This window comes from Psychromonas sp. B3M02, assembly GCF_003318165.1.
Lineage (GTDB): Bacteria > Pseudomonadota > Gammaproteobacteria > Enterobacterales > Psychromonadaceae > Psychromonas.
In genome coordinates, this window is sequence record NZ_QOCB01000009.1 from 1 (window position 1) to 57,671 (window position 57,671).

Below are 57,671 nucleotides of genomic sequence, written 5' to 3' on the forward strand. Positions count from 1 at the left end.
TAATACAATTGGTATTACTTGTGATCTGCTTCGATAATCTTTTCAACCACAGTCAGCATATCTTGTTCATGAATAGTGGGGGTTAAATATTGTGGATTATATGGTGTACCAGCACGGTCAATATAAGCCGCTAACATGCCAGCAGACATCGCGCCATGTGTATCCCAATCATGCGTTGCTACTAAACGAAGTTCGTTAATTGTTTTATTCAAATGGTTTGCTGCAAACTGATAAACCTTAGAGTCAGGTTTAAAACTACCGGTTGATTCTACTGACAATACTTGATCAAAGTAGTCATTCAGACCAGCATTGTTAATCTGTTTTTCAATCAATGCCTGTGATGAGTTAGAAAAAGCAATCGTTTGATAGCCATGGTCGCGCAACTTTGCTAATGCAGGTTTGATATCATCATGTGCCGACAAACTTGAGAATGTGGACAGGATATCATCTCGTGCTTCTTTGCTCAGAGTCACTTGAGTCCGCGCTGCAATATTATTTAAAACATCACCAGCCAGTGTCGCAAAGCCAGTTCTTAACCCAGTAACGGCACATACAGTGGATGTATGTAATAGGGTAGAAAACCACAAACCCATTACAGATTCATCACCAAAAGCGTGTGCAAATTTGGGCTTTAACAAATTTAAATTAAGCACGGTTTCATTGATATCAAATAAGATAGTATTACGTGTCATGTTGATTCCTTATGTTGCGCCAATCAAACTTACTTTTACTTGGGCGGTTTATGAATTTAACCTCGATTAAAACTAAACGATTGGTTAGATAATAGGTGAATAAATACTGTTATATGTCCATTTATATTTTAAATAAGAAACTAATTAAGTAGCTTTGCATTGACTGCATCGAAGGTGATCTCTATGAAATCATGTACTTGTTCAATAGGGTGTACTTTTGAAGCAGCGGATACGGACTGTTTAGCAATAATTAAATAGTCGGCTATTCTTAATGCTTGTTGCTCACTGACATTCTGTTCCTGAAGCTTTTTGCTAAACAGTTGACGTTGATAATCCACAAAAGACTGAATTTCATTGATGATTAGGGTCTCTTCTTCGCTGTTAATTTGCAAACGTGTATTAGTCATCAAGCAACCTTTACTAGTATCTTGGGCACCATAAATGGTTAAGCAATCGTAAAAAAATTGTTTGATATCTGCTACACCTGCTTGGCTATATTTAAGTTTAATAAAGGCTGAAGAGTGTTGGTCTCTGTAGGCCTTTAAGCTCGCAAGAAAAACCCCTTGTTTACTACCAAAACTGGCGTAAATAGAAAACTTATTAATGCCCATGGTGGATTCAAGTAAGCTCATCGACGTATTGTGATAACTATTTCGCCAAAATAGTTCTGTGGCTTTGGCGATAACTTCACTGTCTTCATAGTTTTTTTTACGTGCCATCTTCCTTACCTAAACGATCGGTTAGTTTTAGTTTATGATAAATATCTTAGATAAATTTACAAGTGGATTTTTAGAAAAGCAGGAATTTTACGTAAGTAAAATGGATTTGAAAAAAGCACTAACGAGTTGAAAGTTAGTGCTTAGCTGTGAAATTAATCTTTATATATGTAATAAATGATTACAATTTAACGACTAATTTTCCTTTATTGCCACCAGTCGCAAATAAGTTGAGTCCATCAATAGCTGACTCTATTCCTTCTAATACATGTGTTCTATGTTTGATTTTTCCTGTCATCACATAAGGAGTGAGTTTTTCTAATAACTCTGGCACTTTATGAAAGTGATCAGGCATAGTGAAACCTTGAATAGTAATACGACGTTTGATGACATTTAACCAGCTTGGACCTGGTGCAGGTGTATCACTGTGATAATCTGAAATTAAGCCACACACCACAACACGACCATGTGCATTCATTTTATCTATAATCATATTCTGAATAGGGCCGCCGGTATTTTCAAAGAAAACATCAATACCGTCTGGTGCTGCTTTTGCTAATTGCTCAGCTAAATCATCGCTTTTGTAATTAATCGCGGCATCAAATCCTAGTTCGTTGACGATCCAATCTGCTTTTTCTTGGCTGCCAACAACACCAATTACACGTAAACCATCAGCTTTTGCTAATTGCCCAACAATAGAGCCAACCGAGCCTGCAGCACCGGTTACGATTAAGGTTTCGCCTTTTTGTGGTTTACCTACGTTAAATAAACCTTGTGTGGCTGTTAAACCTGGTAATGCAAAGACAGACAAAATACTCTCATCTGGTAAGTCAGCGGTGACTTTATTTAAACCTTTGCCATCACCTAAATAATACTCTTGCCATCCCATCATTCCCATGACGCGATCACCGGCGGTAAAATCAGGGTGATTACTGACAGTCACTTCACCAATGCCTGAGCTGCGCATTACATCGCCTAAGGCAACTGGCGGAATATAACTGTTCATATCTGGAGTCATCCATCCAAACATCGCAGGATCAAGTGACATATAACTTTGTTTTACTAAGATTTGGCCAGGTGCCACTTCGGGTATCGTTTTCTCAACTACTTCAAAAATAGATGGATCCACATGACCACCTTGATGGTGTTTAATGAGATTAATTGCTGTATATGTTGTCATGTTGTTTTCCTCGTTATTAATATAAAAGAGTATGTTGTGAACCAACGGAGATCAGTATGACAACTGTTAATAATAGAATATATACCTTAAAATGAGCTTCTTTATTGTTATAAAGACAATAATAAAAGGTTTGATTCTTAATCACTTAAAAGGGCTAAATATGGATCAGTTACGCGCACTCAAGTATTTTGTGCAAGTGGTAGAAACGGGTAGTTTTACTAAAGCCGCTGAGATGTTCTCTGTTCCTCCCTCCTCGCTATCGAGGAGAGTCGCAGATCTTGAAAAAAGCCTAGGGGCCACCTTATTAAAACGCTCTACACGCATAATGTCTTTAACAGAAATAGGGCAACAATATTATCAGCAAGTTAGTGAGGTATTGCGTAGCCTTGAACTCAGTGATGAATCTGTGCGAGCTTATCAAACCATACCGATGGGGGTACTTAACATAAGCTCAACCGTAGGCTTCGGTGAAAAAGTCTTATTACCTTTATTAGATGAGTTTTATGATTTATACCCTCAAGTTACTTTGAATGTTACCTTAAGTGATGAATTGTCTACGTTAGCAAGAGATGAAGTCGATTTGGCGATACGTGGCGGTTATGCACCAGATGAGCGGGTTGTGGCAATTAAACTGATGGATAACGATTTTATTACAGTTGCATCGCCAAGTTATATGGCGCATATAGGCGAAATAACTGATGTGATGCAACTTAAACAACATCAAGGTTTATTCTTTAAAACACCCGCTGGTCCAACACCTTGGTTGTGTGAAATTAATGGACAATGGCATGATGTATCGGCAAAACCCTATTTGATAACCAATAATGGCGACTGGTTATTAAGACAAGCCATTGCGGGTAAAGGGATATTAATGATGCCAAAATGGGCCTTATATAACTGTTTAAAAACCGGTGAGTTGGTTGAATTAGACATTAAACCTGCATTAACGGTCACACAAAACCCTAACTTAGGCATTTTCTTGTTGTATCAAAAGCAGCGTTATCAGGTTCCAAAATTAAAAGCCGCGATCGACTTTATAGTGGCAAGAATCAATGCCCTTAATCACTAAGTATATGATCTAATAAAAGGAACTACATTGGACTTATCAACACAATTAAGCCTTTTACCCAGTGTCGTAGATAATAGCTTTGATCTGCTGATTGAACAGACGTTGAGTGCGTTCAATCATCTTAGTCTGTTTATTTTGTTAGTGACGGTATTATTTTTATTACAGCGCTTAGTATTTAAAACCAGTATGCAACTGTTTGGTGGTAAAGCCATCTATATCAGTGCTTGGATAGGCACTCCCATTCATGAATTAAGCCATGCTTTTGCTTGTATTGTTTTTGGCCATAAAATTAAACGAATCTTATTATTTAGCCCAGATCAAAAGGGCACCTTAGGTTATGTTACACACTCCTATAATAATCGTAATCTATGGCAGGTAATGGGAAACTTCTTTATTGCCATTGCACCACTATTAGGAGGATTATTCGCTTTATACCTAGTTACTTGGCTTTGTTTAGACAATGCTATTGCGTTGTTTAACTTATTGCAGAATGGACTCGTTAATGGTTTAAGTGAATTACAAACTGGCAGTCTACTCAATCTAACCCATGATCTGGCATCGATTATTCAACAAGCTTATATTGATGATCCCCTTAAATTAGGGATATGGGTTTATTGTTGTGCAGCTATCAGCTTACACCTTTCCCCTTCAGCAGAAGATATTAAGGGCATTAGTGGCGGGCTATTCACTTTTGTTGTGGTGTGTATTCTGTTGATGTTGATCAATCAATATTTACAATTAACTTGGTTTTCTGAAGTGGGGGCAATGATTAATACAGTGTCCATGGCTTATTTGATAGGCATAGTGTTGGCGAGTATGTTGTTATTACCTCTGTTATTTACCCGTTGTTTGTTATTAGTGATGAGTATCAAATGACGCCATTAACTTTTCTACTGTTATTAGCGCCAATCAATATTAACTAACGGCAAACTTTTTACCTTGAATGCTGTGTAAACGGTGACCTAATAAAATTGCAGCAGTGGTTAAGCCTACTGTGATCCCTATCCAAAACCCGATAGCCCCCATTGGTTGAGTTAACCAGTTTGTCATACCTAAGATATAACCTAAGGGTAATCCAACTACCCAGTAGGAGATAAAAGTACGGATAAAAATAGCTGACATCTCTTTATAACCACGTAAAGCACCGGCTGCAACCACTTGGATAGCATCAACGCATTGATAAATAGCCGACAGTAAAATTAAAGTGATGGCTAGTTCAATCACTTCAAGATTATGTGAGTAAAGCTCTGCAATCTGTTGTTTAAAAATAATACTGAATAGGGCGGTGACCATTGAAAGACCTAAGCCAATCGCTAAACCAGCATAACTTGCTTGCTTTGCACCATTATTACTTTGTTTGCCTAAGTTAAAACCAACGCGGATACTGACGGCGTTTGCGATACTCATAGGTAACATAAAGATCATACTGGAAAAGTTAATGGCGATTTGATGTGAAGCAACCACATTTGCCCCTAAAGGCGCGACTAATATTGCAATGGCAGCAAAGATGGTAACTTCAAAAAACAGTGCAACAGCGACTGGCAAACCGAGTTTAGTAATGTGATAAATATGCTTGAAATCTGGCTTAGTAAATTGCGTAAACAATGGGTAATGTTTTAATTTTCGCGTGTAATACACGTAGGCAGCAAGGGCGATACACATAAACCAGTAAACAATAGCTGTCGCCACACCACAACCAACACCGCCTAATGCTGGCGCACCCCATTCACCATATACAAACATCCAGTTTAATGGAATGTTAAGTAATAATCCTAAAAAGCCAATGACCATTGCAGGTTTAGTCAGCGATAATCCTTCAATATAGTTACGTAGCGCTTGGAAGATGAGAAAAGCGGGAATGGCAAAAATCATTGCATACAGATAGTGTGTGGTGATCTCTGCTAAACGGTCTTCAATCTCCATGATCACCATTAATGAACTGGCATTGAATAATACTATAGCAACGGGGATACATAGTAATAACGAAAGGTATAAACCTTGTTGTCCGGTTTTAGGGATGTTCGCTAAATCATTTGCACCATGAGCTTGTGCTGTTAATGGAATTAAAGCCATCAATACACCCACACCAAACAGGATACAGGGTAGCCAAATACTTGCTGCTATCGCTACCGCTGCCATGTCTGTTGCACTGACACCACCGGCCATGACTGTATCAACAAAACCCATCGCTGTTTGAGCAAACTGCGCAATAAATAAAGGCAGGCTAAGCTTGATAATTTTTTTAGATTCAACAACAAAAGGCACAACTGACTCCACTCAGACAAAACAGCGAGTTTATGGTGATCAGCTGCGCGGTGCAATGGAATTCTTACTTTAAATGCAAAAACAACTGAGTTATTTTTACAACCATGGAATTATAATTAATAGACTTATTTTAATTAGTGGTTTTGCTTTTAAAAAGAGCTGCTTGAAGTGAATATAAAATTAAGGATATCCTACAAAAATAGATGATAAGCCTCTTACTTTATTTAAAAAACACAGCAACTTCTATTTGAATAGGTAAACTATTCGTTCTTGGTATTTATACTCACTGTATGAGATAGGTTTGTTATGAGTTTGCAGTCATTGAAGCACTTCTTTAACCCTAAGTCTGTTGCTGTTATTGGAGCATCCGTGAATATTAAGCGGGCAGGGTACTTAGTCATGAATAACCTGTTAGCGGCAGGTTTTAATGGCCCTATTATGCCGGTCACTCCCAAACACCGTTCAGTACATGGTGTATTAGCCTATCAAACCATTGCCGATTTACCGATCGTGCCGGACTTAGCGGTGATCTGTACCAATGAAGCACGTATTCCAGATATTCTTGTTGCCTTGGCTGATAAAGGCTGTGTTGCTGCTATTATTGTTGCCACTGAAGGACAAGCAAGTACTTCAAATGAAATCTACCGCTTAGCGACACAACATCATATTCGCTTATTAGGCATGAGTAGTTTAGGTGTGATTAATCCGCATAGTTTATTGAATGCCAGTTTAGCCCATTGTAATGCATTACCAGGAAATATTGCTTTTGTTTCACAGTCAGCTGCTGTGTGCACCACAGTATTGGATTGGGCGAGCAGTAAAGGCATTGGTTTTTCAGCTTTTGTCTCATTAGGTGATGCGCAGGATATTGGTTTTCCTGAAGTGTTAGATTATCTTGCGCGTGACAGTAAGACGCAATCCATCTTGTTGTACATAGATAATATTGATAATGCTCGCGCCTTTGTCTCTGCTGCACGTGCCATTGCTTTACATAAAACCGTGTTAGTCATTAAGTCTGGCAGCTCTTTATTAGGGGCAAAAGCCGCTGCGTTACATAGCCGTGGCTTATTTGGACACGATAGTGTTTATGATGCTGCCATTAAACGGGCGGGTATGTTGCGTGTACATGATTTACACGAGTTGTTTGCTGCGGTTGAAACGCTTGCTTATTCCCGTGCATTACATGGTGAACGTTTAGCCATAGTCAGTAATGGCGGCGGGTTGGGCGTGCTTGCTGTTGATAACCTAGTAGAAGAAGGAGGGCGTTTAGCAGAGCTTGATGCCCCGTTAATGGATAAGCTTAATGCTTGTTTACCGGATAATTGGTCGCACAATAATCCTATTGATATGATCGGAGATGCAGACCCAACACGTTATGCCACAGCCTTAAAACACCTGATGGATAGTGAGCAGGTAGATGCTATTTTAATTATTCATTCTCCCTCTGCTTTATCGAATAGTGAAGAGACGGCGTTAGCGATTGTTGATACGATTAAAGCACACCCTAGACGTAAGCAAATTAATATTTTAACTAACTGGACCGGAGAAGCTGCCGCAAGACCAGCACGACAAATCTTTGCTAACGCTCGCATTCCTACTTTTAGAACGCCTACCGGTGCGAGCACTGCGTTTATGCATTTAGTACAATATCGTCGCAATAAAAAACTGTTAATGGAAACACCAACTAGTGTGCCCGAACATATTGTCTACGATGCAAATGCTGCAACAAATTTCATTAAAGAGATGCTTATTGAACGAAACCAAGGAGATAATGAGCAGCTAGTTAAACTCAGTACTTATTGTACTAAACCGTTATTCGATGCTTATCATCTTAATACCATCGAAACGCATATTGCTATGGATATTACAGATGCCATTGAGAAAGCAAAAATCATAGGTTATCCGTTAGCGGTTAAGATTAACTCGCCGGATATTCAGTTTAAATCGCAAGTTCATGGGGTCATGTTAAATATTAATAATGCGCGTGAACTAGACTCCGCGCTAAGGTCGATCACTGAGCGTGTAAAAAAATCATTACCGGATGCACAGTTGACCGGGTTTACCCTACAAAAAATGGTGGCTTCTGGTTTGGCTCTTGAGTTACGCGTTATGATTAAGCAGGATGCTATCTTTGGGCCTGTGATTGCTATTTCTCAAGACAGTGATACCAGGGACTTACAAACTACATTAGAAAATGCAGTGGTTGCGTTACCGCCTTTAAACATGGCATTAGCGCGGTATTTGGTGATTCAAGGTATTAAAGATAAAAAAATAAAAGTGAAGCAACAAGTGCAGGATTTTGATATGCAGGCAGTATGCTTGATGCTAATTCAGTTGTCTCAGATGTTATTAGATAATCCTGAAATTGAAGATTTAGATTTAAACCCAGTATTAGTGGCTGGCAATAAAGTGACCATAGTCGATAGCCAGATCACTTTGCTTCAGAGTGAAGCCAATTTACCTTGTCGTTTTGCAATAAGCCCTTATCCGAAACACCTCGAAGAAACCATTGATCTAAAAAATGGACAAACTATTTTATTAAGACCAATTACTGCTGAAGATGAGGTCCGTCATCAACTTTTCGATAATAGCCAAACTAAAGAAGATCGTTATAAACGCTATTTTTCACAACGTGGTTCCATGACTCATGAAGAGATGGCCATGCTGACTCAAATAGATTATGAAAGAGAGATGGCATTTATTGCGGTTAATTATGTTGACGGAGAGGAGCAGGATATTGTTGCTGTAATTCGAGCGTCTACCGACCCCGATAATATTGAAGCAGAATTTGGCATGATAGTAAGTCGAGGTTTACAAGGGTTAGGCATGGGGTCTTTATTGTTAAATAAGATGATTGCTTATCAACAATCAAAGGGTACACGTTATTTAGTCGCCATGACCATGTTAAACAATATTGGTATGGCTAAATTAGCTAAAAAACTTGGTTTTAAAATAGAGCGTGATATTGAGGAAGGCATTATTAATATGCACATGGAACTTACAAAATAAGGGGAAGTCTGATACAAATACAGAGCCTAAATTGTTGTTAGCCGATTTACTCTTGTGCAAAGTGAATAAAAGCTGATCAATTTCCCCTATTTGTGATTGAATATTAACAATAAATAAAAAATAAACGTAAATATATTGTCGTGGTTATAACACTGGCATTACATAAATTGTTCAACTTTTAGGCGGTAATACTTAACTCTAATAATAAGTTGCTACAAAGGTGAGTTTCTTTTGTGTTAGTGATGAAAATGAAATAAGTTTTTAACCAGTAAAATAAACAATGTAATGAATGTGATTGTTATTAGTATACAAATAAGGCTTAGTAAATAAGCAGCCTTCTTGTATATTAACCGTATTAATTTCCCTGATTTAAGAGTGTATAAAAATGAGCCAATCTGACTCTCTCGTAGAAGAAGTTATTGAAAGAAATCCGCATGAAAAACACCTTAGTGATTACCGTCCATCAAATTACACTATCTCCACTATTGACCTTGAGTTTGATCTGTTTGATAACCAAACAAAAGTAAAAGCTATTAGCCAAGTGACGCGTGTTAGTACTGATAACACACCGTTATTTTTATTCGGTGAAGCATTAACCTTAGTTTCCCTTCTAGTAGACGGTGTTGAATATTCAGATTACCAACTAGCTGAAGATGGTATTGTTATTAATCAATTGCCTGCTTCATTTACGTTAGAAATTAACACTGAAATTGATCCTGTTGCTAATCAAGCTTTTGAAGGTTTGTATAAATCTGGCGATGCGTTCTGTACACAATGTGAAGCGGAAGGTTTTAGACGTATTACCTATTATTTAGATCGCCCTGATGTATTAGCTAAATTCAGTACTAAAGTGATTGCCGATAAAGCACTGTATCCGTATTTATTATCAAATGGTAACCAGGTAGATCAAGGTGATTTAGAAAATGGACGTCACTTTGTTTCATGGGTTGATCCGTTCCCTAAACCTGCTTACCTATTTGCGCTGGTGGCTGGTGATTTCGATTGCCTAGAAGATAACTTTATTACTAAAAGTGGCCGAGATGTAAAACTCGCCTTATTTGTTGATAAAGGTAACTTAGATAAAACACAACATGCAATGGTCTCCCTGAAAAAATCAATGCAGTGGGATGAGCAACGCTTTAATTTAGAGTATGACTTAGATATCTACATGATTGTGGCCGTTGATTTCTTCAATATGGGCGCCATGGAGAATAAAGGCCTAAACGTCTTTAACTCTAAGTTTGTATTAGCGAACTCACAAAGTGCAACGGATCAAGACTACTTAGGTATCGAAGCGGTTATTGGCCATGAATACTTCCACAACTGGACTGGTAACCGAATTACCTGTCGTGATTGGTTCCAATTGAGTTTGAAAGAAGGGTTAACTGTATTCCGTGACCAAGAGTTTAGTTCTGATCTAGGTAGCCGAAGTGTTAACCGTATTGCCAATGTAATGACTATGCGTGACCATCAATTCGCCGAAGATGCTGGGCCTATGTCGCATCCAATTCGTCCTGAAAGTGTCATGGAGATGAATAACTTCTACACCTTAACGGTATACGAAAAAGGCTCTGAAGTGATCCGTATGATGCATACTCTATTAGGTGAAGATAAGTTCCAACAAGGTATGCAGTTGTACGTACAGCGTTTTGATGGACAAGCCGTTACCTGTGATGACTTTGTTGCTGCAATGCAGGATGCAAGTGGTATCGACTTAACTTTATTTAAACGTTGGTATTCGCAATCGGGTACACCACAAGTGTATGTTACGGATCATTACAACAGTAAAGACCATACTTACCAAATCACCTTTAAACAGAAGACACTACCAACTGCGGATCAAAAGAAAAAACTGCCGCTACATATTCCAGTTGATATTGAGCTGTTGGACAGTAATGGTAATGCTATTGAGTTATTACCGGGAAAAACTAACCGAGTACTAAGCCTCACTCATACAGAGCAAACTTTTGTATTTAAGAATGTATTAACCAAGCCGGTTCCTTGTTTATTCCGTGGTTTCTCTGCACCTGTGAAATATCAATATGCTTACAGTGATGAACAGTTATTGGATATTATGAGTTTTGCTAGTGACGAATTTTCTCGTTGGGATGCAGGACAAACGCTATTTAACAAATACTTGGTTAAAAACGTCAAAGCGTTACAGAATGCAGAAATGCTATCGTTACCAGAAATCTTTATTGATGGTTTTAAATCTGTATTAGTAAGTGAAGATTTAGATCCATCATTAGTGGCTGATATGTTTGCATTTACCAGTGAAAACGGTGCACGTGAGTTATTTGATGTTGTCGACATTGATGCAATACACACAGCGCGTGACTTTATGTTGCAAGAGATCGCTACGCAACTGCATGAATTATTTGTAGACACATACTTACGCCATAACGAGTTAAAAGCGTATCAACCAGATATAGAAGATATTGCAAAACGTAAACTAAAAAATAGTGCGCTGGCATTTATTGCGCGTGTAGATAAAAAGTTAGCAAACGAATACGTTTTAGCACAAATTGAAGCATGTAATAACATGACTGATTATCTTGGTGCTTTAAATGCTGCAAACAGTGGTTTATTAGAGTGTCGTGCATCTGTCATGCAAGCCTTTGATGATAAGTGGTTTGAAACAGGCTTAGTGATGGATAAATGGTTTGCACTACAAGCAAGTATGCCATCTGATAATGTACTGAAAAACATTGAGGCATTGTTTGGTCATCGTAGTTTTGATTTTAGTAATCCGAACCGTTTACGTTCATTAGTGGGTGCCTTTGCACAAAATAATACTTATCGCTTCCATAACCTTGACGGTAGTGGTTATGCATTTTTAACGGATCAGTTGATTAAGTTGAATAGTCAAAATCCGCAAGTAGCGTCTCGTTTAATTACGCCTTTAATTCAATTCAAACGTTTAGATGAAAAACGTGTAGCACTCATTAAAGTACAATTAAACAGATTGTTAGCATTGCCAGATTTAGCTGTTGATCTGTATGAGAAAGTGACTAAAGCATTAGCACAATAGAAAATAAAAAGGCCAACTAGTTGAACTAATTGGCCTTTTATTATGCTGCTTAAATTAATTATTAAATGTTGATTAATTCAACAAATATTAAAACTTGTATTCAATACCCGCTAATAATTCTGCTTCAATTAAGTAACCATCTGCACAATCTTCACCACTACAGAAAGACTCTGTATGGCCTTCACGTAATAGTGTGCCGTATACTCTGAAATCACTACGCAGTGCAAAATGTTGATTTAATTGGTAACGCATACCCACGGCTGCACTTGCTGAAAAAGCGTAAGCTGAACTGTAATCATCGTCATCTGGTAAAATATGTGTACCACCCACGCCTAAGGCGATACTGGTGGAGAAAGGTGAGATATCTTGGAATAAGATACGGCCACCAAAATGTAAGTATTGAAGGTAAATATCTGTATCACCAGAAGAGCGAACGCTGTTAGAGAAGAGTAACTCGCCCTCTGAATTTTCTTTATAACTCCAGTTTAATGCAATTGCTTGTGCAAAACGTGCTCCATCATCTGGATCGTTTATATCTGTACCATCATCATAATCTAGGTCAATACGGGAGCCTAAGAAACCAGTTATACTAATATAATCATTGTTATAGCCAGACTCTGGGTTCACTAAACGTTCCGCAAAAACCGGCGTTGATAAGGCCGTTAACAATAATGTTGAAATCGCTTTTTGATGTATTTTCATGCAATATCCATATTCTAATTTAATCATTATGATGAGAAGAGAGGTTATAAAAATAATAGAGTAAAGTAAATTCTATATAAATTCGAATTATTTATTTTTTATCTTAATGTTTCTTATAAGATTTACGTTTTTTCCACTTTTGAATCGAACTATAGCGCCAAAATAGAGTAAACCCCCAATAACCTAATCCTGCACTGATTAATCCTAGGATCACACAACCTAAAAATAGTGGCGGGGCGATGGTTTCTATGGCATTAACGATCCAATGATATGACAGCTTAAAATGAAAATCTAATAAAGGTGCATGTAGAATAAATGCGCCTAAACGATAAGCACAATAGAACAGTGGTGGCATAGTAAGCGGGTTTGATACCCAAACTAAAGCAACAGAGATAGGCATATTCACTGAGAAAAACATCGCTAAGAATGCCGCTAATAACATTTGAAATGGCATTGGCATCCAAGCACAAAATAAACCTACAGCAACCGCACCAGCAGCACTACGTCGATTTAAATGCCAGAGATTAGGATTTTGTAATTTTGAACCAAAACGTTGCAAATGAGGATGTGACTTTAATGTCTCCGGATTTGGGGAAAAACGTTTAATAAATTTTTTTGGCATATAATTAAACTTTATCTACTTAAATGGAAAGAAATGCGCATAACAATAAGCTTGTCTATTGTTACTTTTATTACCACTCTATATTGGCCACAGTTACTAAATGAGAGTGGTTTACTTAGTTGTGCCTATATTATTGTTATTTTGATGTGTTGGCCAAGATGTCGCTATCTAACCATTGTTCCTATTACAGCCCTGTATTTTAGTTTTTATGTTTATACCACTTTGTTTGGTATTAACCATTCGATAACAACCCATAATAACACTCAAGTAGATAATTTATTAAATAATAATCATCAATCCTTAATGAGTTTTATCTCTGAGAATAGTAAGGCACAAGACAATACCATAACAGTGCAGGTTAAATCATTAATCAATACAAAAAATAGTGGTTATTTTGTTGCTCGTATGACCGCTATCAATGAACAAGCTTGTATTATTTGTCCTTTAATTGAAATGCGTTGGTTTAGACCAACATTAATAGTACAAGCTGGGCAAGTACATCAATTCAATGTGCGTATTAAAGCGTTACAAGGAAAAGCCAATCCAGATGGTTTTGATCGTCAAAAGTGGCGGTATGCACAACACATTGCCTATATTGCGTCGATTAAACAACATGTAATGACCATAGACTCGGCTATTTCATGGCGCGCTAAAATATATAATCACGTACTAAAATTGACCGAAGGATTACCACATCAAGGCGCTATTATTACACTAATATTTGCTGATAAAAGTTTAATCAGTGTGCAAGATAAAAATACAATTGCTAGTTTAGGTATTGCTCACTTATTTGCTATCTCCGGTTTACATATTGGTTTGCTCTTCGTTTTTTCATTTATTTTGTTATACAACCTGTGTAAATGGGTAATGCCAATCCATCATTTAGGGTGGACATCCTGGCGATTAGCTAATGTGTTTGGTTTGATAGTTTGTATTGGCTATGGATATATATCTGGGTTTTCATTACCTACTCAACGTGCCTTATTGATGCTGCTTTTGAGCATCATCATGTTGTCGAGTAAACGAAAAATTGCTTTATTTGACCTGCTGTTTATCTGTTTTTGGGGGATGTTATTGTTTGATCCCTTAGCCATCTTGAGTAATAGTTTATGGCTTTCTTATACCGCTATGTGTGGGATTGTAATTTTCTTGTGGTTAATGAAAGGCAGGCAAGTACCCATTAATCAACAACTCTCTTGGTGGCAGGTGTTGATAGCTAAAAGCTGGTTAGTAGTTAAAAACTTATTGTCATTGCAATTAATGTTAACACTGTTCATGTTACCGATTCAGTTAATTAATTTTTCTGCAGTGAGTAGTTTTGCTTTAATGATTAATTTGATAGCAATCCCTCTTTTCTCCTGGGTGATTATTCCTGTGGTGTTATCAGGTGCGTTGTTTGTTCTAATTTCTGATTCAATAAGTTATTCATTGCTTTCTTTAGCAGATCATCTATTAGTTATCTTTTTTGATTATGCAGAGCCCTTCACAAATGGCTACATGGCTTTATCGGATTTTTCAGTAAGCAGTTTATTAAGTCTTTTGTTATTTGCATTACTTTACCTGTTTAGTTGCTTGTACAGTCGTTTTTTTGTGGTTAGTAATAAAGCTCGCTACGGTTTTATGGGGATCTTTTTACTTTTTTGTTGTGTGACATGGCTGGAGAAAGCATATCAAAAACAAGCATCATGGCAGGTAGAGGTGTTTGATGTTGGACAAGGGCTAGCTATCTTAATCAGTAGTGATGGGCAACATCTACTTTATGATACTGGGCCAAGTTATGGTGAGCACTATGCTGTTGCGAACAGTACATTAATACCTTATTTAAAAGCAAAAGGGGTCGAAACATTGGATGTGTTAATGGTCAGCCACAGCGATAATGACCATGCTGGTGGCGCTAAAGTGATTCAAAATGCGTTCTCCGTCACACAAGCTTTTTCAGGCGAGGCAAGTGTGCTTAATGCAAGCTCCGTAATGGCTGACATTACACAATATCAGCAATGTTTGGCTGGGCAAGTCATCTATCTTGGACAATTAACCATGACGTTACTTGCGCCTATCACATTAGGTAAAAATAATAATGATAACTCTTGTGTATTAAAAGTGAGTGACGGTCAGCATAGTGTCTTATTAACTGGCGATATTAGCAAAAAAATAGAGCAGAAATTGATTACTACGCAGAACGCATTTTATCAGGAACAAAAATCAAGCAAGTTAGCTTCTGATATTTTGATTGCACCTCATCATGGCAGTAAAACTTCCTCTAGTGAAGCGTTCATCAAACAAGTTAAACCAACCTGGGTAGTATTTTCTGCAGGGTATAAAAATCGCTGGCGTTTTCCTATACAATCCGTGGTCGAACGTTACCAGGAGCTGGGGGTTGAACATTTAACAACCGCTAAAACTGGATTTATTCGCTTTAATGTGCAAAATCAGCGTATTGAAGTAAAAACTTATAGAGAAGATCTTGCATCTTATTGGTATCATCAGCATCTTGCATTCTAAATCTCTTATTTGGTGTATTAATGAAAAACGATAAAGAAAACGCTTGGTCAATATTAAAGCGACTTGTTAGTTATATTAAAGATTTTAAACTAGCGTTAGTAGGCGCCATTATTGGCATGATTGGTTATGCTGCTGTTGATATGGCGTTAATTTGGTCTTTACAACCATTAATTGATGATGGTTTCACTGGTAAAGATCCTACTATACTTGAAATGATGCCTTATTTTGTTGTGATTGTAATGGGGTTACGGGGTGTAGCTGCTTTTATGAGCTCTTACTGTATGGCTTGGGTGGGTAATAACGTTGTAATGAAATTACAACGCCAATTGTTTGCCCAGCTAATGTTGTTACCAGTATCATTTTTTGACCGAACGAATACGGGTGAATTGTTATCTAAAATCACTTATGACGCGACTCAAGTTTCTAATGCTGCGAGTAATGCGTTAGTTAAAGTATTCCGTGAAGGTGCAACAGCGATAGGGCTAATTGCATTAATGTTTTATCAAAGCTGGCAGTTATCATTGGTGTTTTTTGTGGTGGGGCCAATTGTTGGTTTAGCAATTAACATTGTGAGTAAACGTTTTAGAAAGATCAGTAAAAATATACAAAATGCAATGGGCACAGTAACAACTTCTTCTGAGCAGATGTTGAAAGGCCATAAAGAAGTATTAATGTTTGGTGGCCAAAAAGTAGAAAACAAAAAATTTGAAAAAGTCAGTAATACCGTTCGTTCTCAAAAGATGAAAATGGCCAGTGCAAATGCGATTAGTGTACCTGTCATACAAAGCCTGTCCTCTTTTGCTTTAGCATTTGTGTTATATCTTGCTACCTTCCCACAGATTATGGATACACTGTCATCGGGTACGTTTGTGGTGATTATTAGTTCAATGATGGCACTGATGAAACCGATTAAGAGTGTGACTCAAATTAATAATGAAATTCAAAAAGGGATTTCAGCGAGTACCAGTTTATTCGATATGCTAGATATGAATGTAGCTAAAGACGAAGGCACATACGAAGTCGACCGTGCAGATGGCGATATTAGTATTAATGATGTTGTATTTACTTATCCAAAAGGGGATAAACCTGCTTTAAATAATGTAAGTTTTAATGTCAAAGCAGGGCAGTCCGTGGCGCTAGTGGGACGTTCTGGTAGTGGTAAATCTACCATCGCGAATCTACTTACACGTTTCTATGATATTGACTCTGGTGAAATTTTATTAGATGGTAAGAACATTGAAGAGTATCGACTCACTTCATTACGTGACCAAGTAGCAATTGTCTCGCAAAACGTGCATCTTTTTAATGATACAATTGCTAACAATATCGCTTACGCTAGTGAAGATCGATATACTGAAGAAGACATCATAAAAGCCGCAACAACAGCGCATGCTATGGAGTTTATTAATAACTTCCCTGAAGGGTTAAACACAGTGATTGGTGAAAATGGCGCTATGTTATCAGGTGGTCAACGCCAACGTTTAGCCATTGCGCGTGCATTGTTACGTGACGCACCTGTACTTATTCTAGATGAAGCAACGTCCGCGTTAGATACAGAGTCTGAGCGTCATATTCAAGCCGCCTTAGATGAACTGCAAAAAAATAGAACTTCCATTGTCATTGCACATCGCCTGTCGACCATCGAGCATGCGGATCAAATTTTAGTGATCGACCAAGGCGAAGTAGTTGAATGTGGAACACATCATGAGCTGTTAGCGCTAGGAAAAATATATCATGGCTTAAGTCAGATGCAGTCTGCTGGGGAGCTTTAATGCTTTTTTGGTATAAGCCGACGCAATGGTGGACATGGATATTATGGCCTTTTGCCATGTTAATGCGGTGTATTAGTGTGTGCCGGCGGTATGCTTTTCAGCAAGGTTGGCTTAAAAGTTATAAAAGTCCCTTACCTGTAGTGGTGGTTGGTAATATCTCCGTGGGCGGAAATGGTAAAACGCCTTTTGTTATTAGCCTTTGTGAGTTACTGATCGAACAAGGTTATAAACCAGGTGTGATTAGTCGTGGTTACGGTGGCAAAGCAGATAATTATCCATTACTCGTTACTAGCGATACCTCGGGTAAAATCGCCGGTGATGAGCCTGTATTGATTTTCCAACGTTTACAGATCCCTGTTGTGGTTGACCCCGTTCGTTCTAATGCCGCTGATTATTTGGCAACACAGTGTGATGTGAATGTGATTATTACCGATGACGGCTTGCAACATTATGCATTGCAACGTGATATAGAAATTGTTGTTGTTGATGGTAAACGTCGCTACGGCAATCAACATATTATGCCGATGGGGCCATTAAGAGAATCGGTTAGTCGTTTACGTGATGTTGATTTTATTATTAACAATGGTGCGGTTCATGAAGGTGAGTCAACCATGTTCTTAATGGCATCTGAGTGTAAAAGAGTGGATGGTATTGAAGGTAAATTAGCAAAACAAAGTGTTAACGCTTGCGCTGCGATTGGTTATCCTCCACGCTTTTTTAATACATTAGTTGAACAAGGTTTTAGCCTAGATAAGCAAATACCTTTTGCTGACCATCATGCTTATAGTGAAAGTGATTTTGCGCAATTTAATACTGACAAACCACTGTTAATGACCGAAAAAGATGCAGTTAAATGTACTTCATTTGCTCAACCTCATTGGTGGTATTTACCAATTGATGGTCAATTACCCGCTGATTTTACAGACCCGTTTTTAGAAAAGTTAACACAGATTAAGGAAATAAAATGCTAGATATTAAGTTATTGGATATTATCGCTTGTCCAGTATGCAAAGGAAAATTAGCTTACGATAAACAGAAAAACGAATTAATCTGTAAATTTGACCACCTGGCTTATCCTGTGCGAGATGGTATTCCTGCATTACTGTATACAGAAGCGCGTAAAATGAGTGCTGACGAGGAGTAATCATGTCATTTATTGTAGTTATTCCTGCTCGTTATCAATCTACTCGCTTACCGGCTAAACCCTTAGCTGATATCTTGGGTAAAACCATGATTGAGCGAGTTGCTAATCAAGCATTACAAAGTGGTGCGAAACAAGTGATTGTGGCAACTGATGATCAACGCATTGTTGATGCATTAGTAGAGGTTAATAATATAGAAGTTTGTTTAACCTCTAAGGATCACGAATCAGGTACTGATAGGTTAGCGGAAGTATGTCAGCAATATCAATTTGCAGATGAAGAGATTATCGTAAATGTGCAAGGTGATGAACCATTAATTCCACCTACTGTCATTAAACAGGTAGCTAATAACTTATATGCGAATCAACAAGCAAGTGTTGCTACATTAAGTGCACCTATTACAGATCAAGATGACGCTTTTAATGTTAATGCAGTGAAAGTAGTAACCGATAAAAACAACCTCGCATTATATTTTAGCCGTGCGACTACACCTTGGGATCGCGATAATTTTACCGAACAAAATAAACAGGGCAAGAATGTCGATTTAAGTCATTTACAACGCCATATTGGTATTTATGCTTACCGTGTTAGCTTTTTAAAGCAGTACGCGCAATTATCAGTATCACCATTGGAAATGATCGAAAAACTTGAGCAGTTAAGAGTACTTTGGCATGGTTATAAAATTCATGTTGATGTAGCTAGTGAAGTACCTCCAGCAGGAGTGGATACTGCACAAGACTTACAACGAGTGATTGACGTATTGTCACAAAGTGACATTAATATTAAGGAATGATAAAGCCTATGCGAGTTTTTCTTATTGCTTGTTTTAGTTTCTTGCTAGTAGCTTGTGGCGATGACCGCCCAGACCGCTTGCAAGCAAATATTAACACAGCTGATTACCTTATTGAGAATCTAGGAACAAACTTAGATACTCAACGAATTCGAAATGCGATTATTTTGCAACAGTATGCGACGCTACTGAAACAGAAGAAGCCTGACTTAAGCCCATTGTTAACTGAGTTATCAAAAGATGCATCAAGAGAAGGGCCGATGTTTCGCTCTTTAGCAGATCGTCTTTCCACTTTAAAAACCAGACCTGAAATATTAGGGGATATCGAAGCCCAATTATACGAAAGCGAAACCTTGATTGAAGCGTCTGATCCCACTTTATTTAATGATGCGTTATCTGATCCTGTAAATGTTATCGCGGATATGTCTGATGGTGAGCTTGCGCGTGTTAATGCAATTAGCCAAGCACGAAGCCTACAAGCTAATGGCGCTGACGATAATGGTGCTGGTAGTCAGTTGGTAGGTAATCCGGGTTACGGTCAATGGCAAACGAATAGTAGTGGCTTTTCATTCTGGCAATGGTATGCGGCTTATACTCTGTTTTCTGCCATCTCTCCACGTCAAATAGGTTACGATCGCTGGTCATCGCGCAGAGACTACAGCTATTACAATGATGTGGGTAGGAATCGTTATACTTCTCCGCAACAAAAGAAATCTCAAGATGATTTAGCACAGCGTACGAAGAAGAAATTTGGCAATAAAGGTGGTTTTACTAGTCCTTATGCTAAATCTAAAACCGGTGCAAGTCGCATGTCTACAGCCAGTAAACAAGCGCAGAAAGCGCCGAGTTTTTCAGGGAAATCAAGTTATTCGAAGCAAAAAGCTTCCTCTAGTAGCTTTAGAAACAGCAAATCAACCACATCTCGTGGTGTTAGTCGCGGCAAATAGGATATTAAAATGAACGAATTAATGACAACATTAGAAATAAGTGGATCGCTGATTGGTTATCTAGCAATTGATATGGCTGTTGCTATCCTATTGTTAGGCGGCATTCGTTATACCATGGGTATGTTAGGTAAAATTAATACCGCAGATGAGTTAGCCCATAAAGATAACTTTGCTTATGGTATTAGTATGGCTGGTGGGGTAGCAGCCATGGGGATTGCATTAAGTGGAGCTATCACCGGAGAACTTGCAGGATCTTACGAAATTGAATTAATTGGAATGTTAGCTTACGGTTTAGCAGGGTTAATTTTAATTAAAGCAGGTCGTTACATTCACGATCGTTACGCACTACCTGCCTTTGATAAACAAACCTTAATTATTGATCGTAATATTGCTGTTGCTTTAGTAGATGCAGCTTCAGTGATTGCTACTGCTATTGTGGTACGAGCTGCAATCATGTGGGTAGAAGGCTTAAGTGTTGATACCTTTATTGCACTAGTGGCTGCTTGGGTTGTATCACAGGTGATGTTAGTGGTGATCACGCGTTTATTTGAGTGGAAATATTCAAAAAACAACGGTATTTCTTTCCAAACAGCCTTGGTTAATAACCATATAGCATTAGCAATTCGTTACAGTGGTTACCTTATTTCAACCGCTATGTCGGTAACTGCAGCAAGTTACTTCATTATTTTTAATATGGATTCACTATGGACAGGCTTGATGCAGTGGGTAGTGATCAGCGTTATCTTAATGGTGTTATTAACTATTTTAACAAGTCTTGCTAAGTTATTAGTATTATGGGGAATTAACCGTCGTGAGGAAGTTGAAGATCAACAAAACATCGGTATTGCAACCATTGAACTAGCAACTTCTTTTTCCATTGCTTTCCTATTAATGGCATTAATGTCTTAACACTAGTTTTTTATGTCACTAGGCCATCATCTGATGGCCTTTTTTATAAGCGAATTTAATTGTATGCGCCTTAAATCCCTCAATAGCAAACAGCTCAACCTACTTATTGATGATGCTTTTTTAATTCTAATTATGGCCACATTAGCCTGTTGTGGTCTGATATATGAGTACCTATTATCTCATTACTCTGCGCGTATTTTAGGCAGTGTTGAAACAGTCATTTATGCGATTATTGGAATAATGATTGTCTCCATGGGATTGGGTGCTTTTGCTGCTAAAAAGGTAAAAGATGCCTTTCAAGGCTTTGTGTTTTTAGAGCTCATTGTTGCGCTGATTGGTTGTAGTGCTACCTTATTTATTGCTTCTGTGATCGGTTTTAGTCAAACCTTACCGCAAGTTATTGCTGATACTTACCAAATACCTAACGATGTGCTACTAAAAGGGGATTTTTTAGCAACATTATCTTGGTTAACCACCAAACTGCCTTATCTATTTGCGTTTATTTTAGGTTTTTTGATCGGGATGGAGATCCCATTGATTGCAAGGATCAGAGAAACTGTTTACGGACAGCGTTTAGCGCATAATGCAGGCACTATTTATGGTGCCGATTATATTGGTGCCGGTGTTGGTGCTGCGATTTGGGTGCTGTTTATGTTGAAAATTGAGATCAGCCAAGCAGCCGCTCTGACCGCTTCATTAAATTTGATTGCGGGTTTTGTATTTTTAGTACGTTTTAAAGATCATCTAAAACACAGAACAAAATTGATTGTAGGTCACCTTTGTTTAGGTGGTTTGATTGTATTAGTATTTTTGTTCGGTAACAACTGGCAAAAGCAGATGCAAAATATGTTGTATTTAGACAAAGTGGTGTATCAAACGCAAACCACTTATCAGAATTTGGTATTTACTGAGCGTTTACTGGGTGGTGGTTATGATCCTATCTATAACTTTTATATTAATGGTCGATTACAATTTTCAAGTTTAGATGAACATATCTATCACGAGTTTTTAGTGCAGCCAGTGATGCAAGTATCTGCACGCCATCAACATATTTTAATTATTGGTGGGGGTGATGGTTTAGCTTTACGTGAAGTTCAAAAGTGGCAACCTGAACAAGTGACTCTGGTTGATCTTGATCCTAAGCTGATCGCATTATTTAAATACCCAGAGCAAGCATTACCACCTCACCTGAGTGATAAAATTAAACGTTTAACACAAGATAGTTTTAATCAGCCAGGTGTGAAGGTCATTAATGATGATGCCTTTATCGCTATAGACCGTTTATTAGCGAATAAACAGAGTTTTGATGCGATCATTGTTGATTTGCCTGACCCTAGCCATCCTGATTTAAATAAGATGTATAGCGTGAATTTCTATTATCGTTTGAAAAACTTGTTAAGTGGTGATGGGGCTATTGTTGTGCAATCTACTTCACCATTCCATGCGCAATCTGCATTTATCTCTATTGGTAAAACGTTGCAAGAAGCAGGCTTTAATACCGAACAGTACCATCAAAATGTTCCGTCATTTGGTGAATGGGGCTGGAGTATTGGCACTAAACGTGGACAATCTGCGTCACAGCGAATATCAAAGATTAACACGTTAAATGTACCAACGAAGTGGTTAACTTTACCTTTGTTAAAAGGAGCTTTTTCCTTTAATAAAGATTTTTATTTACATAAAGACAAGGTAAAAGTTAATTATTTAGGCAGTAATGTGCTTTATCAATACCACCAAAATGCCTGGGAAGCAGAAACAGAATTTGCAAATTAAATAAAAGTGATTGTTGTTCATTTTGTTTGACTCACTTGTCATGAATAAGTCTTAAATTTGTAACTCGCCTGTCATTTTACCTTTCTATCCTACTTTAAACAGGATAGAAGGGTGATGATAGGATGATTTCAAGTCAAGAGATGTTCAAAAAGTACTTTCCACAACTAGTGGAAAACTCCTTACAACATAAATTATTAAGTTCTTTATGTAAAAATTTATTACATGAAAGTGAATTTGTACAATTTTCAGCACGCTACCCCAATCTTAAAGGTTTTGATTTAATTGAGAAAACACTCGATTATTTTGACTTCAGTTTTGCAACGATAGATAAACAAATAGAGCGTATACCTGTTTCTGGTCGTGTGGTGATTATTGCTAACCATCCAATTGGTTCATTAGATGGTTTGGCTTTATTACATCTAGTGAAGAAGATTCGCGGTGATGTAAAAGTGGTCGCTAATGAACTATTAATGGAAATAAAACCACTTCAAGAGCTATTATTGCCCGTTAATAACATGTCGGGTAATACCGCCAAACAAGATTTACTGAATATTCATGACTTCTTATCTGCTGATGGGGCATTAATTATCTTTCCTGCGGGGGAAGTCTCTCGCTTTACACCAAAAGGGATTAAAGATTGTCAGTGGCATAAAGGCTTTTTGAAAATTGCCTCACGTGCCAAAGCTCCCATATTACCGATACATATTAAAGCGAGAAACTCCTGGACCTTTTATGCCTCTTCTTTCTTTTACAAACCATTAGCGAGTTTGTTACTCGTTAAAGAGATGTTTAAACATAACGAGCAAAGCATCAATGTCAGAATTGGTAAGTTAATCCCTTTTGAAAGTTATGGTAAAAATAAACTATCAACTAAAGTAAAAGTAAACCTATTACAGAAAGAGGTTTATCGAGTAGCAAAAGGGCAGCGAAGTTACTTTAAAACAGAATCGGTAATTGCTCATCCTGTTCCACGGGTGGAATTAAAGCATGCTATTGAGAAATGTCAGTTATTAGGCAGCACCTCTGATGGCAAGAATATTTACCTCTTAGAAAAACCCGATCATGGGGTTATTTTAAAAGAGCTAGGGCGTTGTCGAGAAGTTACGTTTCGTGCTGTTGGTGAAGGTACTGGAGAAAAACGCGATCTAGATGAGTTTGATTTTGAATATCTTCATATTATTTTGTGGGATAAAGAGCAGTTAGAATTAGTAGGTGCTTATCGTTTTACCACTACTTCACGCTTAATAAGCGATAAAGGAGTCAGTGGTTTATACAGCGACCAGTTGTTTGACTATAAAGCAGATATGCACCCCTATTTTGAACGAGGTATAGAGCTTGGGCGTAGTTTTGTACAGCCTAGGTATTGGGGAAAACGCAGCTTAGATTATCTATGGCAGGGAATTGGTGCTTATTTAGCCATGAATAAAGATATTCGTTATCTATTTGGGCCTGTTTCTTTAAGTGCTTCATTACCTAAAAAGGCACATGCGTATCTAGTCTATTTTTATCAGCTATATTTTCCTGCACAGGGGGACCTGGCTCAACCCAGAAATGCCTATAATATTTCAGATGAGTTAGACAACGAATTGTTAAGTTATTTCACTGGTGAAAACTACGCTAAAGACTTTATGAAATTAAAAACCATGATGAATAATATGGGGGTCAGTGTGCCAACCTTATATAAACAATACACTGAATTGTGCCATGAAGGTGGTGTGCAGTTTGTTGATTTTAATATTGATCCGGACTTTAATAATTGTATCGATGGCTTAGTAGTGGTGGATTTAACTTATCTAAAAGAGAAGAAAAAATCACGCTATATTGATATGCATTTAACAGACGATAATCTACAACAAGAGCTAGCTGAACTCAGCGCTTAAACAACATACAAATTAAAATTTGTTTGTTTTGCTGTTACCTTAAATGGGCGCTATAATACGCGCCCTATATTTTACCCCTAAAAAGGAACAACAGCGGTGTTTGAATTCCCCCAAATAAATAAAAGCAGTGTTAAAAATGATGTGCTTTCAGGTTTAACAGTTGCTTTGGCACTGGTACCAGAAGCAGTGGCCTTTGCCTTTGTTGCAGGTGTTGAACCAATGATTGGTTTATATGCGGCATTTATGGTTGGTTTAATCACCTCTATCTTTGGTGGTCGTCCAGGTATGATCTCTGGCGCAACCGGAGCAATGGCTGTTGTAATGGTTGCATTAGTAAGCTCACACGGTGTTGAGTATCTATTTGCTGCGGTTATGTTGGCAGGATTATTCCAAATTTTATGTGGTGTTTTGCATTTTGGTAAATTCATTCGTATGGTGCCACATTCAGTGATGATTGGTTTTGTGAATGGCTTAGCTATCGTTATCTTTTTAGCGCAACTAGGTCAATTTAAAGTGAAAGATGCCGCGGGTAACTTAACTTGGTTACAGGGCAATGCACTTTATATCATGTTAGCTTTAATCGCGTTAACCATGGCGATTATCCACTTTTTACCTAAGTTAACTAACGCAGTGCCTTCTACATTAGTGGCGATTGTGGTCGTGACTTTGTTAGTTTATTTTGTTCCTGCATTAGAAACTCGCACCGTATTAGACTTTCTACAAAGTATGAGTGGCGATGAAAATGCGACAATTGCGGGTAATTTACCAACCTTTGCGCTTCCAATGGTTCCGTTCAATTTAGAAACATTACACGTTATTTTGCCATACTCTCTGATTCTAGCTGCAGTTGGTCTAATTGAATCTCTATTAACCTTGACCGTTGTTGATGAGATGACAGGGACACGTGGCCGTCCTAATAAAGAGTGTGTTGCTCAAGGTGCATCAAATATGGTGAATGGCGTATTTGGTGGCATGGGTGGTTGTGCGATGATTGGTCAGTCTATGATTAACATTAACTCAGGTGGACGTGGTCGTTTATCTGGTATTACCGCTGCACTTGCGTTATTAGCGTTTATTTTATTTGCATCTGGTTTAATTGAAATTGTACCGCTAGCTGCATTAGTGGGTGTGATGTTTATTGTTGTATTAGGTACTTTTGAATGGGCTTCATTCAAAATGATGCGTAATGTGCCAGTTAAAGATGCAATTGTGATTGTATTAGTAAGTACGGTAACTGTGTTCACTGACCTTGCTATTGCTGTTTTTGTTGGTGTGATTGTTTCTGCATTGGTATTTGCATGGGAACATGCTCGTCATATCCATGCAAATGTTGCTGAAAATGAAGATAAAACTGAAAAATCTTACGCTATCAATGGCCCATTATTCTTTGGTTCTGTGAGTAATTTCTTAGAATTATTCGACGTTAAAAATGACCCTCGTCATGTGACGGTTGATTTTGCATCCTGTCGTGTAGCAGACCATTCTGCTATTGAAGCGATTAGTGTACTTAACGAGCGCTATGTAAAAGAAGGCAAAAAACTGCATATTCGTCACCTAAGTAAAGACTGTCGAAAGTTATTGCATAAAGCAGGTGTACTAGTGGAAATGAACCTAATTGAAGATCCGTCATATGCGGTAGCATCGGATAAACTAGGTTAATTTATAGAGATTATAAAGGGTATTTAAAAGCAGGTTTTATAACCTGCTTTTTTGTATCTATTCGAAAAGGTATTATGGGAACGGGGAATTAGGTTTTAATAAACCTTGTGTTATTTATTAATGGTTTTTTATCGAGTTGATTGTCTAATTGGGCGATAGCCAGCATCGCATTTAGGGCTCATTTGAGTTGTTTTTGGGTTCCATACTGAAAACCAAATATGTTTGTTTCTTAACGTTTTCTTTTTACTTTTCATCTTCTTCTCCTTTTATTTGTTAAACACAATATAGCCTACTTATTGCAACTTTGTGACAATTTAAAAAAGATTACTGATCCAGATTAATAAAAAAGCAAAGAAAGGCCTTTTTAACAAGAAAATGCATAATATTGTTATTCTACAGCCTTCAGATATTGTATGCTTGAGGCACGAAGTATCAGAGGTTGTTTACATGAAAAACCAATGATTAAATATTAGCTATTTTAACAAAATTGATGTGGTTCTGGACGTTTACTTTCTGCAACTCATGTAGAAAACTACATTTAACTTGAGTTAAAATATAAAAGTTTTAATTTTATAGATGATTATCATAGTCTATATGGCAATAGTCTTATGGTTTTTATCAATTAGTGTAATTGGTTGAGGTAAATTGTGATTAAAAAAATTGGTGTGCTTACAAGTGGTGGCGATGCGCCGGGTATGAATTCTGCAGTGCGAGCAGTAGTACGTACTTGTCTTTCTCACGATATCGAAGTGTTCGGTATTTATGATGGTTATGCAGGATTACATGCAGATAAAATCGAACAAATGGATCGTCATTCAGTATCTGATGTTATTAATCGCGGCGGCACATTTCTAGGAACAGCTCGTTTCCCAGAATTTAAAGAAGAAAGTGTTCGTAAAGAAGCGATTCAGCAATTAGAAAAGCACGGTATTGAAGCATTAATCGTTATTGGCGGTGATGGTTCATACATGGGTGCATTAAAATTAAGCGAAATGGGTTACCCATGTATCGGTATTCCTGGCACAATCGATAATGACATTGCGGGTACTGATTTCACTATCGGTTTCATGACTTGTTTAAATACGATTGTTGATGCAGTGGACCGTTTACGTGACACCTCTTCATCACATAACCGTATCTCTATTGTAGAAATGATGGGACGTTACTGTGGTGATTTAACACTATGGGCTGCGATTGCTGGTGGTAGTGAGTACGTTATCGTTCCTGAAGTTGATTTCGATGAAGATAAATTAATTGAACAAATTCAATTAGGCGAAGAAAAAGGTAAAAAGCACGCGATTGTTGCTATTACTGAGCACATTACTGATGTGACTGCTTTAGCAAAACGTATCGAACAAAGAACTAAACGTGAAACACGTGCGACAACATTAGGTCATATCCAACGTGGTGGTGCACCAATGGCATTTGACCGTATTTTAGCAAGCCGTATGGGTGCTTACGCTGTTGATCTACTGATGGCTGGTAAGAGTGCACGTTGTATTGGTATTAAGTGTGGTGAGATGGTTGACCATGACATCATCGAATGTCTAACTGAAATGAAACGTCCATTCCGTCAAGATTTATACGATCTATCAAACGTTCTATATTAGGCTTAAAAGCTAATATACATCTTTATAGATATATCGATTAAGCCTACTTTTAAGTAGGCTTTTTTATATCTCAAATATATAGTATTAATATTTCATACTAAACACACTACTACTAGGAGTTAATATGCCCGACAATCAAAAAATGGCATTGTTTGATTTTATCGAACTGAATGGTCAATTTAATAGTATAAAAGGCTTACACACTAGTTACTATCAAATTGGTTTCATGTGTAGTGTGCAGGCTCTGCCAGAGTTATTAGATTTGGATCAATGGTTAAGTTATCTGTGGCAAGCTGATGCGGAGATGACTTTTGATAATGAACAACAAGCCACTAACTATGCGCAAAAAGTACTCGCGCTTAGCAATGAAATTCAAGCATCTTATCAAGAAGCGATTCCGCTGAATGGATTACAATGTCATGATTGGTTAACCCCAGATAAACAGTTAACTGAACAAGCAGTTCAATTTGCTAGTGGTTTCTTAGCGGCTATTGAAGTGTTTAGCGAACAATGGGAATCAGTGGAAGGTGATAGTAATAGTGAAAATATATTACAGACAACTATTTTACTATTAACCAAACTTGCTCCCGTGGATGCTAATGACCCGCAATTCTTAGCGATAGTTGACCAATTACCTGAATACCATGAAATATTAGCGATTTTGCCACAATTATTGAGTAATTTAGCTTATAGTGCGGCGCAGAATTTAGTCTTTGATGAATAATAGGGTAGCGATGCAAGAGGCAATCACAGTAGAAAGTACATACTTTTCAGTTGTATCAGAAGAAGATGATTTTGTAGTCATCAATAAACATCCCGGTATTAACTTTCATAGTGAAGATGGTGAGTTTGGGGTAGTAGTTGCCGCGGAACGTTATTTCAAACAGAAGTTATTCAGTGTGCATCGTTTAGATAAAATGACCTCGGGCATTTTATTATTAGCTAAGTCATCAGTAGCGGCAAACCGGTTGTCAGAATTATTTAAAAGTCAGGATATTCAAAAATTTTACTTAGCCATTGCAGATAAAAAACCTAAAAAGTCTCAAGGTTTAATTAAAGGTGGCATGGAAAAATCACGTCGTTCAATGTGGAAACTAACTAGAAATACTGAGAATTTAGCGATCACACAGTTTTTTAGTTTTTCATTAGGAGAAGGTAAACGTTTGTTTGTGGTTAAGCCTAAAACAGGTAAAACACATCAAATTCGTGTGGCGTTAAAAAGTATAGGCAGTGCGATTTGTGGTGATCCTATCTATGCAACGGAAGATGCACACCGTTATGACCGTGGATATTTACATGCTTTTCAAATTCAATTTGTCTATCAAGAACAGGCATTTAACTTTAGTGCTGCGCCAAGTTTAGGTGAGTTGTTTCATTTACAAGCTTGTCAGGAAAAATTAGCAGAGTTAGAAGATTGTAATTTATTAAAATGGCCTAAGAAAACCTAGTTATTTTTTACGATTAAAAATAAAGGCTCAAGTTTCACTTAAATTGGAGATAATTAAGTGATACTTGAGCCTTTTGAGTATTAGGTTAAGGGGTTAAGCAAATTCAGTCCAGATTGGAGCATGATCTGATGGTTTATCGATCCCTCTTAATTCATAATCGATATCTGCTTCAACGGTTTTCTCTGCCAATGCTGGGGTTGCTAATACCACGTCAATACGTAAACCACGGTTATCATCAAAACCACGAGAACGATAATCAAACCAACTAAACTTTTGATCTTCTTCTGGGTGTAATAAACGGAAGGTATCTGTGAAACCAAACTTCATTAAGGTTGCTAACCATTCACGCTCTTCAGGTAGGAAGCTACATTTTTTTGTTTGTAACCAACGTTTAGCATTTGCTTCGCCAATACCAATATCTAGATCTAATGGTGAGATATTAATATCACCCATCACGATAACATTTTCCTCGGCAGTATGATGCTCATTCAGATATGTATTTAAATCTTGATAAAATTGACGCTTATACGGGTATTTAATTTCATGGGTTTGATTCTCACCCTGTGGGAAATAACCGTTTAAAATTCGCACTGGCTGTCCATCTTCATCAGGCACAGTCACCATAATCATGCGTTTCTGATGCTCTTCATTATCAGTAGGGAAGCCATATTGCACATCAGTTGGTTTTTGTTTACATAACATAGCAACACCGTAATGGGCTTTTTGACCATGGAAATAAACGTGATATCCCATAGCTTCTACTGCTTCAACAGGGAAGGCGTCATTATGTACTTTGATCTCTTGAAGTCCAATTACATCAGGTTGGTGTTTATCGATTACTGCTTGTAATTGATGTAGACGTGCGCGTAGCCCGTTAATATTAAATGAGATAACTTTCATAGCGAGAATAACCTTTACAGAATCAAAAGGGAGAATGTACCTTGTTGGCGCAATTTACTCAACTAAGAGATCTACATAGCAAAATAAATGGGCAGTATTTGTTAATGGATAAAACGACAACTGAAGTGCTGAGGGCGAGCAACGTACTCAGCCCACAACCATAATATAGATTAATGAAGTGCGATTAATAGGTGGTGTAGATGATCTGCAGTTTCTAAGCCACTATCGGTTAAGTACCCACCATCTTGTTGTGAAATAAGACCTTTATCAAACAGAGATTGTGCCGCTTTAATGATGCTGGGGTCAGCTTCTTTATGAATTTTTAAGCCTTCTAATTGTGAGGTTTCAGGAAATTTCGCGAGTAACTTTATTTCATCTAACAGAGTATCAGAGTAATTTTTCATGGTTATTTAGCTCACTTGTATTGCTGATAAGAGGTTTCATCATAGTGAGGTAAATATAAAATGCAAAAGCTAATAGAGGGGAGTTTGGTGTAGATCAATTCTTGGAAAAATTCCTTAATTAATAGTGATGTAGCGCACTTAAATTAACAAGGAATGGAGCTAAGGAGTGTCGAAACACTCCTTTACGTTAAAGCGGGTTTATTCTGTGGTAGGTGCAACTTTAGTGTCGCCCGTTTGTGCGGCCTCGTTTGGCTCTTTTTTCACTTTAGGGTTTTTTACCAGTGGATTTTCTTGTTCGATATTATCACTGCTAATATTGGCTAATTTATTACCATCAAAAGTTAACAGTATTTGTGACTGCTGAACTGGTTCGCCACCTGGTTTGATATAACGAATGTAATACCATTTATTACTATCAAATTGATCAATTAACATTGGAGAGCCTAACACGTAAACGATTTGTTGTTGTGTCATACCAATTTCAACTTGGGCTAATTTTTCACTGTCTATATAGTTTCCTTGAACTACATCGATTTGATATACAAAGGTATTGTATAAGTAAGAACACCCTGAAAGAGAGAAAGTAATCGCAAGGCTGGCAAATATTTTTTTAATAGTCATGGGCTCTTCAATAATTTAGTGATAGAAAATCAGTGCTTGATAATACCCAAGCGAAGCTGACATGTAAAAATATTAGCGCAGAAATTTTGCTATTCTGTTTTATAAAGTAAAAGTTATAGCAAAATTGTTTGTTTTTAAAACTAAATACACCATAGAAACAGAGTTCGCTTTAAATTTGTGGTAAATTTACGTAGAATTCAGCTCTTTATTTTGCTCCATTTCTTGTTTCTGTGAATTATATAAATGCCATTATTTGCGTTAGGAATTAACCATCAAACTGCACCAGTTGAACTGAGAGAAAAAGTTGCTTTTGCACCTGACTCTTTGATGGTGGCTTATGCAGATTTGTTATCTCAACCTCTTGTTAAAGAGGCAGTTATTATTTCTACTTGTAATCGTTGTGAAATTTACTGCCATTATGAAGGACACGATATAACACCCATTTTAAGATGGTTAACAGACTTCCATGGCATTGAAGCGGGTGCTTTTGACCAGAACTTTTATAGCTACCAAGATCAACAAGCCGTTAATCACCTATTTCGTGTGTCATGCGGGTTAGACTCTTTAGTATTAGGTGAACCACAGATTCTTGGGCAAATTAAGCAAGCCTTTGCTTCTGCTGGTCAAGCGAAAGCGGTTAGTAAAACCTTAAACAAATGGTTTCAATATGCCTTTAGTGTGGCAAAGCGTGTGCGTACCGACACTCAAATTGGTGCCAATGCAATCTCAGTTGCGTTTGCTGCCGTTTCTTTAGCTCGACAAATATTCAGTGATTTAAAGAAAAGTCGTGTGTTGTTAATTGGTGCAGGCGAAACCATTGAGTTGGTTGGCAAATATTTACTAGAACATGAAGTGCCAAATATCACTATTGCTAATCGTACTTTAGAGCGTGCAATGGGGTTAGTAGAGCAGTTTAACGCTAATGCAATTACCTTAGAAGAAATTCCTAATCATCTGGCTAAGTCAGATATTATTATCTCATCCACCGCGAGTCCTTTACCTATCATTGGTAAAGGTATGGTGGAATGTGCGTTAAAAGATCGTCGCCATCAGCCAATGTTATTTATCGATATTGCAGTGCCTCGAGATATAGAACAGCAGGTCGCAGAGTTAAATGATGCGTATCTATATAGTGTTGATGACCTACAGGGCATTATAGAAGAGAATAAACAAGCACGAGTAGAAGCCGCCATTGAAGCTGAAAAAATTATTGTCGCAGGTGTTAGCGACTTTATGGCGTGGCAAGAGTCATTAAAAGCGGTAGAGAGCATTCGATTATATCGCCAAAACAGTGAGCAATTAAGAGATGAATTATTACAACGTGCTATTACTTCATTAGCGAACGGTAACGACAGTGAAAAAGTATTAAAAGAGTTGGCGTTTAAATTAACCAATAAACTTATTCATCATCCTAGCCAAGCTCTGACTACGGTCAGCCAAACAGGTAATGAACAAGATTTAGCTTTATTAAGGTTAACACTCGGTTTAAGCCAACAAGACGAATTATAAAGAGATAACTCAGTAGTTTCGCTGCTGAACTATTCATAAGAAGAGATAAAAATGAAAGCATCTATTGTTGCAAAGTTAGAAATATTAGTTGAACGTTATGAAGAAGTACAAGCGCTATTAGGTGACCCTGATACGATCAGTAATCAAGATAAATATCGTGAATTAACTAAAGAGTATTCACAGCTAGAAGAAGTAGTATTGTGCTTTAAAGCCTTTCAAACGGCTCAAGAAGACTTAGCTGCAGCAGAATTAATGCTAGAAGATGACGATGAAGATATGCGTGAAATGGCGCAAGATGAGATCACTGAAGCTAAAGAGTCTGTAGAAAGATTAGCCGCTGAGTTGCAAATTTTATTACTGCCAAAAGATCCAAATGATGACCGTAACTGTTTTGTTGAGATCAGAGCCGGAGCAGGTGGTGATGAAGCGGCTATTTTTGCAGGTAACTTATTCCGTATGTACAGTAAATACTGTGACAGCAAAAAATGGCGCGTGACCATCATGAACAGTAATGAAAGTGAGCAGGGCGGTTACAAAGAAGTGATCATGCAAATTGAAGGTGATGGCGCTTACGGTCTAATGAAGTTTGAATCGGGCGGTCACCGTGTACAACGTGTACCAGAAACAGAATCACAGGGCCGTATTCACACATCCGCTTGTACCGTTGTAGTTATGCCTGAAATTCCTGAATCAGAAGCGATTTCAATTAACCCTGCTGATTTGAAAGTTGATACGTTCCGCGCTTCTGGTGCAGGTGGTCAGCACGTTAATAAAACCGATTCTGCTATTCGTATTACACACGTACCAACGGGGACTGTTGTAGAGTGTCAAGATCAACGCTCACAACATAAAAACCGTGCGCAAGCGATGTCTGTTTTACAAGCACGTTTACAACAAGTTGAAGACGAAAAGAACAATGCTGAAGAGCAAGACATTCGTCGTAGCCTGGTAGCAAGTGGTGACCGTAGTGAACGTATTCGTACTTATAACTACCCACAAGGCCGTGTTAGTGACCACCGTATTAACCTGACTATTTACCGTTTGAATGAGGTATTAGAAGGTGAATTAGATGCGTTATTAGATCCTATCCTACAAGAAGACCAAGCTGATAAACTAGCTGCACTTGCACAAGGTGCACTGTAGTTGCGTATCGATGATGCATTAGTCTGGGCTGAATATACACTGGTAAGCAGTGATTCAGCCTTGTTAGATGCGCAGGTGTTATTAGCTTATGTATTAGATAAACCAACCATTTATCTAATGACGTGGCCAGAACGAGATTTAACTGCGCAACAAAAAACAGGTTTTGAGCAATTGATTGAACAACGCCTTAATGGTCAACCTGTGGCACATTTAACTGGTGAACGTGAGTTTTGGTCACTGCCTTTTAAGGTCAATGCGAGCACACTTATTCCTCGCCCAGATACTGAATTATTAGTGGAACTAGCCTTAGACAAGACTAGCCCAAATGCACATATTCTAGATCTTGGTACAGGAACTGGTGCGGTAATTCTTGCACTCGCCAGTGAACTGCCAAATGCAACGTGTATGGGTGTAGACTATAGTGCTGATGCCGTATCTTTAGCCTGTGAAAACCGCGAAATACTGGGGTTTAACCAGGTTATTATCAAACAAAGTAATTGGTTTGAAAATGTACAAAACAGGTTTGATGTTATCGTTAGTAATCCGCCGTATATAGACCCTTTAGATAGTCACCTTAAAAGCGGTGACGTAAGATTTGAACCTCTGTCGGCGTTAACTGCCAAAGAGAGTGGATTGGCGGATATTCGTTTGATTTGCGAACAAGCTAAAGATTATTTAACTGCAGGTGGTAGCTTGTTACTTGAGCATGGTTATGATCAAGGGCAATCAGTGCAAAAAATTATGCAAGATAATGGCTTTGTTGATGTGCAAACAAAGCAAGATTACGGTCAAAATGACCGGGTTACTTTAGGTCATTTACCTTTGTAGCGTGAATCTACTACACTGCTATGATCAAAGTTACTAAGTTTAATGATAAATAATATCAATGAGTCAATTGGTTTAGGGCAAGGATAACAATGTATAACATTTTAAAACATACTCATATGAGTTTTATCGTATTAGCGATCGTGCTTTATATCATCCGTTTTTATTGGTTAAAGACGGATCATGCTAATGCACAAAAGCCAATTTATAAAAAAATCCATACCCATACTCACCTAGCTATTATTTTATTAGGTATTGCCTTAATGGTACTAGTACATTGGAATCCATTCTCCTTAGGTGGATATTGGTTATTGGAAAAAATAATCGCATTTGTTGCCTACTTTACTATGGTACAAGTGTCATTAAACCCAAATACTAAAACACATATTCAATGGTTATCTTTTATTGGTGCGTTTGGTTGGCTTGCTTATATCGCTAAATTAGCATTCACTAAACAAGCTATTTTATTAGTGGGGTAAACAGTGGAATTAGATGAAAAAGAGACGCTTGAAGAAACTGTGTTTACTAACAGTTTTATTCATGAAGGAATAGATTATAGCGCTTATTCTCTTTTACAGTTGGCTGGAATGGCTGAATCTGAAATTACAGGGCATTCAGCAGTTGAGCTTCAAGACGCGATGCGTTTACAACTGATTGTTATCAAGTCTCAGTTATCAAGTTACGCTGATAACAATATGGAAAAATTAAGCGGACTACTTAATAACCTATACCATGTGCAAAAATTTAGCGGCGATTGGAAGGCTTTTTTCAAAGTTAAAAATGCGTTGTTATCATCGGTATTATCACGCCGTAAAGGCGTACCGATTAGCCTTGGTATTTTATTGATTGAATCATTAAAGGAAACGGGGTTTAATGCCAATGGCATCTGCTTTCCAAGTGGTTTTATCGTGAAAGTCGACCTGCACGGAGAGGCGATATATATCGATCCATTTAATGGTGAGATAGTTGATTTATTGCAATTAGAATTAAAAGTGCGTGGCCAATTAGGTAATCATGCACGTTTAACGCCTGATATGTTACAGGCGGATAGCAGTGAAACGATCATTAAACGTTATGTTAATGTCTTAAAAGCCGCTTATATCCAAGCTGAAAGCATTGAGTTAGCTCTATTATGCAGTGATATTTTATTAAGGCTGGATCCCGAGGATGCCTTTGAAGTAAGAGATCGTGGTTTCTTATTTCAACAATTAGAGTGTTATCAATTAGCATGTAATGATTTCACATACTTTATTGAACAGTGCCCTGAAGATCCCATTGTTAATTTATTAAAAAGACAGATTAAACAGATGGGTGATGAACTAACAGCACAAGTTATCCATTAATTATTTAACTAATAGCCGTCATAGCAAGGTTGTGATGACTAACCATTTTGATCGTGTAATTCGATAAAAATAAGAGAGTAAAAATGAGCCAGAAAATTATCAAAGTCGGCAATGTTGAAGTTGCAAATGATCTTCCATTTGTTTTATTTGGTGGTATGAATGTTTTAGAGTCGCGTGACCTTGCGATGAAAATGGTAGAAACCTATGTTGAAGCTACCTCTAAACTGAATATTCCATATGTGTTTAAAGCTTCATTCGACAAAGCAAACCGTTCATCGGTTAATAGCTTCCGTGGTCCTGGTTTGGAAGAAGGCTTACGTATTTTTGAAGAGATTAAATCTAGCTTTAATGTTCCAATTATTACTGATGTTCACGAACCGTACCAAGCAAAACCTGTTGCTGAAGTGGTTGACGTTATTCAACTACCTGCATTCTTAAGCCGTCAAACTGACTTAGTTAAAGCAATGGCAGAAACAAATGCTGTGATTAATGTGAAAAAAGCGCAATTCTTAGCGCCACATGAAATGCAACATATCATCACTAAATTTAAAGAAGCGGGTAATGATAAAATCATCCTGTGTGAACGTGGTAGCTGTTTTGGTTACAATAACTTAGTTGTTGATATGCTAGGTTTCAGCACCATGAAAGAAACGTCTTACCCAGTGATTTTCGATGTTACCCACTCTTTACAAAAACCAGGTGCACGCAGTGATAGCGCTGATGGTCGCCGTAGCCAAGTGGTACAACTAGGTTTAGCGGGGATGTCACAGGGTATTGCAGGTTTATTCCTAGAGTCTCACCCAGATCCTGCAAACGCAAAATGTGATGGTCCATGTGCATTGCCACTTGATAAGCTAGTGCCTTTCCTGACGCAAATGAAACAAATGGATGAACTAGCTAAAAGCTTAGATCCTATTGTGACTGAATAAGCTATTGTGTTAACTATCTCAACACAGTCACGCTGTTTTATCGCCGTTGCTGCCTTATTAGGTGCAACGGCGGTTATGTTTGGGGCTTATGCTAGTCATGGTTTATCTGCATGGGCTGATCCTGAACAAGTCTCACAGGTAAAATTAGCGTCGCAATATCAGTTACTGCATGCATTAGCTTTGTTAATGACAGCAATATTAAGCTCATTCTATGTAAGTCGCTTGCTTACCTTGAGCTTATATTGTTTTAGCATTGGTACGCTATGTTTCAGTGGTAGCTTATATTATTGGGTATTTTTTGCATCGAAACTGTTAGTTCTGATCACACCATTAGGTGGTTTGTTACTGATCATTGCGTGGTTATCTATTGCGTTAGCAATGCTCTTTTCACAAAGAAAATAAAGATTTACTGAACACAGTAAATTGAGGTTTGTATGTTAGGTATTCTGTTATATTGTCGTCCAGGTTTTGAAAATGATTGTGCTAATGAAATTCAAGCTAAAGCCAATGAATTAGAAGTCTTTGGGTATATCAAAACGCTAAAAAATAGTGGGTTTGTATTATATCATTGTTATGATCCTGCACAGGTTGAAGCATTAGCAGAGCAAATTAATTTCGCACAATTAATTTTTGCTCGTCAAATGATTGTTGCTGTTGCCATGCTTGAAGATTTACCGGCAGAAGATAGAATCTCTCCTATTTTAGAAGTAACTCGTAATCTGCCAATGGCCGGTGATGTGTTTGTAGAGTGTCCGGAAGGGGATGAAACTAAACCATTACTGACTTTTTGTCGTAAATTCACCGTACCATTCAGACAAGCACTGAAAAAACACAATAATTTAACCAACAAAGAAAACCCTAAACGACGTCGTACACACGTCTGCTTTATGGATTATGAAACGGCCTATGTGGGTTATTCACTGCCTAATAACCGTAGTGAGCAACATATGGGGATCACACGTTTACGTTTTCCTAATGAAGCACCGAGTCGTTCTACGTTAAAACTCGATGAAGCATTTCAAACGTTTTTAACCAAGGAAGAGCAAGAGGCGAGAGCACATTCAGGTTTACGTGCAGTGGATCTAGGTGCTTGTCCAGGTGGTTGGACTTACCAATTAGTAAGACGTGGTATGTTTGTTAGTTGTGTAGATAATGGTGCAATGGCTGAAAGTCTAATGGAAACAGGGCAAATCACTCATTACATGGAAGATGGTTTTAAATTTGAACCTGAGCGTAAAAACATTCATTGGTTAGTTTGTGACATGATTGAAAAACCAAAACGGGTTGCAAAGTTGATGGCTAAATGGTTAATTGAAGGGTGGTGTAAAGAGACTATTTTTAATCTTAAATTACCCATGAAACAACGTTATCAAGAAGCCACCGAGGATCTTAAAATCTTAACGGATATGATTGAAGAAGCCGGGTTCAATTACGAGCTTCAAGCAAAGCACCTCTATCATGACCGAGAAGAGATCACAGTACATGTTCGTTTAACGGATAAAATTTACGGCCCCATCTAAACTGTTTTATCTGGCAAGACTAATAAAGATATTTTCTTTATTAGTCTAATAACCCACTACTATTAGTAGTGCTGTAGTACATATACTACTGCAAATATAATGACGCTAAATATAAGTATGTGGGCGTCTTCAATTTATACATATAAAAATCTACTCCTGCCATATTTTCTAAATCCATTTCCCTTAATGCGACCCCTTGTTTTACCTCATCTAATGGCAGATCAATATGGTTGTAACCTGGTTTTATTTGCAAAATTTTATCAAATCGGTCTTGTGCATTAGGTTTACCTTTATTGTAGTGTTTATCAGTCATGATTAAAGTAACAGGCAAAGCTTGCTTATAAGGGTTATATAAATCAAAGCTAAGTTGACTGAACTGCTGCCAATCTCTTTTAAAATAACGAAGTGCTACACCGCTGTATTGACGTTTTACAAAGGTAATTTTCATCATATTGGTTGTTGCTTCAGGCAGCTCTTGTGGTGTTATTAAGGTTAACTTTTGATCTGCTTTCCAACGTGTTAAGGCAACCTCATTATCAAAAGAGGCAAGGTTAGGGTATTCGAGTTGCATTTTAACTTCATCATATGCAGTTGTAATTGAAGGTAATAAAAAGTATCCCAATACAATAAAATAACCTGTTTTGACAATCCAATGCACTGAGTGACGAGTGAACAGAATTAAGCTCAATAAGACGCCAATATAATTCATGAAAAGATCATCAAGCTGTCGAGAACGACCAAAGAGAGGCTGTATCAGTTCAATGGTCACTCCCAGCCCGAAACAGAATAATGTTAATAAATACCATTGTTTGATAAGTGAGGAGTTTCTAATATTAGGTTGGTAAAGGATTAATAGTGCCGCCCAGAAAGCAAAAACAGTGACATGTCCAATGGGCCATAAAACATATATAACTCTTTCGGAAATTAAGTCGCCTACATCAACAAACAGCAAGGATATAAAACACAATGAAATGACTAATAGAAGCGTTTTCTTGAGCATGAAAGTTCTCATTTAAAATGGTAATCAGGCCCTTTGAATGGCCATTATACAAATAACCGTTATTTTTACTTTATAAAATAGAGATAAATTATTTAATCTAATTATTTTTGCATTTTATAGTAATTAGGTCGATAAGCGACCAATAATTTACATGAAGTATTTTAGATAAGGTTCGAGATAAGGAAGTCAGTTTGTGAGTAAAGTGACGATAAAAGAAACAGCGCAGTGTTGAGCGACAAAACTGTTGCAAACACTGCGAAGTTAACCGATTAAACTTATTGACTATAACCGTCTAAGAAATTGGCTATTTTATTGATCGCCGTCTTCATCTCATCAACACGAGGTAAACACACAATCCGGAAGTGATCAGGTTTATGCCAATTAAAGCCTGTACCTTGTACAATTAGAATCTTTTCTTCAGTCAATAAGTCCATTGCAAAACGTTGATCATCTTTAATGTTAAAACGTTTTTGGTCTAGTTTAGGGAATAGATATAACGCACCTTGGGGTTTGTTACAGCTAACACCAGGGATATCGTTTAATAGTTTCCATGCCGTTTGTGTTTGGTCATATAAACGTCCGCCGGGTACGGTTAACTCGTTAATACTTTGGTAACCGCCTAATGAAGTTTGAATCGCATGTTGCATTGGTACATTGGCACATAAACGCATACTGGCGAGTATCTCAATGCCTGATATGTAATCTCTGGCTTGTTTTTTAGCGCCACTGATCATCATCCAACCGACTCGGAAACCACATACTCGATAGGCTTTTGAAAGACCGTCAAATGTGACGATTAAAATATCATCAGCCAAGGTCGCTAGTGGAATATGTACCGCATCATCGTAAACAATTTTTGAATAGATCTCGTCGGAGAACACAATTAAGTTATGTTGGCGTGCTAACTCGACGATTTGCTCTAACAACTCTTTACTATATACGGCACCAGTAGGGTTATTTGGGTTAATTAACACAATACCCTTAGTACGAGAGGTGATTTTTGATTTGATATCGTCAATGTCAGGGAACCAGTTAGATTCCTCATCACAAACATAGTGTACGGCTTTACCACCAGAAAGGTTGGCTGCCGCTGTCCACAACGGGTAATCTGGCGCTGGTACTAATATCTCATCGCCATTATTTAATAAGCTTTGCATCGCCATCACAATCAACTCGCTTACCCCATTACCGATGTAAATATCATCAGTATCTAGCGATAATAAGCCTTTGGCTTGATAATGTTGCATGACCGCTTTACGTGCTGAGAATAGACCTTTACTGTCACAATAACCTTGGCTTTTTGGCAGGTTCTTGATCACGTCCATTAATACTTCTTCTGGGGCTTCAAATCCAAATGTGGCGGGATTACCTATGTTCAATTTAAGAATACGTTGGCCTTCATCTTCCAGCTTATTTGCTTGTTTTAGTACTGGACCACGAATGTCATAACAGACATTATCTAATTTGTTTGAACGAACAATTGAATACATTTAAACCCCTTAACCCCTAATATTTTATGCTTAACACAGCGTGTTAAAGTAACCTATCTGGTTAAGTTAGTGAAGGTGAATTACTGAAAATCATCATGTTATTGTTTATTAATGAGCTAAATTCAATTATTTCATATTAAGTATGAATAAAATTAACTTTTATGGAATAATCAATATTCACTTGTAAGGTTAATCATGATTGAATTTAAACACTTAAAAACATTATCCACCTTAAATAAAGCGGGTAGCCTAGTGGAAGCTGCTAAACAATTACATTTAACGCAATCTGCACTTTCTCATCAATTAAAAGAGTTAGAGCAACGTTTAGATTGCTCTTTGTTTATTCGTAAATCACGACCAATCCGTTTTACCATTGCCGGTTTACGGATATTAGAACTTGCCGATCAAGTTTTACCGCAGATCCAACAGGCTGAGCGTGACTTATCACGTTTTTCATCAGGTGACGCAGGGCGTTTACATATGGCTATTGAATGTCACTCTTGTTTTCAATGGTTGATGCCTGCCATTGATGCTTTTCGTGATAGTTGGCCAGAGGTGGAGTTAGATTTTTCTAGTGGTTTTAGCTTTTTACCATTACCTGCTCTTAAGCGTGGTAATTTGGATCTGGTGGTGACATCGGATCCGAAAGTGATTGAAGGTATTAGTTATATCCCACTGTTTAGTTATCAATCTATGTTGGCGTTGAGTCGTCATCACCCCTTAGCGAATAAAACCTTTATTGATGCAGAAGATCTAAAAGAACAAACATTGATTACTTATCCAGTTGAAAAAGAGCGCTTAGATATCTTTAATGGCTTTTTAATGCCAGAGGAAGTTAATCCTGCAAAAATACGTCAAGTGGAAATGACCATGATGATGTTGCAATTAGTGGCCAGTGGGCGAGGTGTAGCTGCGTTACCTAATTGGGCGTTATTCGAATATCTGCAAAAGGATTATGTAGTGGCTCGTCGTCTTGGTAAAGAGGGGGTATGGAAAACCTTATATGCCGCGGTACGTGAAGAGCAGAAGAGTTTAGCCTTCATCGAAGATTTTATCAATACTGCAGTTGAAAGCTGTTTCAGTAATTTAAAAGGGATTAAGTCTGCTTAATTTTACTAGTACCGTGATAACAAACGACATGCGTTAAGTAAATATTTAAACACTAATTAATAGAGAAAATAATATGAGTAGTTGTGATGTACCAGGCTTAATGCCTTTAGCTGATGCGATTAATAAAATGCAAGATACACTCTGTAATGTGTGTGAGGCGATCACCTTACCTCTATCTTCGGCGTTAGGTTATACCCTAAATCAGGATATTATTTCGCAACAAAATGTACCGCCTTTTAATAACTCTGCAATGGATGGTTACGCATTGCATTGTGATGACTTAATTGATTGTTCTGTCATGCATCCCATCTCTCTCATTGAAGTAGGTAAGTCATTTGCTGGCGCTCCCTTTGAAGGAAGCATTCAACGAGGACAATGTATTCGCATTATGACCGGAGCAATGATACCGGATGCGTTAAACTGTGTGGTGATGCAAGAACAAGTAACCGTTGATGGCGAGACTATCACCTTTGTGAATGCACCTAAGTTACATAACAATCTACGTTTTACTGGTGAAGATATAAGCGTAGGGCAAACGGTGTTATCAAAAGGCCATAAATTGACACCTCGTGATATTCCTTTATTAGCCTCTTTAGGTTTTTCTGAATTACCTGTCTATCGTCAATTAAAAGTAGCGGTTATGTCATCGGGTGATGAGTTAAGACCGTTAGGTTCTAAGTTAGAACAAGGTGAGATTTACGATAGCAATAGATATAGTATTATAGGACTTCTATCCCGTATAAATGTCGAAGTGATTGATTTTGGCATTATTAAAGATGACTATAGTGAAATTAAAGCTGCATTAATCAAGGCTGATCAACAGGCCGATGTTGTGATCACAAGTGGCGGAGTTTCCGTTGGAGACGCGGATTTCATTAAACAAGTGCTTAATGAGATAGGTGAAATTGGGTTCTGGAAACTAGCAATTAAACCAGGAAAACCTTTTGCTTTTGGCAAGCTTCAAAACAGTGTGTTTTTTGGGTTGCCAGGAAATCCGGTTTCCGCTATCGTGACACTATATCAATTAGCAGTGCCAGCAATGGCTAAAATGAGTGGAGAGGCGGTAAAAGCACCACTACGCTTAAATGCAGTATGTATTGATACATTACGTAAAGCACCCGGAAGAACAGATTTTCAACGTGGTAACTACTCAGTGAATGAACAGGGGCAGTTAATTGTAACAACCACAGGAAATCAAGGCTCTGGCGTGTTTAGCTCAATGAGTCAGTCAAATTGCTTTATTGTCCTGGAACAAGACAGAGGCAATATTGCAAAAGGTGAGACGGTAGAGATTGAACCGTATAGCCAATTAATGGATTAATGGGTAAGCAAGATCGCTTAAACAGAATATTTAAAATAAACAATAAAACTACAAGTTAACTAATAGGCACAACGGTGTGCTCAGGACATATTATGATTAAAACAGATGATTTGAAAATAACAGCGATTAAAGAACTATTACCCCCTATTGCTTTACTAGAAAAATTTCCAGCAACAGATGCAGTAAGCCAAACAGTTGCTGATTCGCGTAACGCTATTAGCAATATTTTAAGTGACAAAGATGACCGTGTATTAGTGATTATCGGTCCTTGTTCAATTCACGATACAGAAGCTGCACTTGTATACGCTGATAAGCTAGTTGCACTGCGTGAAAAATATAAAGATACATTAGAAGTTGTTATGCGTGTTTACTTTGAAAAGCCACGTACAACAGTGGGTTGGAAAGGTTTAATTAATGACCCTGAGTTAAACGGTACGTTCAACATCAATAAAGGTCTACGTACAGCTCGTAAACTTTTATTAGACATTAACTCAAAAGGTTTACCTGCAGCGACTGAGTTCCTAGATATGATCACACCGCAATACATTGCTGACCTTATGTCTTGGGGGGCAATCGGTGCACGTACGACTGAATCACAAGTTCACCGTGAACTAGCTTCTGGTCTATCTTGCCCAGTTGGTTTCAAAAATGGTACAGACGGTACGATTAAAGTAGCGGTAGATGCGATTGGTGCTGCTAATGCTTCTCACCACTTCTTATCTGTGAACAAATTTGGTCATAGTGCGATAGTAGAAACAGCGGGTAACCCTGATTGTCATATCATTCTACGTGGTGGTAAAGAGCCTAACTACAGTGCAAAACATGTTGCTGCTATCAAAACTGATCTTAAAAAATCAGGTTTAGCTGAAACATTAATGATCGACTTCAGCCATGCAAACTCTGAGAAGAAATTCGAAAACCAAATGAAAGTACTTGATGACGTATGTGGTCAAATTGCTGGTGGTGATAAAGCAATCTCAGGTGTCATGGTTGAAAGCCACTTAGTAGAAGGTCGCCAAGACCTATGCGAAGGTGTTGCACCAACTTACGGTCAAAGTATTACTGATGCTTGTATCGGTTGGGATGCAACAGAAACACTACTTGCACAACTATCTGACGCAGTGACATCACGTCGCGGTTAAGATTAACGATTTGTTAATTGTATAAAAGCACTGTGAAAACGGTGCTTTTTTTTGCCTGTTTAATATGCTGCAGATGTGGATTAAGTAAAAAATAATGACAGTAAAGAAAAAGCCGATAATGGTATTAGGTTGTACAAGTGATGCAGGAAAGTCACTGATTGTGACTGCAATTTGTCGCCTATTAGCAAATCGTGGTGTGAAGGTTGCTCCTTTTAAAGCACAAAACATGAGTAATAATGCGGCAATCACTGAAGATGGCTCTGAAATTGGTCGTGCGCAATATCTACAAGCGATCGCAGCAAAAACCACACCGTCAGTATTGATGAATCCGGTATTATTAAAACCCTGTGCTGAAACTTTTAGTCAGGTCATTATTAACGGTAAAGTTGATACCGCTATCTCCAATATGCCGTGGATGGCCAGAAAAAAGCTGATCTGGCCTAAAGTGGTGAGTGCATTAACTGATATTCAAGCAGAATATGAGCAAATTGTGATTGAAGGAGCTGGCAGTCCTGCTGAGATCAATCTACGCGAAGGGGACATAGTTAATATGAGTGTTGCCTTAGCGTGTCAAGCCGATGTGTATTTAGTGTCAGACATCGATAGAGGTGGTTCATTTGCTCATCTCCTTGGAACTTGGGCTTGTCTTGCTGAAGAAGAACAAAAACTCATTAAAGGCTTTGTATTAAATAAGTTTCGCGGAGACCCAAGTTTATTAGGCAATGCAATGGACTGGTTAGAGGAAAAAACAGGTATTCCTACTGTCGCTAACTTACCCTATCATCGTCATCATTTACCGGAAGAAGATAGCTTTAGACTTGGTACAACATGGCAACATGGTGCTATCAACGTTGCACTTATCTATTATCCCTATGCTTCTAATATGGATGAGTTCGATGCGTTAACTTACCAAGATGATATCAATCTGGTGCCAGTGCAAACTGCTCAAGATTTATCAGTATTTGATGCAATTATTTTACCCGGGAGTAAAAACAGCGGCAAAAGCTTAGCGCACTTACAAGCCGTGGGGTTAGACCAAGAGATTAAAAAATTTAGTCAAACAGGTAAGTTAGTATTAGGCATTTGTGGTGGTTTACAAATTTTAGGTTCTCAGATTAACGACCCATTAGCATTGGAAGATGGTGATAAACAGGGCTTAGGTATTATTAATCTCAGCACCACATTGGCGCACAATAAAGCAACAAAACAAAGAAAAATTAGCTGGTTAGGTCAAACAATAGACGCTTATGAAATTCATCATGGCGAAAGTGTGTTATTAAATGATAGTGTTGAGCCGTTTATCGATCCTGATATCGGTTGGCAACTAGATAATATCTATACCTCATACCTACATGGCTTATTTGATAATGCCGTTTTTTATAACTGGTTTATGGAGAAACTGGGCGGTGCACAAAATGGTATCAGTTGGAAATCACATATTGATAAAGAATTGGACAAACTAGCTGATATGTTTGAAAAGCACGGCTGGTTATAGGGATATTTTTGTTCATTTACACGTTTTAAAATAGGAGGGATACTTGTTTCAATATCGTAAGCGTTTTTCAATTTACTGCTTTTTATTAAGTTCATTTTTCGGTGTTCCCATATGCGCTGCAGAAAGCGCACTTGACTCTATTGAAGAGTCTTTTGCTATATCTACACTGATGTCAGACAGTGAAGCATTGACCTTTGGTTTTACCAATTTTGATATAGAGTCTGAGGATCCTGGTTTTGGTGATGAAGATTCATCAAATTATAAAAATAGTTTAAATGTATTTGTTATCCCTTACACCTGGGATCTAGAGCCTAAAAGTGATGCCTGGGATCATGCCATCACAGTGCGTGCTTTTTACATTAATACGGAAAGTGACAGTGAGATTTATTCTGGAGTTGATGATACAGCTAAACAGGAGACTATGGGTATTTATGGTAACTACTCACAATTTTATCATGTCACTGATAATTGGTATGTTACTTCTGCATTAGGTTTTCACCTTACTTATTACAGCAATGAATATGATTATGGCGATGGCTTTCCTGAAGATGCTATCGATGAGTTAGACGGTGATACCTTAAATATCAGTGCATGGGCGCTGATAACTGAACCAGAAGTGGGCATCGGCTACGAGCGAGAAGAGAAGTGGGGGACCTGGCGCGCACATAATAAAACCAATTATATTTACGGACAAAGTTTTGCTGGCACCATCAATGACAAATACAGTGTTAACCCAGAAGGTTGGCGTGTGACAAATGGTGTGGAATTTACCGTTGGCGTACCGGAACTGTGGGGCGTGAATGACTTTTTAACCATAGATTTCAAAAGAATTGATCTCTTTGGTGACTTAGAAGCGATGGCTGACGATGGTTATTACTATGAAACCAGTGTTGGCTGGGTGATTGATACTAATAATAAAATTCCATTTTTAGATAATATTGGGATTGGTGTATCAGTTAACTATGGTAGTTCAATCAGTGGTGCAACCGTCGTACTTTATTGGAATGAATAAAGTACGACACAAAATACGACTTAAGAATATTATGGGTTGAGTCTATTGATAACCCATTCTTGTCCTGATTTAGTGTAAGTAAAGCGGTCGTGTAAACGATCGGCTTTACCTTGCCAAAACTCAATTTTTTCTGGGATCACACGGTAGCCACCCCAAAAATCAGGTAAAGGGACAGTTTGACCTGAAAATTTATCTTCGTAATATTTCACACTATCAACCAGTGTTTGTCTTTCATCTAATACTTGGCTTTGTTTTGAAGCCCAAGCACCAATTTGGCTGCCTCGACCACGAGAATGGAAATAAGCTTCGGACTCAGCATGACTTACACGCTCAATTCGCCCTTCAATTCGTACCTGACGTTGCAGTATATTCCAATGAAACAACAAGGCTGCAAAGGGATTGGCGTCTAACTCTCCGGCTTTACGACTGCCGTAGTTAGTAAAGAATACAAAACCTTGTTGATCGACTTCTTTTAATAACACCATTCGAGAAGAAGGGCGACCTTGTGGGCTACAAGTCGATACAGACATAGACTCTGGTAACACAACCCCAGTTGATTCCGCTTCTTTTAACCAATCGTTAAAGAATTGAATTGGGTCGTTTGTTGTGGTTAATGCTTTATTTTCGATCAATACACCTTGCCCTAAGGTGAATGCACAACGAAGTTTGCTCAGTAATGACATGGTTTATCTTTATTAGTTAGATTGAACATAAAGGGAAGTGTATAATTTGTATTTACCCTTGTCGATCATATTGTTTTATGAGATTTTTATTGTATGTTCCAACCGTCAAAAATCGAGTTTGTTAGCCAAGATTTAATTCAGATATTTAATCAGCAGTTTTTTCAACAATATAATACTAAGCTGGTGTTAGGTGATGACGAACCCATCTATTTACCTGCTAATGATGGATGTTCATATCATCAAATTGTTTTTGCCCATGGTTATTTCTCTAGTGCTTTGCATGAAATATCGCATTGGTTAGTGGCCGGTGAGCAACGACGTTTACAAGTTGATTATGGCTATTGGTATGAGCCTGATGATCGAGACCAAGCACGACAAGCTGAGTTTGAAAAAGTAGAAGTGTTGCCGCAAGCTATAGAATGGATATTAACGGTGAGTTGTGGTGCGGACTTCGATGTAAGTAGTGATAATTTAAGTGGCATTGTTATTAATCGCTTAGCCTTTAAACAAAAAGTCTATCAAAAAGTATTATGGTTATTAGAGAAAGGTGTATGTGAACGAACACAAACCTTGATAGACGCATTGCAAAAAGCCTATCAAACCCCTAATTTACAACCTGAAAACTTTGCTTATAAAGGTATGTATCAACTCGTTGAATAATCATTTAATAAAGTGAGAAAGCAGATGAAAAAAGTACTGATTGTTTGTTTAGGTAATATTTGCAGGTCGCCAACCGCAGAGGCTGTGCTAAGGGCTAAAGCTCAGCAAAAAGGAGTGGCGTTAGATATCGATTCTGCAGGCACTATTAACTATCATCAAGGCAATAATCCAGATGCCAGAGCCGTCGCAGCGGGTGAAAAGCGCGGATATTCATTTTCAGGTATTAACTCACGGGGAGTCACTACACAGGATTTTTCTGATTTTGATTATATCCTAGCAGCGGATCAAGAGAATAAGCAAGATTTACTAGAGCGATGCCCAGTACAACACCAACATAAAATCGCGTTATTTTTAGCATTCGCAGGCCTAGGTGAGCAAGTGATCCCTGATCCTTATTATGGGGGAGAGAAGGGCTTTGAATTAGTGTTGGATTTATTAGAAGAAGCCAGCGACAACATATTAGATAACATAGGTTCGAATGTAGATGGAAAATAAGATTTATCACCACCCAGTGCAAATATATTATGAAGACACGGATCATTCTGGCGTGGTATATCACCCTAACTTTTTAAAGTATTTTGAACGGGCTCGAGAACATGTTATTGGCAGCCAACGTTTAGATCAGTTGTGGAAAGAGCAAGGTTTAGGTTTTGCTGTGTATAAAGCAAATATGACCTTTCAAGATGGAGTAGAGTTTGCTGAAATATGTGATATCCGCACTAGCTTTGTTATTGATGGCAAGTATAAGACACTATGGCGTCAAGAAGTGTGGCGACCTAATGCAAAACGAGCGGCTGTGATTGGTGATATTGAAATGGTGTGTTTAGATAAAAATAAACAATTACAGCCCATGCCGGAATCGATTATTCAGTTGTTATCTAAGCCATGAACATTTATCTATTGCTTTGATGACAGACTCAGTTTTCACCTAAATAGCTGAGTGATACTTGCAAAATAAGACGTTATAAGTCATTTTAAGAAAAAATTAGAAGAGGGAATCTTATGTACTTTGCGCAAAATGATAAACGTTCATTTCATCGGATGGAGATAAATCTCCCCATTGAGATTGTAAAAGATGGAGTATCTTATCCTGGCACCTGTAATGATTTAAGTAGTACCGGGATGCGTATTACATTTAATGATTCAGGATTAAATACTGACCAGCAAGTTGAAATTTTATTAGAGACTACTGACAGTCGCTTTTTACCGTTACATGCCGTGGCGAAACTATTGCGTGTTAATCAAGAAGAGCAAGGTGGGTATTCGGCAGCAGTAGAGTTTATCGAACTAAAGTAGCAGATATTTCTGCTACATCTGTCTGACCATGATGACTCATCTTATTGAAATAGATGACTCGCCTCTAAGTAATTAATCTTCTGCTTACTATCACTAGCACGACATAATGAAAGTGCTTGTGAATGTAGGCTGTCATGATAACAATGCCAAGCTTGATCAGTATCTAACGGATAGTGAGCATTAAAAGCCACTTTAATATCTTGTGATGCCTGTTGTGGTTGGTCGAGTATGAAATAAAACGAATCTAGCCCTAAGCTGATACCTATCCCTGTTGCTTTTACAAAAGCTTCTTTTAATGTCCAAATTTTAAAAAATGCCTGCTTTTGTGACTCTCCTTGTTTGGCCATTAACATACTATGCTCTTGCTCGGAGAAGTAGCGTCTTGTGATTGGTTCAATGCTTACTCGTCGCTCAGGACTTTCTATATCACAGCCAATTTGATCATTAACACATACAGCAATGACCACTAGCTTATCGTTATGGCTAATGTTAAATGTTAATTTTTTTGGGTTATTAGCTAGGCTGGGTTTGCCGTGTTGATTGCGGATAAATTGATGTGCTTGAGGTGCGCAACCAATATATTGACTTAATACAAGGCGACAAAGCGCACGAGATATCAGTGCTGTTTTTTTTGCGTTGTTGTTTTTATAACTGGCTATCTTAATTTGCTCTTGCTCAGTCAGCAGCATGTTGGCTTGCTCTTGCTTGCTATCAGTAAATTGCTCAACTGAAACTGACCATAGGTCGATATGGTTGTTTTGCAATTGTGATAGGGATGAGGGAGTTGAGTTCATCGTTTTGCCTAACAGATTGAAGATCGAGGAAAATACAGTGGTTAGAAATCAAAAAAGATAGCTAAGCTATCTTTTTTGGGGCAATTATAACGAGGTAAGTTGTCGTTATTTATTTACTTCTGGACGTCTAAATGAATTGATTTGTTTATTTACTTCACGACGTTCTTTTGATAATTCAGCACCGGTAATAATGTGATCATCTACACGATCTTCATAATCCGATTGCATGTTTTTAATGATATTAACGATATCTTCATGAGTCATAGCCGGTGTAATGTACTCAAGTAAGTTGGTTAATAGGTCGACACGTTTACGGTTATCACGGATTTTTTTCTCGTTATCAATGATTTCACGTTTTAACTTGTTTTTACGACGCGTGTTTTTTACTAATTCAAGAACTGTACTCATTTATCACACCTTTTGATTGATAGTCTTACTTATTTTAAATCAACAATGAACTGCTTTGAACATTCATATAATGATTAAATTGCTGATTTGTATCATTGATTCAATTATACGCACGCTGATTATTTACGAAACACATTTTTTCAAAATTCACGCATAAATGATTGAAACTTTGACTTGACGGTTATTCTTGTAAATGTAATGGTTGTAATGAAAGTGACATAACTTATTGTTTATATAAAAATTGTAACAGCAATATTTTTTTCAATAGAGGAGTTATTCATGACAGAAGCCGAACGCAAATTCTATATCCTTGATACCAACGTTTTATTACATGAGCCATTAGCCCTATACTCCTTCCAAGAACACAATGTTGTTATTCCAATGACAGTTTTAGAAGAGTTGGACCGCATTAAAGACAGACAAAAAGATGTAAGTCGAGACGCCCGAGTCGCTATACGTGGTTTAGAAAACCTTTTTGAAGACGCCACCACTGAGCAAATATCACAGGGGGTGAAAATAGACCACAAAGGGGTGTTATTAGGTGGTAGCATTTCTATATTTGCCGATCACCATGCATCATTCCTACAAGAATCCTTTAGTGAGGATGAGCCTGATAACCGAATTATTAATACCGCACTGTACCTCCAAAAAAGCAAAGCCCCTTCAAGAGTAGTTCTCGTCACCAAAGATATCAATATGCGCCTCAAAGCAAAAGGGGCAGGTTTAAAATATGTAGAAGATTACCGTACCGATAAACTCATTGATGATGTTGACCTGTTAAGCAAAGGTTATCAGCAAGTAGCAGGAGATTTCTGGGATACCATCAAGGAGTGTGAAACCTTCAATCGTGGTGAAGATACCTATCACCAATTAAAAACCGAATTAATTACCCAACCTTTTCCTAATCAATATATTCTCGATGAAAACCACGATTTTGTTGGTAAAATTACTGACCAATTCGAAGAAGGAGTTGAACTCCTAGATATTGGCTATGATCGCATCATGGGTCAACAAGCTTGGGGAGTCACACCTAAAAATATTTATCAGGGCATGGCCATTAATGCGTTGCTTGACCCTAGTATCGATTTAGTTGTGTTAACTGGCCCGGCTGGTTGTGGTAAAACATTACTGGCAGTGGCAGCCGCACTTGAACTAGTCATTGAACAAAAACAGTACGACAAAATTATTGTGACGCGTAATACTCCAGATATTGCTGAAAACATTGGTTTCTTACCGGGCACCGAAGAAGAAAAAATGATGCCTTGGTTAGCCTCAGTCACAGATACCTTGGAAGTGCTTCATAAAAATGACAACTGCAGTACTAGCTCAGTGAATTACATTATGGATAAAGCAAATATTCAGTTTAAATCTGTTAACTTTATGCGCGGACGCAGTATTCAAAACAGTTTTGTGTTGTTGGATGAGTGTCAAAACTTAACGGCTTCTCAACTAAAAACCATTATTACACGTTGTGGTGAAGGAACTAAGATTGTCTGCTCCGGTAATCTGGCGCAAATTGATAGTAACTATCTAACACCTGTTACTTCAGGGTTAACTTATATTGTGGAAAGATTTAAGGACTTCGAAGGTAGCGCTAATATATTCTTGAATGGGGTGATAAGAAGCCGACTCGCGGAATATGCTGAAGAGCATTTATAATTATATAAGACTCTTTAATCCATGGCTTTTATCTTAGTGGATAAAAGCCACATATAATAACAATCATAGTAAGATGTTTATGATTGCTCTTTTAGAGCCGCCTCACGAAGTAATCTATTTTCTTCTTTAATTCTATTTTTTTCATACTTAAGCGCCTTCACTTTGATCTTATTGTTACGATCTCGACTCTTTTTAATTAACTCATTATCTAATTGATGTTGTTGAGACTTTGCTAATTTATCGTACATTACAACATTCACTGAAGCCGCCAGGTTCATGCAACCTATGGTTGGTACATAGACCACTGCATCAGCTTGATTGATAACTTTTTGTTTGATGGTGCCATCTTCAGGCCCAAACAAGTACATGGCATTTTCTGGATGTTCGAAATTAGGTAAAGGCGTTGCACCTTCGATTAAATCAACACAGACTAACTTCATGCCCGGCTCTAATGCGTCTAATAGATCTTCATAATGAACCAATGGCACAATTTCGTGGACTTTTTGGGTATCAGCAGCCAAGCGAACGGCACGGTTAAAACGGTCGCCTGAATAAACCACTTTTTGTGCATCGTAACAACCAGCTGCCCGCATAGCACCACCGACATTAGATGAACTTTTAGGGTTAGTTAAAGCAATAATCGTACGAGAAGGGGACGCTGATTGGTTTTTGTTTTCTGACATAATGTTTTTGTGTGATTTCTGAAGTAGTAATAAAGAGCGGGTTAAATGTGCAAGGAATATAGGTTAATTAAGCGATGTTAATTAACCTATATTACCGTGTATCACATCAAGTAATATTTATAGAGCTTCGATTTGACCAAGTGCTTCAGTAAATTCAGACAATCCAAGCTCGATATCATCTTCATCACCTACCCAGTTAAGACCAACAATCACATCGTCTTCTACTAGGTCTTCTAACCAAAATTCAAACCAATCAGCTAGTGAAATTGAAGCTGGCGCATAATCAGACCATTCTTCAATACAGTGTGTTTTTGCTAATGCTTCAGAAGACCATAAAGGCATCACTTCTGTTTCTTCGTAATTCATTGAGTCCATTACCACCCAATCACCACTTGCTTTATCTTGTAAAGCCCATAAAAGCTGACTCTCTTTGACATCGTCTTGGAATTTTTCTAATGCAGCAATATTTTGCGTCATGGTGTTCTCTCTGTTTAATAAAGGGTGGTTCAAGTATCAATGTCGTTAAATTATATGCTGCTTAATTGAACAAACTTAGTAGCTGAAAATTAACGACATTGGAAAAAAGCTAAGTATACGGGTTAAGTGAATAATTGAAAGTCAGAAATAGTGACGATTTGATGAAATCCCTAGATAGTTAGTTGTTTTTAATTCTGTCATAATTAAGTGGAATTATAAGGATAAATCATGGAATTATTACAAATACCACATTTTGGTAAAATATTAAGATTAGAGGCCTCAATGGCCGGTTGGCAGCAATTGTATTGGGGTGACCAATTAGTATCGCAAATCACCGCGAGTGAATCAGCACAGGGAAATACCACGCATCATTTTCAACTGTTTCAACAACAAACAATAAAGGCTAGTGATATACCACAGGATGATGTGATTACTGAAAAAGTCGCTATTGATTGTAAATTAGATGTTTATATTATTTGGCAGCCATTTTTAGTGTCTTATTCATTATATGTGGATGATCAACTTATCGAAGAAAGAACCAGAAACGAAAAGGATATTGAACAGCAGACGCCAATTAAAATAAACCAAGAACCTAAAAAATTAAGTTTACTTGGTTTAGGCTCACTCGCGTTAAAGTTATTTAAGAGTGCTAAAATTATTAAGGTTGTCTTAGCGGGCGCAAGTATTGCTGCTTATAGTTGGTTTTTCTCTTTTCAATTTGCCATGGCTTTGATTGCTTGTTTAGTGTTCCATGAATACGGGCATATTCGAGCCATGAAATATTTTGGTATGAAAACCAAAGGTATCTACCTGATTCCCTTTATTGGTGGTTTAGCGGTCACCGACCAAAAAATTAATACCCGCTGGCAAGATGTGGTTATCTCAATTATGGGCCCGACATTTGGTTTGATTATGTCTATTGGGTGTTTAATTGTGTACTGGTTAACGGACAGTACCTTTTTTGCTGGTTTAGCTACATTTAATGCATTGTTAAATTTATTTAATCTACTGCCTATTTTGCCTTTAGATGGTGGACACATTTTAAAAAGTATTACTTTCTCCATGAACAGCCTAGTTGGTTTATTAGCTTGTGTGGTAACAGCCTTAGCAGGGGTCCTAGTAAGTTACCAACTTGGTTTAGCTTTATTAGGGTTCTTATTATTAATTGGCAGTGTGGAAATTGTGTTGGAATGGCGAACCCGTTTTAATAGTCATTTGTTACCCTTAGACAGATACGGTCAACTGTTTTCAACTGCATGGTATTTTCTGACGGTAGGGGCGTTAATTGCCATCATCTTCTATTTTGCTAAATCAGGAGACCAGCTTTTATCTTTGCCTTTGATTATTCTAGGTAGTTAATATTGGTCGTTTTAACAGCAATCTTTAGTTAATTGAACTTATTCCCCTATTTGGGAACTAATCTTTGACTATTTTTTGCTGTTTAATTATGTCACACTAGCGCTTATACCAGCACACTAATTAACTGATTTTAATCATCATTTTATAGTTAACTTAACCCAGTTGGTATGATTGAGTAAATAAACTCTTTATACGTTGATAACTGTCTTTGATTGTCTTTAACACCTATCAATCTTAGAGTGGTTTACAATAAACTTTTCTTTTTTCAATGAATTAAACAAAGGCGCACCCTTATAACAATTTTCTATATACTATCTAATTTCGTTACTGATTTTTATTAAATAACACTGCATAATAGAGAAAATTATATATATCTTGTGACTTTGTAAGGAAACACATGAACAATAAAAGACTAACTCACCTTAAGGCACTTGAGGCTGAATCGATTCAAATAATGCGTGAAGTAGCCGCTGAGTTTGATAACCCAGTAATGTTGTATTCAATCGGTAAAGATTCGTCTGTGTTATTGCACCTTGCACGTAAAGCTTTTTACCCAGGTAAGATTCCTTTCCCGCTGTTACACGTAGATACAGATTGGAAATTCAAAGAGATGATTGAATTCCGTGACAATCTAGCGAAGAAATATGACTTTGATTTATTAGTTCATAAAAATCCTGAAGGTATTGCAATGGGCATGGGGCCATTTACCCATGGTTCTGCTAAGCACACCGATGTAATGAAGACACAAGGTCTTAAACAAGCATTAGATCATTACGGTTTTGATGCTGCATTTGGTGGCGCACGTCGTGATGAAGAGAAGTCTCGTGCAAAAGAACGTGTTTACTCTTTCCGTGACAAAAAACACCGTTGGGATCCAAAAAACCAACGTCCAGAATTATGGAACATCTACAACTCTAAAGTAGACCGTGGAGAAAGTATCCGTGTATTCCCACTTTCGAACTGGACTGAGCTTGATATCTGGCAGTACATCTACCAAGAACAAATCGATATGGTTCCTCTATATTTCTCTGCTCCTCGCCCAGTGGTTGAGCGTGATGGTTCTTTAATCATGGTTGATGATGAGCGTATGCCTTTAGAAGAGGGTGAAGTTCCACAGATGAAAAATGTACGTTTCCGTACACTAGGTTGTTACCCATTAACAGGTGCGATTGAGTCTGAAGCGAAGACATTACCTGAAATCATTCAAGAGATGTTATTAACAACTACCTCTGAGCGTCAAGGCCGTGTAATCGATAACGATTCTGCTGGTTCGATGGAAAAGAAAAAAATGGAAGGTTACTTTTAGGCCAACGCTTAAATAACCCAATCCTATAAAGAGTTAAGGAAAAAACATGACTAACGATACAAATCTAATCGCATCGGACATCGAAGAATATTTACGTGTCCATGAAAACAAAGACATGATGCGTTTTATTACCTGTGGTAGCGTAGATGACGGTAAATCAACTCTGATTGGTCGTCTATTATTTGATAGCAAAATGATTTTTGAAGATCACATGGCTGCTATTGAAAAAGATTCTAAAAAATTCAATACAACAGATGAATCATTTGACTTAGCGTTATTAGTTGATGGTCTACAATCTGAGCGTGAGCAAGGTATTACTATCGATGTTGCTTACCGTTACTTTGCAACAGAGCAACGTAAATTCATCATCGCTGATACACCAGGACATGAGCAATACACACGTAACATGGCTACTGGTGCTTCTACATGTGACCTTGCAATCATCCTTATCGATGCGCGTCACGGTGTACAAGTTCAAACACGTCGTCACTCTTATATCTGTTCTCTTCTAGGTATTAAACATGTGGTTATTGCGATCAATAAAATGGACGCAGTAGGTTACGACCAAGAAGTTTACAAAAAAATTAAAGATGATTACCGTGAGTTCGCTCAACAGCTAAACATTGCAGATATTCGTTTTGTACCTATCTCTGCACTAAAAGGCGATAACGTTGTAAACCAAAGCGAAAACATGACTTGGTATCCAGGTTCTCCGTTATTACGCCTATTGAACACAGTTCAAATCAGCAGTGATGAAAATGAACAGTTCCGTTTAGGTGTGCAATACGTTAACCGTCCAAACTTAGATTTCCGTGGTTTTGCAGGTACGATTGCATCTGGTGAAATCCGTGTGGGTGATACGAT

The 57,671-nt window shown here is 37.8% G+C and carries 54 protein-coding genes (1 of these 54 running past the window's edge); 38 read left to right on the forward strand and 16 right to left on the reverse strand.

Annotated elements, in window-relative coordinates; all coding sequences use genetic code 11:
• Nucleotides 1-14: 14 nt before the first annotated feature.
• The 3 genes from DS885_RS00690 to DS885_RS00700 form a co-directional block, all read right to left on the reverse strand.
• Entirely contained in the window at nucleotides 15-692 is a 678-nt protein-coding gene (locus DS885_RS00690; RefSeq protein WP_113817483.1) for a haloacid dehalogenase type II, read from the reverse strand.
• 140 nt (nucleotides 693-832) lie between these two features.
• On the reverse strand, nucleotides 833-1,411 hold the full coding sequence (locus DS885_RS00695) for a TetR/AcrR family transcriptional regulator (protein ID WP_113817484.1): 579 nt from the start codon (nucleotides 1,409-1,411) through the stop codon (nucleotides 833-835).
• Between the two features lie 178 nt (nucleotides 1,412-1,589).
• Entirely contained in the window at nucleotides 1,590-2,588 is a 999-nt protein-coding gene (locus DS885_RS00700) for an NADP-dependent oxidoreductase (protein WP_113817485.1), read from the reverse strand.
• A 160-nt stretch (nucleotides 2,589-2,748) separates the two neighbouring features.
• Here DS885_RS00700 and DS885_RS00705 point away from each other — a divergent pair, with 160 nt between their 5' ends.
• Complete coding sequence (locus tag DS885_RS00705; RefSeq protein WP_113817486.1) at nucleotides 2,749-3,657, forward strand: LysR family transcriptional regulator; 909 nt, start codon at nucleotides 2,749-2,751, stop codon at nucleotides 3,655-3,657.
• A 27-nt stretch (nucleotides 3,658-3,684) separates the two neighbouring features.
• Nucleotides 3,685-4,533, forward strand: a complete 849-nt coding sequence (locus DS885_RS00710) for a M50 family metallopeptidase (RefSeq protein WP_113817487.1) — start codon at nucleotides 3,685-3,687, stop codon at nucleotides 4,531-4,533.
• 39 nt (nucleotides 4,534-4,572) lie between these two features.
• Here the strand turns inward: DS885_RS00710 and DS885_RS00715 are convergent, their stop codons facing one another.
• Entirely contained in the window at nucleotides 4,573-5,922 is a 1,350-nt protein-coding gene (locus DS885_RS00715) for an MATE family efflux transporter (RefSeq protein ID WP_113817488.1), read from the reverse strand.
• Between the two features lie 306 nt (nucleotides 5,923-6,228).
• Here DS885_RS00715 and DS885_RS00720 point away from each other — a divergent pair, with 306 nt between their 5' ends.
• Nucleotides 6,229-8,931: a bifunctional acetate--CoA ligase family protein/GNAT family N-acetyltransferase gene (locus tag DS885_RS00720; RefSeq protein ID WP_113817489.1), complete on the forward strand. Its 2,703-nt coding sequence runs from the start codon at nucleotides 6,229-6,231 to the stop codon at nucleotides 8,929-8,931.
• A gap of 385 nt (nucleotides 8,932-9,316) precedes the next feature.
• A complete protein-coding gene (gene pepN, locus DS885_RS00725; RefSeq protein ID WP_113817490.1) occupies nucleotides 9,317-11,962 on the forward strand; it encodes an aminopeptidase N in 2,646 nt (881 codons plus the stop codon).
• Nucleotides 11,963-12,049: 87 nt separating this feature from the next.
• Here pepN and DS885_RS00730 read toward each other — a convergent pair whose 3' ends face one another.
• Together DS885_RS00730 and DS885_RS00735 are read right to left on the reverse strand one after the other, a co-directional pair.
• Nucleotides 12,050-12,664 (reverse strand): outer membrane beta-barrel protein, encoded by a 615-nt coding sequence (locus DS885_RS00730; protein ID WP_181817668.1) that lies wholly within the window; start codon nucleotides 12,662-12,664, stop codon nucleotides 12,050-12,052.
• Nucleotides 12,665-12,767: 103 nt separating this feature from the next.
• Nucleotides 12,768-13,286, reverse strand: a complete 519-nt coding sequence (locus DS885_RS00735; RefSeq protein WP_113817492.1) for a DUF2062 domain-containing protein — start codon at nucleotides 13,284-13,286, stop codon at nucleotides 12,768-12,770.
• Nucleotides 13,287-13,319: 33 nt separating this feature from the next.
• On the opposite strand from DS885_RS00735, the gene DS885_RS00740 reads away from it, so the two are divergent.
• The 13 genes from DS885_RS00740 (at nucleotide 13,320) to DS885_RS00800 (ending at nucleotide 29,718) form a co-directional block, all read left to right on the forward strand.
• On the forward strand, nucleotides 13,320-15,788 hold the full coding sequence (locus DS885_RS00740; protein ID WP_113817493.1) for a DNA internalization-related competence protein ComEC/Rec2: 2,469 nt from the start codon (nucleotides 13,320-13,322) through the stop codon (nucleotides 15,786-15,788).
• Nucleotides 15,789-15,808: 20 nt separating this feature from the next.
• Complete coding sequence (gene msbA, locus DS885_RS00745; protein ID WP_113817494.1) at nucleotides 15,809-17,560, forward strand: lipid A ABC transporter ATP-binding protein/permease MsbA; 1,752 nt, start codon at nucleotides 15,809-15,811, stop codon at nucleotides 17,558-17,560.
• Nucleotides 17,560-18,531, forward strand: coding sequence for a tetraacyldisaccharide 4'-kinase (gene lpxK / locus DS885_RS00750; RefSeq protein WP_113817495.1), 972 nt, complete (start codon nucleotides 17,560-17,562; stop codon nucleotides 18,529-18,531). The genes msbA and lpxK overlap by 1 nt, the downstream gene beginning before the upstream one ends.
• Nucleotides 18,525-18,704: a Trm112 family protein gene (locus DS885_RS00755; protein ID WP_113817496.1), complete on the forward strand. Its 180-nt coding sequence runs from the start codon at nucleotides 18,525-18,527 to the stop codon at nucleotides 18,702-18,704. Before lpxK ends, DS885_RS00755 begins: the two co-directional genes overlap by 7 nt.
• A gap of 2 nt (nucleotides 18,705-18,706) precedes the next feature.
• Nucleotides 18,707-19,495: a 3-deoxy-manno-octulosonate cytidylyltransferase gene (gene kdsB / locus DS885_RS00760; RefSeq protein ID WP_113817497.1), complete on the forward strand. Its 789-nt coding sequence runs from the start codon at nucleotides 18,707-18,709 to the stop codon at nucleotides 19,493-19,495.
• 8 nt (nucleotides 19,496-19,503) lie between these two features.
• Nucleotides 19,504-20,439: a hypothetical protein gene (locus DS885_RS00765; protein ID WP_258546805.1), complete on the forward strand. Its 936-nt coding sequence runs from the start codon at nucleotides 19,504-19,506 to the stop codon at nucleotides 20,437-20,439.
• Between the two features lie 9 nt (nucleotides 20,440-20,448).
• Nucleotides 20,449-21,348: a DUF350 domain-containing protein gene (locus DS885_RS00770; protein ID WP_113817499.1), complete on the forward strand. Its 900-nt coding sequence runs from the start codon at nucleotides 20,449-20,451 to the stop codon at nucleotides 21,346-21,348.
• Between the two features lie 63 nt (nucleotides 21,349-21,411).
• On the forward strand, nucleotides 21,412-23,121 hold the full coding sequence (locus DS885_RS00775) for a polyamine aminopropyltransferase (RefSeq protein WP_113817535.1): 1,710 nt from the start codon (nucleotides 21,412-21,414) through the stop codon (nucleotides 23,119-23,121).
• 122 nt (nucleotides 23,122-23,243) lie between these two features.
• Nucleotides 23,244-25,001: a lysophospholipid acyltransferase family protein gene (locus DS885_RS00780; protein ID WP_113817500.1), complete on the forward strand. Its 1,758-nt coding sequence runs from the start codon at nucleotides 23,244-23,246 to the stop codon at nucleotides 24,999-25,001.
• A gap of 96 nt (nucleotides 25,002-25,097) precedes the next feature.
• The gene (locus tag DS885_RS00785) at nucleotides 25,098-26,660 is read left to right on the forward strand and encodes a SulP family inorganic anion transporter (RefSeq protein ID WP_113817501.1); all 1,563 of its coding nucleotides are present in this window, start codon (nucleotides 25,098-25,100) and stop codon (nucleotides 26,658-26,660) included.
• A 647-nt stretch (nucleotides 26,661-27,307) separates the two neighbouring features.
• Complete coding sequence (pfkA, locus tag DS885_RS00790; protein WP_113817502.1) at nucleotides 27,308-28,270, forward strand: 6-phosphofructokinase; 963 nt, start codon at nucleotides 27,308-27,310, stop codon at nucleotides 28,268-28,270.
• 124 nt (nucleotides 28,271-28,394) lie between these two features.
• A complete protein-coding gene (locus DS885_RS00795; RefSeq protein WP_113817503.1) occupies nucleotides 28,395-28,994 on the forward strand; it encodes a UPF0149 family protein in 600 nt (199 codons plus the stop codon).
• 10 nt (nucleotides 28,995-29,004) lie between these two features.
• Nucleotides 29,005-29,718, forward strand: a complete 714-nt coding sequence (locus tag DS885_RS00800) for a TIGR01621 family pseudouridine synthase (RefSeq protein WP_113817504.1) — start codon at nucleotides 29,005-29,007, stop codon at nucleotides 29,716-29,718.
• A 93-nt stretch (nucleotides 29,719-29,811) separates the two neighbouring features.
• On the opposite strand, the gene xthA is transcribed toward DS885_RS00800, so the two are convergent.
• From xthA to DS885_RS00815, 3 genes are all read right to left on the reverse strand, one after another.
• Entirely contained in the window at nucleotides 29,812-30,618 is an 807-nt protein-coding gene (gene xthA / locus DS885_RS00805) for an exodeoxyribonuclease III (RefSeq protein ID WP_113817505.1), read from the reverse strand.
• Nucleotides 30,619-30,788: 170 nt separating this feature from the next.
• The gene (locus tag DS885_RS00810) at nucleotides 30,789-31,022 is read right to left on the reverse strand and encodes a TIGR02647 family protein (protein ID WP_113817506.1); all 234 of its coding nucleotides are present in this window, start codon (nucleotides 31,020-31,022) and stop codon (nucleotides 30,789-30,791) included.
• Nucleotides 31,023-31,220: 198 nt separating this feature from the next.
• A complete protein-coding gene (locus DS885_RS00815; RefSeq protein WP_113817507.1) occupies nucleotides 31,221-31,643 on the reverse strand; it encodes an outer membrane protein assembly factor BamE in 423 nt (140 codons plus the stop codon).
• Nucleotides 31,644-31,886: 243 nt separating this feature from the next.
• On the opposite strand from DS885_RS00815, the gene hemA reads away from it, so the two are divergent.
• From hemA to rlmM, 8 genes are all read left to right on the forward strand, one after another.
• Complete coding sequence (hemA, locus tag DS885_RS00820) at nucleotides 31,887-33,152, forward strand: glutamyl-tRNA reductase (protein WP_113817508.1); 1,266 nt, start codon at nucleotides 31,887-31,889, stop codon at nucleotides 33,150-33,152.
• Between the two features lie 51 nt (nucleotides 33,153-33,203).
• Nucleotides 33,204-34,295, forward strand: a complete 1,092-nt coding sequence (prfA, locus tag DS885_RS00825; protein WP_113817509.1) for a peptide chain release factor 1 — start codon at nucleotides 33,204-33,206, stop codon at nucleotides 34,293-34,295.
• Nucleotides 34,296-35,123 carry a peptide chain release factor N(5)-glutamine methyltransferase gene (prmC, locus tag DS885_RS00830; RefSeq protein WP_113817510.1) on the forward strand — a complete coding sequence of 276 codons (828 nt, stop codon included), beginning with the start codon at nucleotides 34,296-34,298 and terminating at the stop codon, nucleotides 35,121-35,123.
• 89 nt (nucleotides 35,124-35,212) lie between these two features.
• A complete protein-coding gene (locus DS885_RS00835; RefSeq protein WP_113817511.1) occupies nucleotides 35,213-35,599 on the forward strand; it encodes a SirB2 family protein in 387 nt (128 codons plus the stop codon).
• A 3-nt stretch (nucleotides 35,600-35,602) separates the two neighbouring features.
• On the forward strand, nucleotides 35,603-36,463 hold the full coding sequence (locus tag DS885_RS00840) for a SirB1 family protein (RefSeq protein WP_258546806.1): 861 nt from the start codon (nucleotides 35,603-35,605) through the stop codon (nucleotides 36,461-36,463).
• 83 nt (nucleotides 36,464-36,546) lie between these two features.
• Nucleotides 36,547-37,392: a 3-deoxy-8-phosphooctulonate synthase gene (gene kdsA, locus DS885_RS00845; RefSeq protein ID WP_113817512.1), complete on the forward strand. Its 846-nt coding sequence runs from the start codon at nucleotides 36,547-36,549 to the stop codon at nucleotides 37,390-37,392.
• Between the two features lie 6 nt (nucleotides 37,393-37,398).
• A complete protein-coding gene (locus tag DS885_RS00850; protein ID WP_258546807.1) occupies nucleotides 37,399-37,794 on the forward strand; it encodes a DUF423 domain-containing protein in 396 nt (131 codons plus the stop codon).
• A gap of 32 nt (nucleotides 37,795-37,826) precedes the next feature.
• Nucleotides 37,827-38,912, forward strand: coding sequence for a 23S rRNA (cytidine(2498)-2'-O)-methyltransferase RlmM (rlmM, locus tag DS885_RS00855; protein ID WP_113817513.1), 1,086 nt, complete (start codon nucleotides 37,827-37,829; stop codon nucleotides 38,910-38,912).
• Nucleotides 38,913-38,997: 85 nt separating this feature from the next.
• Here the strand turns inward: rlmM and DS885_RS00860 are convergent, their stop codons facing one another.
• Both DS885_RS00860 and DS885_RS00865 read right to left on the reverse strand, forming a co-directional pair.
• Nucleotides 38,998-39,912: a VanZ family protein gene (locus tag DS885_RS00860; protein ID WP_181817669.1), complete on the reverse strand. Its 915-nt coding sequence runs from the start codon at nucleotides 39,910-39,912 to the stop codon at nucleotides 38,998-39,000.
• A gap of 275 nt (nucleotides 39,913-40,187) precedes the next feature.
• Nucleotides 40,188-41,402: a pyridoxal phosphate-dependent aminotransferase gene (locus DS885_RS00865; RefSeq protein WP_113817515.1), complete on the reverse strand. Its 1,215-nt coding sequence runs from the start codon at nucleotides 41,400-41,402 to the stop codon at nucleotides 40,188-40,190.
• 195 nt (nucleotides 41,403-41,597) lie between these two features.
• Here DS885_RS00865 and DS885_RS00870 point away from each other — a divergent pair, with 195 nt between their 5' ends.
• The 5 genes from DS885_RS00870 (at nucleotide 41,598) to DS885_RS00890 (ending at nucleotide 47,482) form a co-directional block, all read left to right on the forward strand.
• Nucleotides 41,598-42,512, forward strand: coding sequence for a LysR family transcriptional regulator (locus DS885_RS00870; protein WP_113817516.1), 915 nt, complete (start codon nucleotides 41,598-41,600; stop codon nucleotides 42,510-42,512).
• 73 nt (nucleotides 42,513-42,585) lie between these two features.
• The gene (gene moeA / locus DS885_RS00875; protein WP_113817517.1) at nucleotides 42,586-43,833 is read left to right on the forward strand and encodes a molybdopterin molybdotransferase MoeA; all 1,248 of its coding nucleotides are present in this window, start codon (nucleotides 42,586-42,588) and stop codon (nucleotides 43,831-43,833) included.
• Nucleotides 43,834-43,922: 89 nt separating this feature from the next.
• Nucleotides 43,923-44,975: a 3-deoxy-7-phosphoheptulonate synthase AroG gene (gene aroG / locus DS885_RS00880; protein WP_113817538.1), complete on the forward strand. Its 1,053-nt coding sequence runs from the start codon at nucleotides 43,923-43,925 to the stop codon at nucleotides 44,973-44,975.
• A gap of 94 nt (nucleotides 44,976-45,069) precedes the next feature.
• Nucleotides 45,070-46,470 carry a cobyric acid synthase gene (locus tag DS885_RS00885; RefSeq protein WP_258546808.1) on the forward strand — a complete coding sequence of 467 codons (1,401 nt, stop codon included), beginning with the start codon at nucleotides 45,070-45,072 and terminating at the stop codon, nucleotides 46,468-46,470.
• A gap of 43 nt (nucleotides 46,471-46,513) precedes the next feature.
• Nucleotides 46,514-47,482 (forward strand): Solitary outer membrane autotransporter beta-barrel domain, encoded by a 969-nt coding sequence (locus tag DS885_RS00890; RefSeq protein ID WP_113817519.1) that lies wholly within the window; start codon nucleotides 46,514-46,516, stop codon nucleotides 47,480-47,482.
• A 29-nt stretch (nucleotides 47,483-47,511) separates the two neighbouring features.
• Here DS885_RS00890 and pdxH read toward each other — a convergent pair whose 3' ends face one another.
• Entirely contained in the window at nucleotides 47,512-48,165 is a 654-nt protein-coding gene (gene pdxH, locus DS885_RS00895; protein WP_113817520.1) for a pyridoxamine 5'-phosphate oxidase, read from the reverse strand.
• Nucleotides 48,166-48,258: 93 nt separating this feature from the next.
• Here pdxH and DS885_RS00900 point away from each other — a divergent pair, with 93 nt between their 5' ends.
• The 4 genes from DS885_RS00900 (at nucleotide 48,259) to DS885_RS00915 (ending at nucleotide 50,121) form a co-directional block, all read left to right on the forward strand.
• Nucleotides 48,259-48,825 carry an elongation factor P hydroxylase gene (locus DS885_RS00900; RefSeq protein WP_113817521.1) on the forward strand — a complete coding sequence of 189 codons (567 nt, stop codon included), beginning with the start codon at nucleotides 48,259-48,261 and terminating at the stop codon, nucleotides 48,823-48,825.
• Nucleotides 48,826-48,849: 24 nt separating this feature from the next.
• Nucleotides 48,850-49,320 carry a low molecular weight protein-tyrosine-phosphatase gene (locus DS885_RS00905; protein WP_113817522.1) on the forward strand — a complete coding sequence of 157 codons (471 nt, stop codon included), beginning with the start codon at nucleotides 48,850-48,852 and terminating at the stop codon, nucleotides 49,318-49,320.
• Nucleotides 49,310-49,714, forward strand: a complete 405-nt coding sequence (locus DS885_RS00910; RefSeq protein ID WP_113817523.1) for an acyl-CoA thioesterase — start codon at nucleotides 49,310-49,312, stop codon at nucleotides 49,712-49,714. The genes DS885_RS00905 and DS885_RS00910 overlap by 11 nt, the downstream gene beginning before the upstream one ends.
• Before the next feature lie 113 nt (nucleotides 49,715-49,827).
• A complete protein-coding gene (locus tag DS885_RS00915; RefSeq protein WP_113817524.1) occupies nucleotides 49,828-50,121 on the forward strand; it encodes a PilZ domain-containing protein in 294 nt (97 codons plus the stop codon).
• A gap of 41 nt (nucleotides 50,122-50,162) precedes the next feature.
• On the opposite strand, the gene DS885_RS00920 is transcribed toward DS885_RS00915, so the two are convergent.
• Nucleotides 50,163-50,915 carry a 4'-phosphopantetheinyl transferase family protein gene (locus tag DS885_RS00920; RefSeq protein WP_113817525.1) on the reverse strand — a complete coding sequence of 251 codons (753 nt, stop codon included), beginning with the start codon at nucleotides 50,913-50,915 and terminating at the stop codon, nucleotides 50,163-50,165.
• Between the two features lie 105 nt (nucleotides 50,916-51,020).
• On the reverse strand, nucleotides 51,021-51,323 hold the full coding sequence (locus DS885_RS00925; RefSeq protein ID WP_113817526.1) for a DUF496 family protein: 303 nt from the start codon (nucleotides 51,321-51,323) through the stop codon (nucleotides 51,021-51,023).
• Nucleotides 51,324-51,602: 279 nt separating this feature from the next.
• Between DS885_RS00925 and DS885_RS00930 the strand changes: the two genes are divergently transcribed.
• Nucleotides 51,603-52,982 (forward strand): PhoH family protein, encoded by a 1,380-nt coding sequence (locus DS885_RS00930; RefSeq protein WP_113817527.1) that lies wholly within the window; start codon nucleotides 51,603-51,605, stop codon nucleotides 52,980-52,982.
• Nucleotides 52,983-53,059: 77 nt separating this feature from the next.
• Here DS885_RS00930 and DS885_RS00935 read toward each other — a convergent pair whose 3' ends face one another.
• Together DS885_RS00935 and DS885_RS00940 are read right to left on the reverse strand one after the other, a co-directional pair.
• Nucleotides 53,060-53,665, reverse strand: coding sequence for an RNA methyltransferase (locus tag DS885_RS00935; protein ID WP_113817528.1), 606 nt, complete (start codon nucleotides 53,663-53,665; stop codon nucleotides 53,060-53,062).
• Nucleotides 53,666-53,782: 117 nt separating this feature from the next.
• The gene (locus tag DS885_RS00940; protein WP_113817529.1) at nucleotides 53,783-54,142 is read right to left on the reverse strand and encodes a DUF2750 domain-containing protein; all 360 of its coding nucleotides are present in this window, start codon (nucleotides 54,140-54,142) and stop codon (nucleotides 53,783-53,785) included.
• A 228-nt stretch (nucleotides 54,143-54,370) separates the two neighbouring features.
• Here DS885_RS00940 and DS885_RS00945 point away from each other — a divergent pair, with 228 nt between their 5' ends.
• The 3 genes from DS885_RS00945 to cysN all read left to right on the forward strand — a co-directional run.
• Complete coding sequence (locus DS885_RS00945) at nucleotides 54,371-55,501, forward strand: site-2 protease family protein (RefSeq protein WP_113817530.1); 1,131 nt, start codon at nucleotides 54,371-54,373, stop codon at nucleotides 55,499-55,501.
• Between the two features lie 397 nt (nucleotides 55,502-55,898).
• Nucleotides 55,899-56,807: a sulfate adenylyltransferase subunit CysD gene (gene cysD, locus DS885_RS00950; RefSeq protein ID WP_113817531.1), complete on the forward strand. Its 909-nt coding sequence runs from the start codon at nucleotides 55,899-55,901 to the stop codon at nucleotides 56,805-56,807.
• A 46-nt stretch (nucleotides 56,808-56,853) separates the two neighbouring features.
• Nucleotides 56,854-57,671 carry the 5' portion of a sulfate adenylyltransferase subunit CysN gene (gene cysN, locus DS885_RS00955; protein ID WP_113817532.1) on the forward strand. Its footprint extends 592 nt past the window's final position, so only the first 818 of its 1,410 coding nucleotides appear in the window; the start codon lies at nucleotides 56,854-56,856; its stop codon lies beyond the right edge, outside the window.

Bases quoted from the DNA above. Each gene is read 5' to 3' on its own strand.
- DS885_RS00690 (WP_113817483.1), bottom strand. From the start codon at position 692: ATGACACGTAATACTATCTTATTTGATATCAATGAAACCGTGCTTAAT.
- DS885_RS00695 (WP_113817484.1), bottom strand. From the start codon at position 1,411: ATGGCACGTAAAAAAAACTATGAAGACAGTGAAGTTATCGCCAAAGCC.
- DS885_RS00700 (WP_113817485.1), bottom strand. From the start codon at position 2,588: ATGACAACATATACAGCAATTAATCTCATTAAACACCATCAAGGTGGT.
- DS885_RS00705 (WP_113817486.1), top strand. From the start codon at position 2,749: ATGGATCAGTTACGCGCACTCAAGTATTTTGTGCAAGTGGTAGAAACG.
- DS885_RS00720 (WP_113817489.1), top strand. From the start codon at position 6,229: ATGAGTTTGCAGTCATTGAAGCACTTCTTTAACCCTAAGTCTGTTGCT.
- pepN (WP_113817490.1), top strand. From the start codon at position 9,317: ATGAGCCAATCTGACTCTCTCGTAGAAGAAGTTATTGAAAGAAATCCG.
- DS885_RS00730 (WP_181817668.1), bottom strand. From the start codon at position 12,664: ATGAAAATACATCAAAAAGCGATTTCAACATTATTGTTAACGGCCTTA.
- DS885_RS00735 (WP_113817492.1), bottom strand. From the start codon at position 13,286: ATGCCAAAAAAATTTATTAAACGTTTTTCCCCAAATCCGGAGACATTA.
- DS885_RS00740 (WP_113817493.1), top strand. From the start codon at position 13,320: ATGCGCATAACAATAAGCTTGTCTATTGTTACTTTTATTACCACTCTA.
- msbA (WP_113817494.1), top strand. From the start codon at position 15,809: ATGAAAAACGATAAAGAAAACGCTTGGTCAATATTAAAGCGACTTGTT.
- lpxK (WP_113817495.1), top strand. From the start codon at position 17,560: ATGCTTTTTTGGTATAAGCCGACGCAATGGTGGACATGGATATTATGG.
- DS885_RS00755 (WP_113817496.1), top strand. From the start codon at position 18,525: ATGCTAGATATTAAGTTATTGGATATTATCGCTTGTCCAGTATGCAAA.
- kdsB (WP_113817497.1), top strand. From the start codon at position 18,707: ATGTCATTTATTGTAGTTATTCCTGCTCGTTATCAATCTACTCGCTTA.
- DS885_RS00765 (WP_258546805.1), top strand. From the start codon at position 19,504: ATGCGAGTTTTTCTTATTGCTTGTTTTAGTTTCTTGCTAGTAGCTTGT.
- DS885_RS00770 (WP_113817499.1), top strand. From the start codon at position 20,449: ATGAACGAATTAATGACAACATTAGAAATAAGTGGATCGCTGATTGGT.
- DS885_RS00775 (WP_113817535.1), top strand. From the start codon at position 21,412: ATGCGCCTTAAATCCCTCAATAGCAAACAGCTCAACCTACTTATTGAT.
- DS885_RS00780 (WP_113817500.1), top strand. From the start codon at position 23,244: ATGATTTCAAGTCAAGAGATGTTCAAAAAGTACTTTCCACAACTAGTG.
- DS885_RS00795 (WP_113817503.1), top strand. From the start codon at position 28,395: ATGCCCGACAATCAAAAAATGGCATTGTTTGATTTTATCGAACTGAAT.
- DS885_RS00800 (WP_113817504.1), top strand. From the start codon at position 29,005: ATGCAAGAGGCAATCACAGTAGAAAGTACATACTTTTCAGTTGTATCA.
- xthA (WP_113817505.1), bottom strand. From the start codon at position 30,618: ATGAAAGTTATCTCATTTAATATTAACGGGCTACGCGCACGTCTACAT.
- DS885_RS00810 (WP_113817506.1), bottom strand. From the start codon at position 31,022: ATGAAAAATTACTCTGATACTCTGTTAGATGAAATAAAGTTACTCGCG.
- DS885_RS00815 (WP_113817507.1), bottom strand. From the start codon at position 31,643: ATGACTATTAAAAAAATATTTGCCAGCCTTGCGATTACTTTCTCTCTT.
- hemA (WP_113817508.1), top strand. From the start codon at position 31,887: ATGCCATTATTTGCGTTAGGAATTAACCATCAAACTGCACCAGTTGAA.
- prfA (WP_113817509.1), top strand. From the start codon at position 33,204: ATGAAAGCATCTATTGTTGCAAAGTTAGAAATATTAGTTGAACGTTAT.
- DS885_RS00835 (WP_113817511.1), top strand. From the start codon at position 35,213: ATGTATAACATTTTAAAACATACTCATATGAGTTTTATCGTATTAGCG.
- kdsA (WP_113817512.1), top strand. From the start codon at position 36,547: ATGAGCCAGAAAATTATCAAAGTCGGCAATGTTGAAGTTGCAAATGAT.
- rlmM (WP_113817513.1), top strand. From the start codon at position 37,827: ATGTTAGGTATTCTGTTATATTGTCGTCCAGGTTTTGAAAATGATTGT.
- DS885_RS00860 (WP_181817669.1), bottom strand. From the start codon at position 39,912: ATGCTCAAGAAAACGCTTCTATTAGTCATTTCATTGTGTTTTATATCC.
- DS885_RS00865 (WP_113817515.1), bottom strand. From the start codon at position 41,402: ATGTATTCAATTGTTCGTTCAAACAAATTAGATAATGTCTGTTATGAC.
- DS885_RS00870 (WP_113817516.1), top strand. From the start codon at position 41,598: ATGATTGAATTTAAACACTTAAAAACATTATCCACCTTAAATAAAGCG.
- moeA (WP_113817517.1), top strand. From the start codon at position 42,586: ATGAGTAGTTGTGATGTACCAGGCTTAATGCCTTTAGCTGATGCGATT.
- DS885_RS00885 (WP_258546808.1), top strand. From the start codon at position 45,070: ATGACAGTAAAGAAAAAGCCGATAATGGTATTAGGTTGTACAAGTGAT.
- pdxH (WP_113817520.1), bottom strand. From the start codon at position 48,165: ATGTCATTACTGAGCAAACTTCGTTGTGCATTCACCTTAGGGCAAGGT.
- DS885_RS00900 (WP_113817521.1), top strand. From the start codon at position 48,259: ATGTTCCAACCGTCAAAAATCGAGTTTGTTAGCCAAGATTTAATTCAG.
- DS885_RS00905 (WP_113817522.1), top strand. From the start codon at position 48,850: ATGAAAAAAGTACTGATTGTTTGTTTAGGTAATATTTGCAGGTCGCCA.
- DS885_RS00910 (WP_113817523.1), top strand. From the start codon at position 49,310: ATGGAAAATAAGATTTATCACCACCCAGTGCAAATATATTATGAAGAC.
- DS885_RS00915 (WP_113817524.1), top strand. From the start codon at position 49,828: ATGTACTTTGCGCAAAATGATAAACGTTCATTTCATCGGATGGAGATA.
- DS885_RS00920 (WP_113817525.1), bottom strand. From the start codon at position 50,915: ATGAACTCAACTCCCTCATCCCTATCACAATTGCAAAACAACCATATC.
- DS885_RS00925 (WP_113817526.1), bottom strand. From the start codon at position 51,323: ATGAGTACAGTTCTTGAATTAGTAAAAAACACGCGTCGTAAAAACAAG.
- DS885_RS00930 (WP_113817527.1), top strand. From the start codon at position 51,603: ATGACAGAAGCCGAACGCAAATTCTATATCCTTGATACCAACGTTTTA.
- DS885_RS00935 (WP_113817528.1), bottom strand. From the start codon at position 53,665: ATGTCAGAAAACAAAAACCAATCAGCGTCCCCTTCTCGTACGATTATT.
- DS885_RS00940 (WP_113817529.1), bottom strand. From the start codon at position 54,142: ATGACGCAAAATATTGCTGCATTAGAAAAATTCCAAGACGATGTCAAA.
- DS885_RS00945 (WP_113817530.1), top strand. From the start codon at position 54,371: ATGGAATTATTACAAATACCACATTTTGGTAAAATATTAAGATTAGAG.
- cysD (WP_113817531.1), top strand. From the start codon at position 55,899: ATGAACAATAAAAGACTAACTCACCTTAAGGCACTTGAGGCTGAATCG.